This is a genomic window from Rothia sp. ND6WE1A (assembly GCF_001683935.1).
Lineage (GTDB): Bacteria > Actinomycetota > Actinomycetes > Actinomycetales > Micrococcaceae > Rothia > Rothia amarae.
In genome coordinates this window covers 57,672-115,342 of the sequence record NZ_LXTU01000037.1, presented here as the reverse complement: position 1 = coordinate 115,342, position 57,671 = coordinate 57,672, and the positions used below count along the sequence as shown (strand labels likewise).

General features: G+C 52.6%; 51 protein-coding genes (2 of these 51 cut by a window edge). 38 read left to right on the top strand and 13 right to left on the bottom strand.

Features of this window, described 5'->3' with window-relative positions:
• Together A7E48_RS04865 and A7E48_RS04860 are read left to right on the top strand one after the other, a co-directional pair.
• On the top strand, nt 1–1,276 hold the 3' portion of the coding sequence (locus tag A7E48_RS04865; protein ID WP_068170228.1) for a dynamin family protein. It extends 446 nt beyond the left edge of the window; the window shows 1,276 of its 1,722 coding nt (coding positions 447–1,722); the start codon falls outside the window, past its left edge; it ends in the stop codon at nt 1,274–1,276.
• Between the two features lie 32 nt (nt 1,277–1,308).
• Nucleotides 1,309–1,959: a GNAT family N-acetyltransferase gene (locus tag A7E48_RS04860; RefSeq protein ID WP_083147203.1), complete on the top strand. Its 651-nt coding sequence runs from the start codon at nt 1,309–1,311 to the stop codon at nt 1,957–1,959.
• On the opposite strand, the gene A7E48_RS04855 is transcribed toward A7E48_RS04860, so the two are convergent.
• The gene (locus tag A7E48_RS04855) at nt 1,945–2,682 is read right to left on the bottom strand and encodes an IclR family transcriptional regulator (RefSeq protein WP_083147202.1); all 738 of its coding nucleotides are present in this window, start codon (nt 2,680–2,682) and stop codon (nt 1,945–1,947) included. The genes A7E48_RS04860 and A7E48_RS04855 overlap by 15 nt on opposite strands.
• Nucleotides 2,683–2,870: 188 nt before the next feature.
• Here A7E48_RS04855 and leuC point away from each other — a divergent pair, with 188 nt between their 5' ends.
• The 6 genes from leuC to A7E48_RS04825 all read left to right on the top strand — a co-directional run bounded on the left by leuC (nt 2,871) and on the right by A7E48_RS04825 (nt 9,499).
• Nucleotides 2,871–4,307 carry a 3-isopropylmalate dehydratase large subunit gene (gene leuC / locus A7E48_RS04850; protein ID WP_068170222.1) on the top strand — a complete coding sequence of 479 codons (1,437 nt, stop codon included), beginning with the start codon at nt 2,871–2,873 and terminating at the stop codon, nt 4,305–4,307.
• Nucleotides 4,308–4,318: 11 nt separating this feature from the next.
• Nucleotides 4,319–4,906 carry a 3-isopropylmalate dehydratase small subunit gene (leuD, locus tag A7E48_RS04845; RefSeq protein WP_068170219.1) on the top strand — a complete coding sequence of 196 codons (588 nt, stop codon included), beginning with the start codon at nt 4,319–4,321 and terminating at the stop codon, nt 4,904–4,906.
• Nucleotides 4,907–5,164: 258 nt separating this feature from the next.
• Nucleotides 5,165–6,487, top strand: a complete 1,323-nt coding sequence (murA, locus tag A7E48_RS04840) for a UDP-N-acetylglucosamine 1-carboxyvinyltransferase (protein WP_068170217.1) — start codon at nt 5,165–5,167, stop codon at nt 6,485–6,487.
• Entirely contained in the window at nt 6,487–7,260 is a 774-nt protein-coding gene (locus A7E48_RS04835; protein WP_068170214.1) for a 1-acyl-sn-glycerol-3-phosphate acyltransferase, read from the top strand. The genes murA and A7E48_RS04835 overlap by 1 nt, the downstream gene beginning before the upstream one ends.
• Before the next feature lie 2 nt (nt 7,261–7,262).
• The gene (locus tag A7E48_RS04830) at nt 7,263–8,333 is read left to right on the top strand and encodes an NAD(P)H-dependent glycerol-3-phosphate dehydrogenase (RefSeq protein ID WP_068170212.1); all 1,071 of its coding nucleotides are present in this window, start codon (nt 7,263–7,265) and stop codon (nt 8,331–8,333) included.
• 29 nt (nt 8,334–8,362) lie between these two features.
• Nucleotides 8,363–9,499, top strand: a complete 1,137-nt coding sequence (locus A7E48_RS04825) for a D-alanine--D-alanine ligase family protein (protein ID WP_068170210.1) — start codon at nt 8,363–8,365, stop codon at nt 9,497–9,499.
• A 94-nt stretch (nt 9,500–9,593) separates the two neighbouring features.
• Here the strand turns inward: A7E48_RS04825 and A7E48_RS04820 are convergent, their stop codons facing one another.
• On the bottom strand, nt 9,594–10,133 hold the full coding sequence (locus tag A7E48_RS04820; RefSeq protein WP_068170209.1) for a DUF3515 domain-containing protein: 540 nt from the start codon (nt 10,131–10,133) through the stop codon (nt 9,594–9,596).
• Nucleotides 10,134–10,240: 107 nt separating this feature from the next.
• On the opposite strand from A7E48_RS04820, the gene A7E48_RS10965 reads away from it, so the two are divergent.
• The 5 genes from A7E48_RS10965 (at nt 10,241) to rsmD (ending at nt 16,874) form a co-directional block, all read left to right on the top strand.
• Complete coding sequence (locus A7E48_RS10965; RefSeq protein WP_141669375.1) at nt 10,241–11,485, top strand: hypothetical protein; 1,245 nt, start codon at nt 10,241–10,243, stop codon at nt 11,483–11,485.
• A 5-nt stretch (nt 11,486–11,490) separates the two neighbouring features.
• A complete protein-coding gene (gene thiL, locus A7E48_RS04810; protein ID WP_068170203.1) occupies nt 11,491–12,591 on the top strand; it encodes a thiamine-phosphate kinase in 1,101 nt (366 codons plus the stop codon).
• 75 nt (nt 12,592–12,666) lie between these two features.
• Entirely contained in the window at nt 12,667–13,578 is a 912-nt protein-coding gene (locus A7E48_RS04805) for a DAK2 domain-containing protein (protein ID WP_083147199.1), read from the top strand.
• Nucleotides 13,578–16,262, top strand: a complete 2,685-nt coding sequence (locus tag A7E48_RS04800; protein WP_083147198.1) for a helicase-related protein — start codon at nt 13,578–13,580, stop codon at nt 16,260–16,262. The genes A7E48_RS04805 and A7E48_RS04800 overlap by 1 nt, the downstream gene beginning before the upstream one ends.
• A 45-nt stretch (nt 16,263–16,307) precedes the next feature.
• Nucleotides 16,308–16,874, top strand: coding sequence for a 16S rRNA (guanine(966)-N(2))-methyltransferase RsmD (rsmD, locus tag A7E48_RS04795; protein WP_068170200.1), 567 nt, complete (start codon nt 16,308–16,310; stop codon nt 16,872–16,874).
• On the opposite strand, the gene A7E48_RS04790 is transcribed toward rsmD, so the two are convergent.
• Nucleotides 16,866–18,089 (bottom strand): aminotransferase class I/II-fold pyridoxal phosphate-dependent enzyme, encoded by a 1,224-nt coding sequence (locus A7E48_RS04790; RefSeq protein WP_068170198.1) that lies wholly within the window; start codon nt 18,087–18,089, stop codon nt 16,866–16,868. The genes rsmD and A7E48_RS04790 overlap by 9 nt on opposite strands.
• Nucleotides 18,090–18,183: 94 nt before the next feature.
• Here A7E48_RS04790 and coaD point away from each other — a divergent pair, with 94 nt between their 5' ends.
• From coaD to mutM, 5 genes are all read left to right on the top strand, one after another.
• A complete protein-coding gene (gene coaD / locus A7E48_RS04785) occupies nt 18,184–18,654 on the top strand; it encodes a pantetheine-phosphate adenylyltransferase (protein ID WP_068170195.1) in 471 nt (156 codons plus the stop codon).
• A 190-nt stretch (nt 18,655–18,844) separates the two neighbouring features.
• Nucleotides 18,845–19,324 (top strand): DUF177 domain-containing protein, encoded by a 480-nt coding sequence (locus A7E48_RS04780; RefSeq protein ID WP_083147197.1) that lies wholly within the window; start codon nt 18,845–18,847, stop codon nt 19,322–19,324.
• A 37-nt stretch (nt 19,325–19,361) separates the two neighbouring features.
• A complete protein-coding gene (gene rpmF, locus A7E48_RS04775; RefSeq protein WP_068170191.1) occupies nt 19,362–19,565 on the top strand; it encodes a 50S ribosomal protein L32 in 204 nt (67 codons plus the stop codon).
• Nucleotides 19,566–19,573: 8 nt separating this feature from the next.
• Nucleotides 19,574–20,260: a ribonuclease III gene (gene rnc, locus A7E48_RS04770; protein WP_068170188.1), complete on the top strand. Its 687-nt coding sequence runs from the start codon at nt 19,574–19,576 to the stop codon at nt 20,258–20,260.
• Between the two features lie 90 nt (nt 20,261–20,350).
• Nucleotides 20,351–21,307, top strand: a complete 957-nt coding sequence (gene mutM, locus A7E48_RS04765) for a bifunctional DNA-formamidopyrimidine glycosylase/DNA-(apurinic or apyrimidinic site) lyase (protein ID WP_068170186.1) — start codon at nt 20,351–20,353, stop codon at nt 21,305–21,307.
• 505 nt (nt 21,308–21,812) lie between these two features.
• Here mutM and A7E48_RS04760 read toward each other — a convergent pair.
• The 4 genes from A7E48_RS04760 to A7E48_RS04745 all read right to left on the bottom strand — a co-directional run bounded on the left by A7E48_RS04760 (nt 21,813) and on the right by A7E48_RS04745 (nt 29,076).
• On the bottom strand, nt 21,813–23,945 hold the full coding sequence (locus A7E48_RS04760; protein WP_190618418.1) for a PhoX family phosphatase: 2,133 nt from the start codon (nt 23,943–23,945) through the stop codon (nt 21,813–21,815).
• Nucleotides 23,946–24,146: 201 nt separating this feature from the next.
• Nucleotides 24,147–25,241: an NAD(P)-dependent oxidoreductase gene (locus tag A7E48_RS04755; RefSeq protein WP_068170184.1), complete on the bottom strand. Its 1,095-nt coding sequence runs from the start codon at nt 25,239–25,241 to the stop codon at nt 24,147–24,149.
• Nucleotides 25,238–27,922, bottom strand: coding sequence for an alpha/beta fold hydrolase (locus tag A7E48_RS04750; protein WP_068170182.1), 2,685 nt, complete (start codon nt 27,920–27,922; stop codon nt 25,238–25,240). Before A7E48_RS04750 ends, A7E48_RS04755 begins: the two co-directional genes overlap by 4 nt.
• 122 nt (nt 27,923–28,044) lie before the next feature.
• Nucleotides 28,045–29,076, bottom strand: a complete 1,032-nt coding sequence (locus tag A7E48_RS04745; protein WP_068170178.1) for a 3-oxoacyl-ACP synthase III — start codon at nt 29,074–29,076, stop codon at nt 28,045–28,047.
• A 227-nt stretch (nt 29,077–29,303) separates the two neighbouring features.
• Here A7E48_RS04745 and smc point away from each other — a divergent pair, with 227 nt between their 5' ends.
• Nucleotides 29,304–32,786 (top strand): chromosome segregation protein SMC, encoded by a 3,483-nt coding sequence (smc, locus tag A7E48_RS04740; protein ID WP_068170175.1) that lies wholly within the window; start codon nt 29,304–29,306, stop codon nt 32,784–32,786.
• A 39-nt stretch (nt 32,787–32,825) separates the two neighbouring features.
• Here the strand turns inward: smc and A7E48_RS04735 are convergent, their stop codons facing one another.
• Nucleotides 32,826–34,223, bottom strand: coding sequence for an MFS transporter (locus A7E48_RS04735; RefSeq protein ID WP_233125986.1), 1,398 nt, complete (start codon nt 34,221–34,223; stop codon nt 32,826–32,828).
• Nucleotides 34,224–34,283: 60 nt separating this feature from the next.
• Between A7E48_RS04735 and ftsY the strand changes: the two genes are divergently transcribed.
• From ftsY to A7E48_RS04640, 19 genes are all read left to right on the top strand, one after another.
• Nucleotides 34,284–35,384 (top strand): signal recognition particle-docking protein FtsY, encoded by a 1,101-nt coding sequence (gene ftsY / locus A7E48_RS04730; protein WP_068170173.1) that lies wholly within the window; start codon nt 34,284–34,286, stop codon nt 35,382–35,384.
• Nucleotides 35,385–35,469: 85 nt separating this feature from the next.
• Entirely contained in the window at nt 35,470–36,297 is an 828-nt protein-coding gene (locus A7E48_RS04725; RefSeq protein WP_068170171.1) for an exodeoxyribonuclease III, read from the top strand.
• 127 nt (nt 36,298–36,424) lie between these two features.
• Nucleotides 36,425–38,005, top strand: a complete 1,581-nt coding sequence (gene ffh, locus A7E48_RS04720; RefSeq protein WP_068170169.1) for a signal recognition particle protein — start codon at nt 36,425–36,427, stop codon at nt 38,003–38,005.
• Nucleotides 38,006–38,198: 193 nt separating this feature from the next.
• On the top strand, nt 38,199–38,687 hold the full coding sequence (locus tag A7E48_RS04715; RefSeq protein ID WP_068170166.1) for an NUDIX hydrolase: 489 nt from the start codon (nt 38,199–38,201) through the stop codon (nt 38,685–38,687).
• 94 nt (nt 38,688–38,781) lie between these two features.
• Nucleotides 38,782–40,689: a hypothetical protein gene (locus A7E48_RS04710; protein WP_068170162.1), complete on the top strand. Its 1,908-nt coding sequence runs from the start codon at nt 38,782–38,784 to the stop codon at nt 40,687–40,689.
• Nucleotides 40,690–40,870: 181 nt separating this feature from the next.
• Nucleotides 40,871–41,656 (top strand): formate/nitrite transporter family protein, encoded by a 786-nt coding sequence (locus A7E48_RS04705; RefSeq protein ID WP_068170160.1) that lies wholly within the window; start codon nt 40,871–40,873, stop codon nt 41,654–41,656.
• Nucleotides 41,657–41,864: 208 nt separating this feature from the next.
• Nucleotides 41,865–42,299, top strand: coding sequence for a 30S ribosomal protein S16 (gene rpsP, locus A7E48_RS04700; protein ID WP_068170157.1), 435 nt, complete (start codon nt 41,865–41,867; stop codon nt 42,297–42,299).
• A 2-nt stretch (nt 42,300–42,301) separates the two neighbouring features.
• Nucleotides 42,302–42,544, top strand: coding sequence for an RNA-binding protein (locus tag A7E48_RS04695; protein WP_068170154.1), 243 nt, complete (start codon nt 42,302–42,304; stop codon nt 42,542–42,544).
• A gap of 153 nt (nt 42,545–42,697) precedes the next feature.
• Entirely contained in the window at nt 42,698–43,288 is a 591-nt protein-coding gene (gene rimM, locus A7E48_RS04690; protein WP_068170151.1) for a ribosome maturation factor RimM, read from the top strand.
• On the top strand, nt 43,289–44,107 hold the full coding sequence (gene trmD, locus A7E48_RS04685) for a tRNA (guanosine(37)-N1)-methyltransferase TrmD (protein ID WP_083147194.1): 819 nt from the start codon (nt 43,289–43,291) through the stop codon (nt 44,105–44,107). It begins immediately after the preceding gene.
• A 271-nt stretch (nt 44,108–44,378) separates the two neighbouring features.
• Nucleotides 44,379–44,732 carry a 50S ribosomal protein L19 gene (gene rplS, locus A7E48_RS04680; RefSeq protein WP_068170148.1) on the top strand — a complete coding sequence of 118 codons (354 nt, stop codon included), beginning with the start codon at nt 44,379–44,381 and terminating at the stop codon, nt 44,730–44,732.
• An 85-nt stretch (nt 44,733–44,817) separates the two neighbouring features.
• Nucleotides 44,818–45,414 (top strand): signal peptidase I, encoded by a 597-nt coding sequence (lepB, locus tag A7E48_RS04675; RefSeq protein ID WP_233125985.1) that lies wholly within the window; start codon nt 44,818–44,820, stop codon nt 45,412–45,414.
• A gap of 105 nt (nt 45,415–45,519) precedes the next feature.
• Nucleotides 45,520–46,299 (top strand): signal peptidase I, encoded by a 780-nt coding sequence (gene lepB / locus A7E48_RS04670; protein WP_233125984.1) that lies wholly within the window; start codon nt 45,520–45,522, stop codon nt 46,297–46,299.
• 7 nt (nt 46,300–46,306) lie between these two features.
• Entirely contained in the window at nt 46,307–47,089 is a 783-nt protein-coding gene (locus tag A7E48_RS04665) for a ribonuclease HII (protein WP_233125983.1), read from the top strand.
• A complete protein-coding gene (locus A7E48_RS04660; protein WP_068170142.1) occupies nt 47,079–47,405 on the top strand; it encodes a DUF2469 family protein in 327 nt (108 codons plus the stop codon). The genes A7E48_RS04665 and A7E48_RS04660 overlap by 11 nt, the downstream gene beginning before the upstream one ends.
• 152 nt (nt 47,406–47,557) lie before the next feature.
• Nucleotides 47,558–47,941, top strand: coding sequence for a YraN family protein (locus A7E48_RS04655; protein WP_068170141.1), 384 nt, complete (start codon nt 47,558–47,560; stop codon nt 47,939–47,941).
• The gene (locus A7E48_RS04650) at nt 47,942–49,486 is read left to right on the top strand and encodes a YifB family Mg chelatase-like AAA ATPase (RefSeq protein WP_068170138.1); all 1,545 of its coding nucleotides are present in this window, start codon (nt 47,942–47,944) and stop codon (nt 49,484–49,486) included. It begins immediately after the preceding gene.
• Between the two features lie 24 nt (nt 49,487–49,510).
• A complete protein-coding gene (dprA, locus tag A7E48_RS04645; protein ID WP_068170135.1) occupies nt 49,511–50,722 on the top strand; it encodes a DNA-processing protein DprA in 1,212 nt (403 codons plus the stop codon).
• A gap of 29 nt (nt 50,723–50,751) precedes the next feature.
• Nucleotides 50,752–51,747, top strand: coding sequence for a tyrosine recombinase XerC (locus A7E48_RS04640; protein ID WP_083147192.1), 996 nt, complete (start codon nt 50,752–50,754; stop codon nt 51,745–51,747).
• Nucleotides 51,748–51,805: 58 nt separating this feature from the next.
• Here A7E48_RS04640 and fabF read toward each other — a convergent pair whose 3' ends face one another.
• From fabF to aceE, 5 genes are all read right to left on the bottom strand, one after another.
• Entirely contained in the window at nt 51,806–53,077 is a 1,272-nt protein-coding gene (gene fabF / locus A7E48_RS04635) for a beta-ketoacyl-ACP synthase II (protein ID WP_068170130.1), read from the bottom strand.
• A gap of 84 nt (nt 53,078–53,161) precedes the next feature.
• The gene (locus A7E48_RS04630) at nt 53,162–53,404 is read right to left on the bottom strand and encodes an acyl carrier protein (protein WP_068170127.1); all 243 of its coding nucleotides are present in this window, start codon (nt 53,402–53,404) and stop codon (nt 53,162–53,164) included.
• A 192-nt stretch (nt 53,405–53,596) separates the two neighbouring features.
• Complete coding sequence (locus tag A7E48_RS04625) at nt 53,597–54,622, bottom strand: beta-ketoacyl-ACP synthase III (RefSeq protein ID WP_068170125.1); 1,026 nt, start codon at nt 54,620–54,622, stop codon at nt 53,597–53,599.
• A 27-nt stretch (nt 54,623–54,649) separates the two neighbouring features.
• The gene (locus A7E48_RS04620; protein ID WP_068170121.1) at nt 54,650–55,570 is read right to left on the bottom strand and encodes an ACP S-malonyltransferase; all 921 of its coding nucleotides are present in this window, start codon (nt 55,568–55,570) and stop codon (nt 54,650–54,652) included.
• 269 nt (nt 55,571–55,839) lie between these two features.
• Nucleotides 55,840–57,671, bottom strand: the 3' portion of a protein-coding gene (gene aceE, locus A7E48_RS04615) for a pyruvate dehydrogenase (acetyl-transferring), homodimeric type (protein WP_068170119.1). It continues 904 nt past the right edge of the window; the window shows 1,832 of its 2,736 coding nt (coding positions 905–2,736); its start codon lies off the right edge, out of view — the gene reads right to left on this strand; it ends in the stop codon at nt 55,840–55,842.

Genomic DNA, 57,671 nt, shown 5'->3' with positions numbered 1-57,671 from the left:
AATGATGGGGCGCGCCAACCTGCAGACCCATAGCGGCGGATTGATTCTGCTTGATCTCCCGGATTTTGACTCCATCGAAAAATCTAACCGCGCCATCGTCGAGCGGATGGCTGGATACGTTGACGTTTTGGTGTGGGTATTTGATCCGCAGAAATACGCCGACGCCGTGATTCACGACGAGTTCATCACCCCCTTGGCTGAGCATGGAGCTGTGACCATGGCGGTGCTTAACCAGGCAGACCGAATTCGCGAGAGCGAAATCCCTGGCGTTCTTGATTCACTGCAGCGACTCTTGGCCGAAGACGGACTCAGCGATAACCTGCTGGCACCGCCGGTAGCTGTCTCCGCTAAAACGGGGGACGGCATCGACAGGCTTCGCGCCGTTCTGGGCAAAGTAGCGGTTGAAAAATCCGCAGCTTTGGCGCGAATTGAAGCTGACCTCGATTCGGCAGTAGCTACCCTCAATGAATTCGATGGCAACGGAATCCCCGATGGAATTACAGGAACCGGCATACGGGAGCTAGAGCACGGACTCTATCAAGCGTCCAACGCGCCCGCTGTGGTCAGTGCCGCTGCGGCATCCTACCAACTCCATGCTGTATCAAATACCGGTTGGATTGCTACCCGCTGGCTCCTGAAATTCAGAAAAGACCCGCTGAAGAGACTTAACCTGCACCGGGAAAACCAGGAATCATCTATTTCTCGTTCGTCTTTGCCACCGCTGAGCGCCGGACAGAAGTCGCAGATTAGCTCATCCATTCGACGTTTCTCGCACGACTGCGCCGAAGGCGTGGGGGAGCCGTGGAGTCATTCCATTCGCGATGCCGCCCGTTCACAGGAGCAGAACCTTCCCACTGCCCTAGAACGAGCAGTGGGCAGAGTGGACTACCAGGCGCAGAAAAAACAGTGGTGGTGGATTCTGCTCAACATCATCCAGTGGATTGGAATCATCGGTGCTTTAGCAGGGCTTCTGTGGCTCACCGCTATGGCCGCCGCCGGTTACTTCCAACTGCAGTTGCCGCCCCCGCCGGTTATTGAAGGAACAATCTTCCCCCTCCCCACCTTGCTGGTGATAACAGGGCTTCTGCTCGGTATCGTCACCGCCGTCATCGGCAGAGTGATTGCCGCCGCAGGTAAGAGAATGTATGCCCGTAAGATTGAGCGCCAGATACGATTCAATATCGAGGAAGTCTCCGAGCATTATGTGGTGGAGCCGGTTCGAAGTGAACTTGACCGCCACCAAGCATTTGGCGAAGCCCTAGCAAACGCTCGGTAGCTTGCCCCCGAAGAGGACATAGGAGTACTACCTTGGAGCACACAGATCCCCCCATCCGGGTGCGCAATTACAGGGAATCAGATGAGACAGCATGGGTTCGAACGCGCGTCTTAGCATTTCTGGATACCAGCTACCGCGATGACGTGCAGATGTACCGTGAGCGCTATGAGAATCCCTCGGTACGTTTAGTGGCCGAAGAGACCTCAAGCCGCCAGCTTGTGGGATTGATGGATATTGAATATGAAAACAAACCGGGGGAGGTCTGCAATTTTACCGGTGAACGCGGCGGAATCATCTGGCACCTGGCAGTTCTTCCCGAATACCGCAACGTAGGCATTGCCCAAAAACTTTGGGAAGAGGCGCTCGTTCAGCTTGAACGTGCAGGTATTCACCGGCTCCAGGTGTGGACCCAGGACGACGAACCCGCCAACCACTGGTATGTTGCGCGGGGCTTTGAGCTCAAGCACTCCTACCTCAACGTGTTTGCCCGTGGGTTTATCGATAAGGGCCCCCTGAACGAGTTATTGGTGGGCGCCGATAAGACCTGGGAATTTGGGCACATCCGCAATCTGAATTTTGAGGCAGATAGCAGCCAGCGGGAGCGTTTAGAAGCCTTGAGCTACCGAATTCACGAGGTGCGCGGTTATGAGCTTGGTTTGAAGAAAGTCTTACCTAGCTCGTAGCGCGTCGGTGAGCTGGTGCGCTGCTTTGCACACCACTTCTGCATGAAGTCTGCCCGGCTGGCGGGTAAGGCGTTCAATGGGGCCGGAAATGGAAACCGCCGCAATGACCTTGCCGGATGCGTTGCGCACCGGAGCTGATACGGACGCCGTGCCCCGCTCGCGTTCGCCCACCGACTGAGCCCAGCCTCGACGTCGAACCGCCGCCAACATGGTTGCTGAGAAGCGCGAATTACGCAGACCTTCAACCAAGCGTGCTTGATCTTCCCACGCAGTCAAAACCTGGGCAGCAGAACCAGCTCGCATAGACAGCTGAGTGCCCACAGGAATCGTGTCCCGCAATCCAATGGGTCGTTCTGCTGAGGCAATGCAGACACGCCAATCACCCTGACGGCGATACACCTGGGCGGATTCGCCGGTGATATTACGCAATTGATTGAGAACAGGTCCCGAAGCTGAAATGAGTCGGTCTTCACCGGCTGCAGATGCCAGCTCGGATATACGTGGCCCCAGCATAAAACGCCCCTGAATATCTCGGGCGACTAGGCGGTGGTGCGCTAGCGCTACGGCGAGACGGTGGGCAGTGGGGCGAGCAAGACCAGTAGCTTCAACCAGCTGAGAGAGTGAAGCGGGACCAGCTTCTAGGCAGTCCAAAATGTAAGCAGCTTTGTCGAGAACTCCGACTCCCGAGGAAGTTTTTTGCGGGGTGCTGGATTCTTCGCTCACTGAATTCCTTTCAAAATATGCACATATTCGCGTAGAGGGATGGGTTTCTCCACTAGTGGCATATATATTTATGCAAAATCTAGTAAAAGTATGTCATTCTCAATATTTGATATGCAAGCTCATTTAATGGAAACTTTGTAAAATCCTAGCCACACTGGTGGGAGATCAATTTTCATACGGAGGAATAAATGGCTGAAGGAATCGCATCGAAACCCCGAACCCTGGCAGAAAAAGTCTGGGATGCCCACACCGTCGTCAAAGGTGACGGCGGTAAGCCAGATCTTCTCTACATCGACCTTCACCTGGTTCACGAAGTCACCTCACCCCAAGCCTTCGAGGGTCTGCGGTTAGAAAACCGCCCGCTGCGTCGTCTTGATTTGACCATTGCCACCGAAGACCACAACACCCCCACCGAGGATATTTTCAGCACCATCGCGGATATTACCTCGCGTACTCAGATTGAAACCCTGCGAAAAAATGCAGCAGAATTTGGGGTAAGAATCCACTCGTTGGGCGACATGGAACAGGGAATTGTGCACGTGATGGGGCCACAACTGGGGCTGACCATGCCGGGCATGACGGTCGTTTGCGGGGACTCCCACACCTCCACCCACGGAGCTTTCGGAGCCCTGGCATTTGGCATCGGCACCTCTGAAGTTGAGCACGTGATGGCAACACAGACCCTGCCGCTGGCTCCCTTCAAAACCATGGCAATCACCGTTGATGGCACACTCAAACCCGGTGTCACCGCAAAAGACATCATCTTGGCGGTCATCGCAGAAATCGGCACCGGCGGTGGGCAGGGCTATGTCTTGGAGTACCGTGGCTCCGCTATCCGTTCGCTGTCCATGGAAGGTCGGATGACCATCTGCAATATGTCCATCGAAGCGGGCGCTCGCGCCGGTATGGTCGCTCCCGATGAAACTACTTTCGAGTACGTCAAAGGCCGCGAACACGCACCCACCGGTGAATTGTGGGATCAGGCGGTGGAGTACTGGAAAACCCTGCCCACCGACGAGGGCGCCCAGTTCGACCGCGAAATATTCATTGATGCCAACGAACTCGAACCGTTCGTCACCTGGGGCACGAACCCCGGCCAGGGTATTCCTCTTTCGCAGGCAGTGCCCTTCCCCGAAGATTTTCAAAGCGAAAGCGACACCGCAGCAGCGCAGAAAGCACTGGATTACATGGGGCTCACTGCAGGAACCCCTATGAAAGATATCCCCGTGGACGTGGTCTTTTTAGGGTCCTGCACTAACTCGCGCATCGAAGATCTACGTGCGGCCGCTGACATCGTCAAAGACCACAAAGTTGCAGAAAATGTACGCATGATGGTGGTTCCTGGATCGCAGAAAGTGCGAGCTCAGGCAGAAGCCGAAGGTCTAGATCAAATTTTCAAAGACTTTGGTGCCGACTGGCGCTTTGCCGGGTGCTCAATGTGCCTGGGGATGAATCCTGACCAACTTGCGCCGGGGGAGCGTTGCGCATCTACATCGAATCGCAACTTTGAAGGTCGCCAGGGTAAAGGTGGACGAACGCATCTGGTCTCGCCCCTCGTCGCAGCGGCAACCGCAATCCGTGGCACGCTGAGCTCCCCGTCCGATCTTGAACCTGCTACCGCCTAAGGAAATCTTTTATGGAACCAATTAAAAAGCACACAGGTATTGGCGTGCCCCTGCGCGCCTCAAACGTTGATACAGACCAAATCATTCCTGCGGTGTACCTCAAGCGAGTCACCAAAACGGGTTTTGACGACGCCCTTTTTGCTAACTGGCGTAAGGATGAAAAATTTATCCTCAACCGCGAGCCGTATTCCCAAGGCACCGTGCTGGTTGCAGGGCCTGATTTTGGTACCGGATCATCTCGTGAACACGCAGTATGGGCGCTCAAAGATTATGGTTTCCGCGTGGTAATTTCTGACCGGTTTGCCGATATTTTCCGTGGAAATTCAGGCAAACAGGGGTTAGTTGCCGCTCAGGTGACACAAGATAATGTGGAATTGCTCTGGAAAATCCTGGAAAACGAACCGGGGACTGAAGTGACCGTCGATTTAGAAAATAAAACCGTGCTGTGCGGTTCGGTAGAAGTGCCGTTTGAGATTGACGATTACGTACGCTGGCGACTCATGGAAGGGCTGGACGATATTGGGCTCACCCTTCAGCAGGAAGGAAAAATTTCCGAGTTTGAAAAGAGCCGCCCCGCCTGGTTGCCCAAGACGCAATAAAGAAGCATTGCCCAGTGCCATCGCCTGAGCCGTCACATGTGTTTTCCACCTCGAGGTGCTGTTCCCAACAGTAAGTGGACAGACTTTTTTGATACGGGCGGTGTACTCTTATCCTTATTATTTGCTTTATTGTTAGTAGATAATTGTTTGTTAGAAACTGCGGTGTATAAACAATCTGCAGATATAACACCTAGAGAACCCCTTGCTCGTACGTTTCTGCAGTGAAACTGCGTGCTGAGACAACATGATTGGAAACATATGACCAGCGCACTACGAATCGAAGGTGGCAACCCGCTCACCGGTGAAGTTAAAGTTCGCGGAGCCAAAAACCTTGTTCCCAAGGCGATGGTTGCTGCGCTACTGGGCTCAACCCCTTCTACGTTGCGCAATGTTCCCGAGATTAAAGACGTTCAGGTAGTCACCTCTCTGGTGGAGCTTCACGGCGTAGCGGTTCACAATGATCCCAAAACCGGTGAACTCACCATGAACCCCACCAATGTTTCTTTGGCTAACCACGCTGATATTGACGCTCACGCTGGCGATTCACGTATCCCTATTTTGCTCTGCGGTCCTCTTTTGCACACTTTGGGCGAAGCGTTTATTCCTGACTTGGGTGGCTGCCGTATTGGTGATCGTCCGATTAACTACCACCTGCGTGTTCTTGAAGAATTCGGCGCCAAGGTAGAGAAGCTTCCCACCGGTATCTCCATGCGAGCTCCTTCAGATGGTTTGAAGGGTGCAAAGATTCACCTGGAATACCCCTCGGTTGGTGCAACTGAGCAGGTACTTCTGGCTGCAACTCGTGCAGAAGGTAAGACTGAACTGACCGGTGCAGCTATCGAACCTGAAATCATGGACTTGATTGCTATCTTGCAAAAGATGGGCGCAATCATCACTGTGGAAACCGATCGTCAGATTATCATTGAGGGCGTGGATGAGCTCAAGGGCTATACCCACACCGCTCTTCCTGACCGCAACGAATCTGCTTCTTGGGGTTCTGCGGCTCTTGCGACCGGCGGCGATATCTTTGTTCGCGGCGCAGATCAGAAGGACATGAGCACCTTCCTCAACGTCTTTCGCAAGATGGGCGGCGGCCTCGATATTCAAGACGACGGCATCCGCTTCTACCACCCCGGAACCGACCTGAACCCCTTGTTCGTTGAAACGAACGTACACCCCGGCTTTATGACTGACTGGCAGCAGCCACTGGTTGTTGCTATGACGCAGGCACAGGGCGTATCAGTAGTTCACGAAACCGTGTACGAAAACCGCTTTGGTTTTACCGATGCTTTGGTTCGCATGGGTGCTACCGTGCAGATTCACAAAGACTGCTTGGGTCCCACCGTGTGCCGTTTCGGTCATCAGAACTTCAAGCACTCCGCCATCATTACCGGCAAGACTCCTTTGCACGGTGCAGACATCAACGTACCTGACCTACGTGGTGGCTTCTCCCACATCATTGCCGCTTTGACCGCTGAAGGCACTTCGAATGTCACTGGCGTATCTGTGATTTCCCGCGGCTATGAGCACTTTGTGGACAAGCTGCAGGGCTTGGGAGCTCAGTTCGAGGTTTTGAGCTAATGAAAGGCTCGGCTACCTCCCAGCAGCCATTGCCAGAGCTCAAGCCCACGGCATTCGGTGATTCGATGTACCGGGTCTTGGGAACCGCCGCGCGCGGTGTATATCGCTCGCTTCTTTCCCTCCAGCTAGAGGGCAAAGAAAAGCTACCTCGAGACCGCGGGTACATCGTGATTTCTAATCACCTCACCGAGCTCGATCCGGTAACCGTGGCCTACCCGGTCTTCGTGACAGGTACTTTACCCCGGTTCCTTGCCAAAGAATCTCTCTTCCGGGCACCTGGCCTTGGATGGATTTTGCGGACACTCGCTCATATCCCCGTAGCACGCGGCTCGGTCGATGCCCGCAAGTCCCTTGAGACCGCACAGAACGTGGTGGACGGTGGGGGAGCGGTCATTATTTATCCAGAGGGCACTTTATCGAAGGACCCCGATGGATGGCCGATGGCTGGACGGACGGGCGCCGCGCGTCTTGCCCTGGCTACAGGTGCACCGGTCATTCCTATTGCTCACTGGGGGGACCAAGATTTCCTCCCCCCGCATAGCAAGCCCAGTATTTTGCCTCGCAAAAAGGTGCGCGTGAAAGTGGGGACTCCGCTGGATTTCTCGCACATTGTGCAGTCTGAACCAGGCAAAAAGTACACGCGCTCAGAGCTCGTGGAACTCACTGACTTTATGTTGGACGCCGTCACCGAACTCCTCGAAGATATTCGAGGTGAAAAAGCCCCAGAGGGTAGATTTAATCCTGCCACTGGTCAGCGAGAAATAAGGGGTTAGTAGTGACTGCATCGGTACAAAAAGTAGCGGTTCTTGGAGCCGGTAGCTGGGGAACCGCATTCGCCAAAATTGTAGCGGATACGGCCGCTGAACAGCAGACTTCAGTTGAAACGGTACTGTGGGGGCGAAACCCTCAATCGATGCAACAGTGTCAACAAACTCGGGTGAACGAGAAGTATTTTCCCGGCATAGTGCTGCCCGAAAAGCTTCAGTTCACCGCAGACCTGCAAGAAGCTCTCTCAGGCGCCGATATTGTGGTCTTAGCTATCCCTGCTCAGTCTTTGCGAGCTCAGCTTGAAGTGGCAATTCCGCTGAGTGAGCCGCACGCCGTCTTCGTTTCTTTGGCGAAGGGGCTGGAACAGGGCACGCGTTTGCGCATGTCGGAAGTCATCGCGGATGTGCTGTCAACAGTACATCCGCAGCTGAGCGAGTCCGAGACACAGTCGCGCATTGCGGTCTTATCCGGACCCAATCTCGCGAAAGAAATCGTGGCAGAGCAACCGACCGCATCGGTGATTGCCGCGCATACTGAGGAAATCGCCCAAGCGATAGCCAAAGTGTGCGCAAGCTCCTATTTCCGCCCTTACATCGGTACAGATATTGTGGGGGTCGAAATTGGCGGGCTGGTCAAAAACGTTATTGCCCTTTGTGTAGGAATGTGCGATGGGCTGGGTTATGGTGACAATTCCAAAGCTTCTGTTATGACCCGCGGATTGGCAGAAATTACCCGTCTTGCGCTGGCTCTAGGTGGAGAACCCGCCACCATGAGCGGTCTGGCAGGCATGGGCGATTTGGTTGCAACCTGCTCTTCTCCTCTGTCTCGCAATCACACTGCCGGTCGTCACCTAGCTGCAGGAGTTTCATCCCGCGAGCTGGGCACTGTCATGACGCAGACTGCCGAATCAGTGAAGACCGCGCCCGTCGTTGTCGAACTAGCATCCCAACACGGTATTGAAATGCCCATCTGCGAGGCAGTGAGCGCCGTCCTTGCTGACCAACTCAACATCAAAGATTTAGCCCCGCAGCTTCTGGGCAGAAGTCTGAAGAACGAAAACAGCACTCGTTCGATCTAAACAACCTAAGAATTGAGAAAATACAAGAGATGTCACACCCCACTTCAGATGCTCACTCCAAAAAGGCAACTGTTGCCCTACTCGCTGGCGGACGTTCCTCAGAGCATCCCATTTCTCTAATTACTGCATGCGGTGTACTTGGCTCTATCGACACCGATAAGTTCAACGTGGTGATGATTGGTATTACCGAGGACGGTCGCTGGTATCTCACCAATCTCGAAGAACTGTCGGCATTGACCGCGCAGGGTGCTTCAGCTCGCTTTACCGCAGGCAATCAGCAGGTCTTCTTGCCCTTAGGTGGCGGCGATTCGCGCCTTCGCCTGGTGGATGAAAACAACGAGATGCAGTACAGCGAACCCATCGATGTCGTATTCCCACTTTTGCACGGACCCTTTGGCGAAGACGGCACTGTGCAAGGTCTGCTGGAAATGGCAGATTTGAAGTATGTGGGCTGTGGCGTAGCAGCTTCTGCCATCGGCATGGATAAGCATTTCATGAAGGTAGCTTTTGAATCAGCAGGGCTAGAAGTTGGTCCCTACGAAGTGGTGTCCAAACGGCAGTGGGATAAAGACCCGCAGACAGTCAAAGAACGCATTGCAAATCTGGGCTTCCCCCTGTTCGTCAAGCCTGCGCGCGCTGGTTCTTCCTTCGGCATTACTAAAGTTGATGCAGCAGAAGAATTGGACGCCGCCATTGAAGAAGCTCACAGATTTGACCCCAAACTGGTCATCGAAGCTGGTATTGAAGGCCGCGAAATCGAATGCGCAGTGCTGGATACTTCTGCCGGGGGCGTACCGAGAGCTTCCTATCCTGGCGAAATCGTGATTACCGATCAGGATCACGGTTTCTACGACTTCGACGCCAAGTATGTTTCGAAGAATTCAGCACGGACGCAATGCCCGGCAGATTTGCCAGAGGACGTACAAAAAACCATTCGCGAACTAGCCGTAGAAGCTTTCCTCGCGCTCGATGGTGAAGGGCTTTCTCGGGCAGATTTCTTCTATACTCCCGATGGAAAAATTATCATCAATGAAGTCAATACCATGCCCGGGTTCACCCCCATCAGCATGTATAAGACCATGTGGGAGAACTCAGGTATTGATTATCCCTCTCTTATTGAAGAACTCATTCAGCTAGCTCTGGAACGCCCGCTGGGTCTGCGCTAATCCCCATAAAATTTGCCCCGCACTGTATCAGTGCGGGGCTAATTTTTTACAGTGGCTTTAGCCGGCTGATTTAAGTTCTCTCAAGTGCTGCTTACTAGCCTTGGGTACTGAGCGAATCATCGATGTTGCTACATTTTTCGGTCTGTTTTAGCTGGGCTACGGGTGAACCTAGCTCTACGAGCAAGGTAGAACTGCTGACTTTATCGGCGTCGAAAGTGACCTGTACATCAGGGGAGCGGCCGAAAGTGGTGGCTGTCCAGGTGCCGGTCGCGGTCTGGGTGGAAGAAGTGGAGCCGTCCTTTTCTTTGGACGGCTTGATGATCCAATCCACGCCATTGACCGAAGCACACGGATCAGATACAGGACCGGGAACCTCCACTCCGCATTTGAGAATAATCGACGCGGGATCTCCCCAGGCAGTAGTAGCCTGAGCGGTCGTTTCTCGCTGCGCCAATCCGCCCAGCTCTTCCGGCATGGCAACTAAGGCTTTGGCGCACTCGGGATTAGTGGCATCCGGTGCGGGCTCTAAATGGACCGGCCCTGCCCCGCACGCCGTCATCAGCAAGCTCAGCGGAAGCAAGAAAGCCAGCGCCGCGCGTCTTACTATTTGGGGTGACGTTGAAGAAAACACCATTCCATCCTACCCAAGGCGGGGGCGGGAGAGTGTGGCAGGTTCATCATTTTCTTCGCTCACACTCACTGCTAGGCTGAGGGAGATAGAAAATGCAGAAGGGGGCAAGCATGAGAGAACGCTCATGGCAGGGTGGACTGAAAACCGCAGGTGCAGTAGGTCTGCTCACAGGCGTATCCATTATTTCAGTCACAGTTGCCCAGGCTGAATCACGCGTTGCCCCCGCTACTTCAGCCGCCGCGCCCACTGCCCTCACCACCGGTGCGAGCGCAGAACCAGCCCCCCCTGGCATGGAGGTGACTCAGAGCTCACCCGCTGCAGTTCCTGCAGAACCTACTGCTCCAACAACGAGCCCTACTCCTGAGTCCACAGACCAGCCAATGCGCGCACCGAGTCTTACTGCTCAGCCGACGGATGCCCCGACGACAGAGCTTATTGAGGCACCTCCAGCAGAGCCAACTGCTACCCCTTCGGCGGAACCAACAACTCAGCCGACTGCTGAGCCAACGAACGAACCTACCACTGAACCCACGGTAGAACCGACAACCCCACCAACAGTTGCCCCTCCTGTTGAGCCAACTACCGAGCCAACTGTTGAGCCGACTGCCGTACCTACCGCGCAGCCCTCCGTTGCCTCGGTTCCGCTTCCCACCGAGGCTCCTACTCTTCCGCCCACTGCAGCGCCTAGCCTTGCTCCGACGTCGATACCGACGGTGGCGCCCTCTAACGCTCCCATGCCTACGAACGTTCCTGAACCTCCGGTAGCGCCCTCTACTGCCCCCACCCAAAGCGGTCAGCCGCAGGCGCTGGTTCCGCCAGCGGTTCCGGGCACTCCTTCACCCGTAGCGCCCACAACCCGGACTACTGTCCCGGTGCCTCAGGCTGCTCCGAGCCCTCAGGCGCCCTCTCAATCTTCTGCCGTTCCAACCTCGAGCACTCAGGCGCCCAGTACCTTGGAACAGTGGGCTCAGAATCGTTCTCAGCCAGCGCCGCAACCCCTCCCACAGCGGTCCAAGTTAGAAAATATTGCTGGAATTGCCCGGGCTCCGCAAAATAATACTGCCTTGCGTGATAGCGACCAGGCACATTCGCCCCAGGGCGCAGCCGCTTGGGTAGAGAGTTTCTTCAAGTCTGATAATCACACAGGGTCCTCAGGAGACGGCACTACTGCCGGGGTCACAGGAGCTTCTGATCAGGAACAGTCTTCATCGTCAGTGCTCACCAACGAGGCTCTAACCCGTGGGCAGGCAATTATCAAGGGGTATGGTCCAGCTTTGCTCTTTTCTCTAGTGGGACTCGGTACGATTTTTTATGTCACCCGCGAATTCTCGCGCTCTACTCGTGGTGACCGCTAAAAGCTATGAAATCTTCAGCGCACAGTGCAGCAACATTCGCATCCCCGGTAAGGAAGTTTTCAGAATCGGAGATTTTGCGGGCTTTTGTGCCGTTGCTCGAAGAACACAATCGATGGGTGGGGGATCAACCAGGAAATCTTGTCGAAATGACGGTGGGGCCCGGCGACGATTGCTCGGTACTTTCCGTGCCGGCTTCCCAGTTGGTATTCACTACCGATACGCAGACCGAGGGGCAGGATTTCAGAAGGCAGTGGAATTCCGGGGATACCACCACTGGCTATGATGTTGGCTGGAAAGCAGCCACCCAGAACCTTGCCGATGTGGTGTCCATGGGTGCAGAACCGATCACTTTGCTGGTTTCGCTTTCCACTCCGCCGGATATTCCTTTGCAATGGCTCAAAGATTTTGCCAGGGGGCTCACTGACTCGTGTCGGAAGAATGGTGCTGAACGCTGCTCTATTTCCGGTGGAGACTTAGGTGCGAGTACTGAGATTTCTGTGACGGTGACGGCGGTGGGGCGGTGTGCAGGTGCGCCACTTCTCCGTTCGGGCGCTCAGGTGGGCGACGTCGTCGCTATCGCTGGTGAACTAGGCACGGCAGCCGCTGGCTTTGCGGTGATGGAGTATTCTCAAGGCTTCAGCGTCGATGATTTAGAGAATCGCCCCGAGCACATTTTGCGAGCGGTTCAAGCACAACAACGACCGCAGACGCCAACGAGAAATGCGCTTCAGGCGGTCGGGGTAGCCCACGCCATGATGGACATTTCAGATGGTCCAGTGCGAGATGCTCAGCGTATCGCCCAAGCGTCCAAGGTTTCCATCCATCTTGAAACTGAACTGTTCAGAGCGGATATTGCCCAGCTTGAACCCGTGGCGGACTGGCTCATTGCCCGTTCTGAAATCCAAGAATTTTCCCTTTCAACTGCCACCCGCTGGGTTCTCTCCGGCGGCGAAAACCACGGCATGTTAGCGTGTTTTCCTGTAGATACTCCATTGCCGAAAGGGTTTCGGGCAGTTGGAAGATGCGAGAGGGCCCACCCCGGTAGCGTTTTCGTTGATGGCAAAGTGCCCAGCGATAAAGGGTGGGATCACTTTCTCGCAGAGTAAAATTTTCACCAAAGGTATTTCGGACAAACTCGTGCGCTGAGAGCCGCGCGATTCGATGAAAGTAGAGGCAAAGCCATGAAGCAGTGGACTATGCAAGGACTGTGGAAACCTTGGATGAGCCTGTCCATTGAATCGCTGGCTCTTCAGGAGCAGACGCTGAATTCGATGAATGTTTTTCCTGTAGCTGATGCCGATACGGGATCGAATATGCTGGCCACGCTACGCGGTACTTTAGCTCCATCGGCGTTGGAGGGCGCTCGCTGTGCCCTTGATTCTTCTCGAGGGAATTCGGGAACACTTTTGTCTGTGTGGCTAAAGACTCTCGTGGAATCACTCGGTGAAACCGGTATACTCACTCCAGAGGCTCTACACTATGCTTTGTTCCGGGCGTGGGAGGTTGCTCAAACTGCGGTGAGTGCTCCCGCAGAAGGAACTATGCTCACCGTCATGCACACTCTCGCTCAGGCTCCGGTTCGAGGGGAACTAGAAGAACATTTTCCTTTCTTGATATCCGAAGCTGCAGAGGCTGCGTTTGCCACGCAAAAGCTACAGCAACAAGCGCGGGAGGCACACACCTTTGACGCCGGCGCTGTGGGTCTCGCGCTGGTGGTGAAGGCATGGGGTCAAGCAATGGGGCTGGAAATACCGCAGAATGAAACAATGGACTCTATTCTTACACCGGGACCCGCTGCTGATGCGGGGCAAACAAGCCCGGCGTCGTCCGGCGATGCAGGGGTACAGACATCTTCTATGAGTGTTGAAATCGTATGTACGGTACAGCTCTCCCCGTTGGATATGGCACATTTGCGCAGTATTTTAGATGCCCTGGGCGATTCAGTAGTGATAGCACCGGTGGATCAGGGGAGCGGAACCACGCCCTCATGGCGGGTTCACGTGCATGTACCTCAGCAAGATAAAGCGTTACAGGCGATTCGTGCACTCGCCGAACCTGAGAACCTTCAGGTGACCTCGCTGGAGGCACACTAGTGGAGAGTGCTTCAGCTGACGGCGCTCTCTTTGACGAGAAAGCACTGAAGAACCCCCAGCCTAAACCTAAGGCTAAGACTACGGTGAAGAAATCCTCTCAGGCTTCCCCTCGAAAGAAACGCGTAAGCACTGCTCCTCAACCGCCTATTTCGCCTGAGAAAGCCAAAGCGCAAAAGAAATACGCGCAAGAAAACCGTCTAGAAAACGAAAAACTTGCAGACTACCTGGGTGCGGCGCAGGCAAAATCGCTCAAATCCAGCATCGGCGTGGAGACCGTGGGTGATTTTCTTGAGTTCTACCCCCGCAAATACTTACCGCGGGGGGAATTGAGTTCTTTTGCGGATCTGCAAGAAGGCAGCGAAGCCACTCTGATAGCCAAAGTTCTCAAAGTGACAACTCGGTCGATGAAAGCCCGCCGTGGTTCAATCACCGAAATTTTGATAACGGATCAGCTCGGCGAGCAACCCGATCCATCATTTGGTGCAGAGACCGGACGGACTCCGGTACAGCCTGCCCGTGCAGATTACCGTTTTGCTTCGGGCGGTAGTGGTGCTCCCAACGTAGCTAATCCGCGAATTCATGGTTTGGCATCTGGCTACTCCGATGGATATGGCACACCCCTGCCCCCTGAATTTGATATGGGTAGTGTTTTTGGGGGATATGCACCTGATTCTTATGCCATGGTGGGCAGCACCTCGACCATGACTCTCTCCTTTTTCAACGCATGGACCGCCGCCCGGGAAATTTCTGCAGGCGATCACGTGATGTTCTCTGGCAAAGTCGGTTCATACCGGGGCGAGCTGACACTAACTAACCCCCACTACGCCGTCCTTTCTGAAAACCAAGACCACGGCGGGGACATCGAGGCGATAGAGCGTGCGAAAACACGGGCCAACGCGCCGATTCCTGTCTACAAAGCAACCTCGAAACTTCCCACTGACCGAATCGCTCTGGCCATGGAACAACTCCTTGACCGCGCACCTCTCAAAGATTTAGAAGATCCCATCCCGCCCGCTATCAGGCGGCAGCGAAAAATACCCAGTCTTGCCTGGACCTACCGAGGGATTCATACTCCCGATAGCGAGGAAACCTGGCGAGCAGCCCAACATTTCTTACGGTACCGTGAGGCATTCGTCCTTCAATCAGCTCTGGCACGTATCCGCGCTGCCCGCGCCGCACACACCACCGTGGCACGTTCTTTTATTCCCGGCGGCTTTGCCGACCGACTTCTTGAGCTTCTGCCCTATGAGCTGACCGAAGGACAGCGGAAAGTAGGAGAAGACATTTCCCGAGACTTGGCGTCACAAGTTCCCATGAACCGGCTACTTCAGGGCGATGTCGGCTCAGGCAAGACCGTGGTGGCATTGCGTGCCATGCTACAAGTTGCAGATAACGGCGCCCAGGCAGCTATGCTCGCGCCCACCGAGGTGCTCGCCGAACAGCACTATCGGTCCGTTCTGGATATACTGGGAGACCTCGCGCAAACAGATTCAGCCTTGGAAACCCCCGTTAGCGCTGGCGCTCCTACTCAGCGTTTGATTAGGGTAGTGCTTTTGAAAGCGTCCATGCCCACTCGCCAGAAGAAACAAACCCTTCTCGAAATTGCCGCAGGAACAGCAGACATCGTGATCGGCACCCACGCTCTGCTGGCCGACGCCGTTTCTTTCGCTGACTTGGGCATGGTCGTCGTCGATGAACAGCACCGCTTCGGAGTCGAACAACGCGATGCCCTGCGTGGGGCACAGGGCGAACTACCTCACCGCTTGGTAATGACAGCAACCCCGATTCCCCGAACCGTTGCCATGACCGTTTTCGGGGACCTCGATACCTCTGTTCTCGACCAGCTACCAGCCGGGCGTCAAAAAATTCAGACAGTCGTCGTTTCGCTCACCGAGCACCCCACCTGGGAAAAAAGAATGTGGGAAAGAGCCCGCGAAGAAGTCGACGCCGGGCACCAGGTCTACGTGGTGGTTCCCAAAATTGGGGCGGGGGAGAACACCTCCACCATGGAAGAGGGCGAACTACTCTTTGGATCGACCCAGGCGCAAGAATCCAGCGCTCGCGGAGGAGATCTCAATTCGGTGGCATCAATGATTGAGGAACTAGCCGAAAAACCGGTTTTGAAAGGCATCAGAATCGCCGCCCTGCACGGCAAAATGGAGACGGCCGAAAAAGCCGCAACCATGCAAAAATTCAGCGATGGGGAAATAGATCTTTTGGTCTGCACCACGGTGATTGAAGTGGGTGTCAACGTTCCCAACGCTACCTTGATGATTATTATGGACGCCGATCGATTTGGTATCTCGGGATTACATCAGCTGCGCGGCCGCATCGGGCGTGGACAGTTGCCCGGAACCTGCCTGTTGGTGACTTCCCAGGATTCCGAGGGAGTCTCCCGCCAGCGGTTGGACGCAGTTGCTTCCACCACCGACGGTTTCGAACTATCTCGGATTGACTTGGAACAACGCCGTGAAGGCGACATCTTGGGTGCGGCACAATCGGGTAACAAATCTACGCTCAAATTATTGCGTGCGCTGACCGATGCCAAACTGATTGAAAAAGCGAGAGAAGATGCTTTTGGGATTGTTGAAAAAGATCCCACTTTAGCCCAGCACCCTGATTTAGCGCGCACGATAGACCGGGCACTCGATGCTGACCGCGAAGCTTTCCTCGGCAGAGGCTAAGCTAGAGTGATTAGCAAACTGCCTCTGACTGAAAGGTGCCCCCTCGTGAGCCGAATTATTGCCGGAGTTGCCGGCGGTCTGCGTTTGGAAAACGTACCTGGCAGCAATACTCGACCAACCACTGACCGTGTGAAAGAGGCTCTCTTTTCTCGTCTGGAAACCTACGATATTTTGAACGGTTCACGGGTGCTTGATCTCTTTGCAGGTTCAGGGGCATTGGGCTGCGAGTCCATGAGCCGCGGGGCAGCTCACGTCGATTTCTGCGAAACGTATGCCAAAGCGCAGAGCGTGGTGGAGAAGAACGTCGCTGCCGTCGTGAAAGCAAATCCTGCCTCAACAAGCCGGGTACATCGCATGAGCGCCCGTGCTTTTCTCGCTAATTATTCGTCGGCACCGTGGGACCTAGTTTTTATTGATCCGCCTTATTCTTTAGAAAACGACGAACTCGAAGAACTGTTGGAGGCCTTGGGAAATCACCTAGCAGACGGCGCTGTGGCAGTTGTCGAGCGTTCATCCCGCACAGCCGAACCGCAGTGGCCCGACACGATGGAGAAATTCGCCGATCGAAAATATGGCGAAACGGTGCTCTATTTTGCAGAGCCTTCAGCGTAAACCCCAGCTCTGGAACCGTTCCACCGCTTCCTGAAGAATCTCGGGTTTCTTGCAAAAAGCAAAGCGAATCCAATTCTGCATATGGGGTGCAAACTCTGCGGTCACAAAAGCGCTCATCGGAACGATCGTGACGCCTGCTTGTTCGGGTAGAATCCGCGCTAATTCTTCGGCGTCCTGAAGTCCCTTGTCTGCAATTAGCTCACCGGCATCCGCCGCGATAAAGAACGTACCAGCCGGTTGCATCAACTTCAGTCCTACTCCCTGCAGTCCGTCCAGCAAAATGTCCCGTTGGGCGGCATACTGCCTTACCAGCGAAGCGTAAAAGGAGCCGGGAAGATTGAGTCCTGCAGCAGCTCCTACTTGTAAGGGCGCGGCAGCACTGTGCGAATAATAGCCCTTGACCAGTTTGATGGGCGCTATTAGATCCGCCGAACCGACCACCCAGCCCACACGCCAGCCCGTCAGCGAATGAGTTTTAGAAATTGCCGAGACAAAAAGCGTCCGTTCGGATGCCCCGGGGAGCGCAAATAACGGTTCAAACGAATCCTCAAAGACGAGATGCTCATAGACAGCATCTTGAATCATGACCGCATCAAACTGGCAGGCAAGCTCAACGATTCGCTTCTTCACCTCAGACGAGAAGACGGCGCCGGTGGGGTTATGCGGGTCATTCACAATAACCAGGGCGGTGCGCTCGCTGAATGCTGTTTCTAGTTGCTCTACGTTTGGTTCAAAGGTAGGAGGCATCAACGGAACGGTCTTGAGGTTACCCCCTGCCAGCGCAACTGCAGCGGGATAAATATCGTAGTAGGGCTCAAAGATAATGACTTCGTCGCCGGGATTGATGAGCGCGGCGATAGATGCAGAAAGAGCCTCTGAGGCTCCTGCGGTAACCAATACCTGCGTTTCAGAATCAACGTGCTGATGGTAGAACCGGCGCTGGTGCTCAGCAATGGCTGCTCGTAATTGGGGGTGTCCCGAGATAGGGGCATACTGATTGAAGCCCGCATGCATCGCCGAAATAGCGGCATCGAAAAGCTCAGAGGGACCGTCTGTATCGGGGAACCCTTGCCCCAGGTTGATGGCTTCATGCTGATTGTTGAGCAGACTCATTTCCTCAAAAATGGTGGAAGAAAAGCCCTGCTTAGTCAGCAAACCGGTAGCCTGCCCTACTCGCTGATAGGGCAAGAGCGGCGGGGGAAACGGCTGATTCATGGCCCATCCTTAGAAATTGTAAGCTAACTCTCTTTTCACTAGCCTACAATTTTTGGTGATCCCTCTGCATATATTTCACTGTTACCCTAAATGTATGCAACTTGTAGTGTGCCCTGGCTCTTACGATCCCATCCACAATGGACACGTCGATATCATCACTCGCGCCGCCAAAATTTACGGTAGCGTGATTGTGGCGATTGCTCATAATTCAGCCAAAAAATATACATTTTCGCTGGAAGAACGGCTTGCGATGGCAAGTGAGACATTTGGGCAGCTCGACGGCGTCTCCGTGGAGGTAATGCCTAATGTGTTGCTCGCTGATTTCGTAAAATCCAAGGGCGCTGCGTTGATGGTCAAAGGGGTGCGCAATCCATTGGACTGGCAATACGAGGCGCAGATGGCGACGATGAATCGTCACCTCAACGGCGTCGAAACGTCGTTTCTTACCTCCGATCCAAAGTATTCGCAGCTTTCTTCCACTTTGATTCGTGATGTCACGAGCTATGGGGGAGACGTCAGTACGTTTGTGCCTCGCGCCGTGCAGAAAAGGCTCGAAGCGCGCTAATTTCTGAGGCTAATCCCACAAAAATTGCGCTTGAACCGATTCCTCCCTCGTGGAATAGTTGCTTAGTAACCAAACTGCAACTAAAATTGTTAGTTGGTCAAAACTTTTCATAAGGGAGTTCGTCATTACACGAAAAGATTCATCACCCCTGAAGATTTCAGTGAGAGATCTGAGTCATCGACCGGGGAGTATGGAAACCCTGGATGAAGTAGTACCGGCGCCAAAAGATTTTGGCAACGCTCTGATTGGAGCGGAGGAGGGTTCGGATATCGAACTTAACCTTCGGCTTGAATCCGTTGTAGATGGTATTCTGGTTTCCGGCACTGCAGCCGTTGAAGTTAACGGTGAATGTAGCTTGTGTCTTGATCCGGTTGCAGAAACCGTTTCAGCAGATATCCAAGAGCTCTTCGTTTTTCAAAAGGCTCCTCAGGGAGGTCCGAATGACGAAGAAGACGAGCAGTATGCCGTTGAAGGCGATGTTATCGACCTTGAACCGGTTCTGCGGGACGCAGTGATTTTGAAGCTGCCGTTCCAGCCCCTTTGTAAGGACTCTTGCCAAGGATTGTGTTCTGAATGCGGAATACGACTGGAAGAAGATCCGGGGCATCACCACGAGGTGCTTGATCCCCGTTGGAAGGCTTTAGAAGGTCTGCTCAACGAGGAGAAATAAACTTAATAATCGTAATTTCTAGAGAAGAGAGATAGCTGTGGCTGTTCCCAAGCGGAAAATGTCCCGTGCTAACACCCGCGCACGCCGTTCCCAGTGGAAGGCGTCCGTACCTCAGCTGGTTAAGACCGTTGAAAACGGTCGCGTAACCTACTCGCTGCCTCACCAGGCAAAGCTGGTTACTGACTCTGCAGGCAACGACTTGTTCTACGAGTACAAGGGCCGCAAGGTAGCTGACGCATAATAGTTAGCATGAAAAACTCTGATTCATCAGATTTGTTGAAACGTCTCGGTGTCGATCTCGACACCGAGACGTTTCAGCATGCGCTGACCCACAGTTCCTATTCATTTGAGCACCCCGGCGCTCCCAATAACGAACGCCTGGAATTCCTTGGAGATTCTGTGCTTTCGCTGGCGATTGCCGAAGAAGTGTACCGACTTTTTCCTGAGCTGCCTGAAGGCGAATTGGTCAAGAAACACCATGTGGTTGTTTCGTCGTGGGCGCTGGCTAAGATTGCTCGTTCACTCGACGTCGGCCCTCATATTCGGTTGGGCAAAGGCGAGAGAAAAACAGGTGGGCAAGATAAAGATTCCATTTTGGCGGACACTATGGAAGCAATTTTTGGTGCCTGCTATCTTCAATGCGGCCGGGAAACTGCCCGCGATTTAGTACTCCGCCTGGTGGCGCCCCTGCTGTGTGATGAAGAAATTCTTGACGCTGGCCGCGACTGGAAAACCGAGTTACAGGAAATTGTTCAGAACCGAAAATTGGGTAGCCTGGTGTACACCATTGAGCGCAGTGGCGCTGAACACTCACCAATTTATACCGCTACTGCCGTGATTGATGGAGAGCGATTTGAACAGAGCACCGGTTCTGCCTCCAACAAGAAAGAGGCAGAACGGCAGGCTGCTCGGGCAACCTGCAAAGTTCTTGTCTAACGAATCTTAAACTCAGAGAACTTGAGCCAGCACCAAAGAGGTGACTGGCTTTAGTTTTATCATTATGTAGCTACAACTCCAAGGAGAATCATGCCTGAACTGCCCGAAGTCGAAGTGGTAAGGCGCGGACTCGCCCATCATTGTATAGGTTCCCGTATAGCAGATGTACGGGTGTTAGACGCGCGGTCTCTCCGCCGATTTGCGCCCGGAGTTTCAGAGTTTATACGACAACTAGAGGGACTGATGATTGTCGATTGTGCCCGGCGTGGCAAGTACATGTGGTTGGTTTTGGCCGATGAGATGGGCAATTTGCTCGATGATGCACTGGTAATTCATTTGGGTATGAGTGGACAGGTGTTGCTCAAGGACGCCGCGATGCCCGTTGAAAAACACCTGAAAATCGTCATGGAACTATACCGAGAAGACCAGAAGCCGCTACAACTGCGGTTTGTTGATCAGCGTATTTTTGGGGGAATGTTCCTTGACCAGCTGGTTCCAACGCTGGGCGAGGGTGGAGAGCCCGTGCCGGCGGCGTCGTCCTCTAAACTTAGTCTCTCGCTCATTCCTCGAAGCGTGGCGCATATTGCCAGGGATCCGTTGGATTCGCTGTTCGACATCAAGTTATTGCGTAAGAAGCTACTCAAGACAAGTTCAGGTATCAAACGACTGTTACTAGATCAGTCCGTTATTTCGGGAGTGGGAAATATCTATGCCGATGAGGCGCTGTGGCGAGCGAAGCTTCACTATGCGAAACCCGCCCGCTCGTTAAGCTTGACCCAGACTAAAGAACTGGTCAACGCCGCCCAAGACGTCATGCACACTGCATTGGATGCTGGCGGAACGAGTTTTGATGCGTTGTATGTGAACGTCAACGGCGAATCGGGGTACTTTGACCGTTCCCTCAACGCCTACGGGCAAGCGGGTAAGCCGTGTTCGCGTTGCCTGGATAACGGTAAGTCGTCCCTGATTGTCCGTGAACCCTTTATGAACCGTAGTTCCTATCGCTGTCCGGTCTGCCAAAAAACACCCAAGTTTTCGCACCGGTAAAGTCTTAGATTGAAGCACTCTAGCAAGAGAAGAGAAGATTTTTTAATTCTCGAGCCACACTAGTTCTGCGCCAGTGTGTCCAGCAATAAAAGTGAAAATAAGCGTGGCAACACTACAGATAATGAAGGCTAAGCAAATCCATAGCAGCGGTTGCAACTGCAAAGAGAGGCAACAAGAAGTTTGACCATCTTCTGATAGCGGGAGAGATAACTACTGCTAGGCAAAAGAGCGCGAATACGCAGAGGAAAGTGACGCCGAAATAAACGAATAAAGGATGCAGGGGTATATCGCATGACATTGATACGCATTTCTCACGATGAAGAGTTGAATCGTAGTAGCTACAGAAAGCGTACTCACGCGCTCTCCCTCTGTCATCGAAGTGCAACATAAGAGCAGGGCAAGCCTAGGCTAACCGTGCTGGGCAGAGAGCCTTTACTCACTTCACACAAAAGCCCTGGAAGAACCTCTCGATTCTTCCAGGGCTTTGAAATATCTCAACCGAACATTACTTATTCTTAGTCAGGTACACCTGAACTACGGACGGGCGAGGCTGAGCTACGGTACCGTGCGCCTTAGCCACTGCCGAGGGGCGCGAACCAACGCTGGAGTTAGCGTAGTCGGGAAAGTACGAGCGAGGCTCTTCGAAGCTACCGTCTTCACCTGGGTGCTGTACCGCTACATAAACCATATTTTCCTGATCGTGAATCACAGGACCACAGGTTTCAGCGTCTTGGGGAACCGCAAGGAACTGCTCCACATGCCCTCGTTCTGCTCCTTCAAGACCCACACGGAACAGGCCATCGTTGAACTGGATGGTGCCGGGCTGACCATCGGTGGAGATCCATAGATTACCCTGAGAATCGAAAGCCACGTTATCGGGGCAGGAAATAGGCGAAACCTCGGTGGGATCGAAACCTGCGAAGTAGGTTGCCTCATTCACTGCAGGGTCGCCGCAGACGAGCAGAAGATCCCAGGTGAAGGTCTTGGAACTGACGCGGTTGCGGTCCTCGGTAATTTCGATGATGTGACCGTCACGGTTGTTGTTGCGAGGGTTGGGCTCGGTAGCAGATTCTAGCTGCTTGCCGTCCTTGACAGTACCGCGGTCGGTGTTATTAGTGAGAGCCGCGTAAATCTTACCGGTGAAGGGTGAGGGCTCGACGTCCTCGGGGCGGTCCATCTTGGTGGGGTTCATCTTATCCGCTGCAATACGGGTGTATACCAAAACTTCGTCAATGCTCATACCGGGCACAAGGGACTTGTTGCCGTCGGTGAGCTGAATCCACTGACCGGTACCATCAAAAGCGCCATCGGAAGGCAACTTGCCGGAACCATCGATTTCGGCAGCGGGGGAATCCCCGGTGAAGCGTGCAACGTAGAGAGAACCATTCTCCAACAGACGCATGTTGTGCTTGCGGTTGCCCTCGATGTAGCGGTCACGAGCTACGAACTTGTACATGTATTCAAAACGAGTGTCATCGCCCATGTATGCGGCTACTTCGCCGGTCTTGGGATCAACATGGATGTTCGCGCCCTCGTGCTTGAAACGGCCCAAAGCGGTGTGCTTACGTGGGGGAGCGGTAGGATCTTCGGGATCCAGCTCGACGATGTAACCGAAACGGTTGGATTCGTTTTCATAACCGGGGTTGTTAGCGTTCCAGCGAGGCTCGACGTCCTCCCAGCCGTGTACTGAAGGCTTGTTCTTGATGGTGTAGCGCTTGAACTCTGCGGTATCTTTGCCCACAAAGTAGGAGTCAAAGTTTTCCTCACCGGAAAGAACGGTGCCCCAGGGGGTCAACCCGCCGGAGCAGTTGTTGTTGGTACCTAAGACGACGGAGCCGGTGGGATCTGCTGCAGTCTTGAGCAACTTGGAACCGCGTGCGGGACCGGTAATGGAGAAGGGTGTTGAAGTGGTAATACGGCGGTTACGCTTGCCACCGACGATGTACTCCCACGGGGAACCTACAGCCTTACGCTTGAGTTCAACGACACTCAAGCCCTGAGCCGCCATGGCAACGCGGCGGAGTTCGCCCTTGTCTGCAGCCCAGTCCTTTTCAGAGAACATAAGGTTCTCATTGACGTATTCGTGGTTGCACACCAGAACGCCACGCTTGGGGTTATTGGGGTTGGGGATAATAGTGAGGTAATCGTTGTTGTAACCGAACTGAAGCGCCTGTGCTTCAGCAGTCTGATGATCGATATCGAACTGGGGAGAGTTCTTGAAGAGGGGGTCACCCCAGCGAATGATGGGTGCCCACTCAAATCCTTCGGGCACGGTGAGGTCATCGACGTCGGCAGGAACCGGCGCAATGGGGTTAAAAGAGAATGAGCTCTGTGCTTTCTTAGCGTGTCCGAGAGCCTTACCCTGAGCCTGAATGGGTAGAGCTTGTGCGGAGGGAGCATTCGAAGCTGCCGCACCAACGACGACGGCTGCTCCAGCCAAACCGAGAGCCGAGCGTCGGGAAATCGCAGCTTCAACAATATCTTTGAAGTAGTGGTTATCTGAGCAGTTTGCGTCTGGTTCGAGGCAGGCGTTATTGCACTTGAGTGCACAGGTAACTGCCGAACGCTTACCCTTGACGTGGCTCCACATGGGGAGGTAGCGGCGGGTAGGTGTAGTCAGAGGAGTCTTTTCAGTCATGAGAGCATCCTTTTCGCAAAGAAGTTGAGGTGGGAATTCCTGTGTGGGACCCACAAGAATGGGCTTCTATTAACCTCTCAGAAACAAGTAAAAGGAACAGCTGAGAAGGGTAAACAGAAGTTTACTTTTGCACAAAAAGAATCTAAGTTCTGAATAAACAACTACCCGCCGGTAGGTTACAAACCGCTAAATGGGGGACGGCTAGGATTTGTACCGATTACCGTAATATTCTCCGAGCCGGGCATAACCTTCCTCAATGGAAACAGCCGGTGACCAGTCTAAAAGCTCACGAGTTTGTTTTTGATCGAACCAGTGAGAGGTAGAGAGTTGCTCTGCGAGAAACTTCGTCATCGGCGGTTCATCTTTCCCGGGGCGCACAGACCATACCTTTTCGATAACGGCGCCGGCAGCACGGGCTACAGAGGCAGGTACCGAACGCGAGGGCGCAGGAATACCGACTGCTTCACACATGCCACCGAGTAACTCAGCGACCTCCCGCGGTTGACCGTTCGTGACGACCAAGGGGGTTCCATGAATGTTTTCCAGGCGCTGATAACCTGCCACAATGGCATCGACCGCATTATCGATATAGGTGGTATCAATGAGGGCGGTACCGTTATTGAGTAACGGCAAAGTACCCCGCGCCGAACGGTCCAATACTCGTTCAACCAACTGTGTATCACCGGGACCCCACACAATATGGGGGCGAAGAACGCCGACCCAAAAGTCATCACTATCTGATTCCAATGCGAGGTTCTCCGCCAGAGCTTTGGACCGTGCATAGTGTCCGCGTGCCAATTCGGGCGTAGCGGGGCCATTACCCTCGCCCATAAAAGCTGTACCCGTATGAGCTACCGAAGGAGAAGAAATGAACAAGAAACGAGAAATACCCGCCTCTTTTGCCATTTCTAGAACCACCCGTGTACCGCGCACATTGGTTTCAACGAATTCATCCCACTGCCCGGCAAAGGATACCTTTGCCGCCAAATGAATGACGCCGTGAGCGCCTTCGAGCCCCTCTTGTACCGCCTTCATATCGGTGACGGCGCCGCGCACCTGCCGGAAACGCTCGCGCACTGATTCTGGTAGCAGCTCGCCCACACCGGAATCGGAACGCTGAAAAACAGTGACGTCAAAACCTTGGCGCAATAGTTCTAGGGAGACTTCCCGCCCCAACATGCCAGAGGCGCCTGTCACAAAAACACGTTCATCTCGGCGAGGGGCGAAGTCTTCTTCGCCCACAGGGCGCTGGGAAAAAGCACCGGCAACTTCAATTACTTCAACGGATGAGGTCATTTTTTCAACTTCGCTTTCTGACCGCTGAGCAGCTTTTGCGCCCAACGAGCCAACAGAGGTCGATCAATTTTAGAGTTATGGCGAATATCGGTGGGGTGCTCTCGCACCTGCAAAACAGCGGAAACTTCGATTCCCGTATCTTGCAGAACGCGCTGACGTACCTGAGCAGTGAGCGCTGAGTTTGCTCGCCCGTCCTGAGGCGCGCGGGGGTCAGTCTCGACAATCACCACCGGGGTAGCAGAGCCAGCAGGGCCAACCGCAACTGCTGCCGCCCGTCGAACAACCGGCACTTCCTCAGCAGCTTGTTCCAAGGCAACCGGGGTCAGTACTCCCTGCGAGGTATTGAGCACATGTGCCAGGCGACCCTCTACCCAGAGGCGACCGGCTTCGTCAAAGTGCCCGACGTCGCCGGTATGGTGCCATCCGGGTGTAGCGGTTGAGAGCCGTTCGGTCACCCACAACGTGTCATAGCGGTCTTTGACATGCGGTGCGCTCACCACAATTTCACCGGTAATGCCGGGTTCTGTGGTGGTTTCTTCCAGTGGTTCCCCCTCATTATCTAAGGGAGCAATCTGAATTTCTGCACCATGAACAGCTCGACCGACGCAGACGCCGTCGCGAGCACCGGTGAGACCGCGTTCGGTGCCGTCGGCGAGAGCAGATTTGATTTCTTCAAAAGAGATATCGGTGATGGGAAGCGCCTCAGTCATGCCGTAAGGCGTGTGGATTGAAGCCTGAGGAACGATGGACTGCACTGCTTCAAGGAGCGGAACCGCCAGGGGAGCGCCGGCAGAGAGCAAAAGATCCACTGATTTCAGTGCATTTCGCTGATCCTCACTGAGATTGTTGGCGGTTCTCACTACGTTCATCAGCGCTGCTGGGGATGCGAATATAGTGGTGGCATCGATGGCTGCCGCAGCTGCCGATAGTGCAGACGCCGTCAGGGTCTTGGGGCGGGTTACATCCATGGTGGGAGTTACCGACGTCGCACCCAAAGCAGGGCCCAACAACGCAAACGGAGCGAACCCCGCGACCAAACCGGTACCTGCAGAAAGCCCGTAGGTGTGGCGAATGGCATCGCGCATTCCAGAAATTTGACGTTGGGTGTACACCACTCCCTTAGCGGGCCCGGTGGAGCCGGAGGTGTAGAGAACCGCAGCGTCGTCTTCGGGGGATACGCTATAGGAGGTGTTCTCACGTGTATCGGAAAAATCTGCTACGGACGCTATGACGCCGAGTCCCTTTCTGGCAACTGCCGGCAGGGGATCTGCAGCAATTTTCTGCCCGGGCCATCCCAACGCGCGCGCAGCAACGAGTGCAGGGCGAATGCCCACCAGGAAGTCAGGGCGTGCACCCTTGAGAGCTCGCGTAAGACCCTTGGCGCCCAAACCGGTATCAGCTACTACAATGACCGCACCAATTTTGAGGCAGGCATAAATCAAAGTGGTGAGTTTCGCACCGGGGGGAACCATGAGATTGACTCGGTCGCCAGCTCGAACGCCGGTGGCTTCTAAACCATTTGCTACACGGTTAATATCCTGTGCCAGTTCAGCCCAGCTCAAGGTTGAAGCGATTTGAGTTTCATTGCGGGAATCCATATCCACTACAGCCAGCGAAGAATCTGAGGCGCGTTGTAACACCTCAGAAATCATGGGCTCAAAGTCAGTGTGGAGTTGTTGTTCTTCTCGCGCTAGCTGATGCGCTTGGCGTCCGGTGTGGTTCCACAAGAACTGTTCTTCTAACCAGTGGAACAAAGGCGTGGCGATGTCTTCATCTTCTGCTACCAAGTGGGATGCATTCTCATACCGGTGAACATCTGCCTGAGGCATACGTTCTTGTAAATCTGCCATATAACGCCGCTGGAAAACGGGATCCTTGGTGCCCCACTGGAAGAACGCCGGCACATGCAAATCTCGAATTCCTTCAGCGATTCGCACCATGTCGGTGTAGGAAGCGGTTGCTTCGCCGGCGGGGATATCAGCTACAAAGTTACGGATACCCGCGCGTAGTTCTGCGGTTCGGTAGGGAGCCGCATACGTCTTATAGACGGCAGAATCTAACCCACCGTTTTGCGCCAGGTGGAGTGTGACATCCAAAAAAGCGGTGGACTTTTGCGTACCCCACCCATGAATTGCAGGATTCAGGGCAAGCTGAAGAGCCGCAGGAATTTTTTCTATCTGGTCATGGAACACGGCGGTGTTAGTCAACGCAACCGCTTCGACCACATCCCGGTGCTCCAGTACCCAGCCCAGAGAAATAAGGCCACCCCAATCGTGGGCTAGGATGACCACCGGTAAATCGGTGTTATCCAGCCCTACATGCTGGGTAAAATCTCCTAAATCACGCACGCGATCAGCCAATCGACGAACAGTCCCCGTGCGTTCTGAAAAACCCATGTCCAGCTGGTCTACTGCAATAACTCGCCAAGGGTTCTCAGCATTGATACCTGCGGCAAGCACCGACCGCCATAAATAGGACCAGGTGGGATTACCGTGCACAGCCAGGATGATGCCTACAGGTTCTAAGCCTTCTTCGCGGAGCACCTGCTGATTATCCAGGTAGTGCCAGGTACGTGTGTGCCCTGCGTCGACACCGGCGCTAGAAATAACCTGAGCCATGCACGACCAGCGCGGATCAACTCCGGGCCAATTCTGGGGATCTGGGGTGAGCTGTTCAAGCATATGGTTTCTCCTTAGGGGCCTGGCCATCAAGACCGAAAGTTCACATCTAAAGTATTCAAACAAAAAGTATTTAAAGAAGTCAGCCCATCTGCGGCGCTAACCGGAGATGGGCAGAAAAGTGTTTACCAGATGATTTCCATAAGCGCCGTATTCAAGCCTGAGCCCACACCCATGCAGAGAATACGATCGCCCTTGGAATATTCCACGGCTTCTTTCGCCAAAGTCATCGGAAGAGCTGCCGCCGCTACATTGCCCCAGTAAGGAAAGGTCATCGGAATCTTCTTCTCATCAATTCCGACTGCCTCAATAATGGCATTGGTGTGGGAGTTTGAAATCTGATGGGTGACGTAGGAATCCATGGAATTCCAATCCCAGCCCTGCTCGTGGGCTTCTTCCCACGCCTCGGCTACCAAGGTTAGTCCGTGCTTGAGCAAGCCTGCGGCGTCGGTATTCATACCCTGATCTGCCTCGCCACCAATGCACAAATTTCGGTGTTCAGTGCCCGCGCGAGAAACCGATCCTAGAATCTTATGCCCCTCAGGATGGCGATCAGAACGCCCCAACACGGCAGCAGCTGCACCAGAACCTAACGTCAAAGTAGCGAACTGGGCGAGGACTTCATCGCGAGTGGTGGTGGGCTGATCCAAGATACGCAGTGCTGTTCGGTGCCAGGGAGAAGGATCCTCACCAGCAACGATTAACGCATAGTCAATAGCGCCGGCATCAATCATCGACGACGCCACGGTCATAGCATTTACAAAGCCCAGGCATGCATTGGTGATATCAAATTCAAGGGCGTGGCGCGGCAAATCCAACCGGTCGTGGATGCCCACAGCCACAGCAGGCTCAAAATTATCGCGTGTTACCGACGCATTAATCATCAGACCAATCTGATCTTTAGAAACCCCGGCAGCGGCAATCGCTTTCTCAGCAGCCGCCACAGCGCCGTCCTCAAAAGTCATAGAGTCTCCCCATGAACGGCGCTCGGAAATTCCCGCCAATCGTTCCAGTAGACCCTTAGGCATTCTCAGCCGCTTATAGGTGCTCGCCAGCTTCTCATCAAAATAAGAAGACGTCACGGTTTCAGGCGGCAACTCCAACTCAATCGAAAGAAGCGAAGCGTTGGAATGGCGAATATCAGAATTAGCAGTCAAGGAAGTCTAGCTTTCGGTGGGAATCGTGAGCTCACTGAAGAGAATTGCGCGGGCGTCAGAACTCTCCTGAATGAAATAAGTCTAATTACTTATAATAATCCTCTTTGCTGAATCTTGGATGATTTCACTTTTGGGGCAATGTCACATACAAAAGATGGCATAAAATGTAGAGCTCTGCGCCGAATAGTTAAGAGAGCGCAAGAATTGAACCGTGCGGAAGGACTTTTGTGCATATCAAATCGCTGACTCTTCGAGGGTTCAAATCATTCGCCTCGGCCACTGAATGTTCTTTCTCACCCGCCATCAACGTGATAGTTGGCCCAAATGGGTCGGGTAAATCAAATATTGTGGACGCGCTCGCCTGGGTCATGGGCCAACAGGGGGTGAAGTCTTTACGCGGTGAAAAAATGCAGGACGTCGTATTTGCAGGAACCAGCACCCATGCTGCACTGGGTCGGGCGAAAGTTACGCTGACCCTTGATAATTCCGAGGGTTTATTGGGGATTCCCTCCGAAGAAGTCACGATTGAACGCACCATGTTTCGCAGTGGGGGATCTGAGTACGCCCTCAACGGACAAGCGGTTCGGCTCAGTGACATTCAAGAGTTACTGGCAGATGCTGGGGTAGCCCAAGAGGATCATGCTCTGGTGAGGCAGGGACGAGTCGATGAAATCTTGACTGCCAATGCTGAACAGCGCCGCGACATCTTGGAAGAGGCATTCGGTATTTACCGTTTTCGCCAACGCGCTTCGAAAAGTGAGCGCAAACTTGAATCGATGAAGCAGAATCTGCACCGGTTGGAGGATCTCAACGCGGAGCTTACCTCCCAGCTAGAACCGCTGCGTTTACAGGCCGAGTCGGCTCGAGCCGCCGGCAGCCTCCAACAGCAGATTCACCAGGTGTCGGGGCAGCTCTTCCGGAGAGAAGTAGAACAGATGGCTGAAAAGATTCACCAGATTCAGCTACGAGTAGACCAAGCCCAAAACCAAAAAGCCGATGCCGAGAAGCACCAGTTAGCAACCCAGCAGCGCCTCGACCAGCTCATCAACCAGGATCAATCCGTCAGAGAAGAGCAGGAGCAACTACAGCAACGCGAATACCGTATCCAAACCGTGCTGGCGTCGGTTCAAGCATCGCTGACCCTCATTGAGGAAAAACAGCGAGCACTCAAAACAGAAACTCCTGTGCAAGTGGAAGAAGTCCAGGATGTCATTCAGCAGATAGCTGGGGAAACAGAAGCCATATCTAGCTGGAAAGAAAAAATTTCTAGCTTAACAGAGCACCAGAAAAACCTCATGACCCGGCGGTCACAACTGGCTGAGCAGCTTCAGCAGATTCGCTCGGAGCAACAACGCCAGCAAGAAATCAGCGAATTGGCGCGTGAGCAGCGTTCGACACTACTTAGCCAACTGGCTGCCCAGCGCGCCCGTGTGGAAAAGATCGAATCAGATCTCGAAAATTTTGTGCAAGAAGAGCAGGAGGCTCACGAGTACCTGCAAGGAATTCAAGAGCGCCTTTCACAGCTGGAGAGCTATCTGACTGAGCAGAGCGCACAACGAGATGAATTACAATCGCTTCTGACCAAAAAACAAGAGAAACGACGCTCGCTAGCCCAGGAGATTGAGAATGCCACCCAGACTCTGCATAATGTAGAGAACCGGGCGGCTGCTCTGTGCTCCCAACGAGCTATATTCGAAGAAGCATTAGTTCATCTCGAAAACTCAACCGACGAAGCTGGCAGCCACCAAGGTTCTTCTCCACAATATTTTGCAGATTCTTTGACCGTAGAGAAAGACTGGCAGCTTGCAGTTTCCGCAGCTCTGCACAATGTAGCCAGCGCAAAAGTACTCGATCACTCAGCGGATCTTGAAGTTGCCGCCGAAGAGCACTCTCGACCACGCCCCCAGGTATTCCCACCCGTGAACACCTCGGAAAAGAACTTAGCCAGCACCTCGGCTCTACCTCACGGGGCGGTTCGAGCTGAGAGCGTCATCAAGACCGCCACGGACATCACACAAACCATCGTGCAGCAGGCACTGCGCGACGTCGTCCTACTTGAAAAATTAGATAACACTCAGGAACTCCTCGCCCAGTACCCCACGCTCACTTTCTATGACCGGGCAGGAAACGCACTCAATTCCTATGGATATGTGCCCCATCAAGCGTCTCTTTCCAATCCCCTTGAGCTCACCGCAAAAATAGAGGCTCTCACCGCTCAGATCGAACAAACGCGGGAAGAAAATACCAGCGCCACCCGCACCTTGAAAACGCTCAGTGCAACCCTGGAAGAGAATAGACAAAGCGAGAAAGAGCTAGCACGAGAAATTGGTGTACTGAGCGCTCAAAGTGCCGATATCGAATCGCAAAAAATTGCCGCTCTTACTACTGCGGAGATAGCACAAAAGAACACGGCGCGGCGCAGCAATCAGATGGCTCAAGCCCGACAGAAACGGGATAAGCTACGGGAACTCTGGATGGCCACCGAAGATGCTCTCGACAGGGCAGAAAATCAACCCAACGAAAAGAGCGATCTTTCAGAGCAGGCGAGTGACCTCGAGAAGGATCTCCAAGAAATAGCCATTGAACTCTCCGTGGCAGATACAGAACTTCACCATGCCCAAGAACGGCGTGAACTTGCCGAGGGGAAACGCACTCAGCTAAAAGCGCACCTCCAGTCCTTAGAGAAAGCTCAGCAACGCGCGCAACAGCTACACGACACCGCAACTCGCCACGGCAAAAAACTCAGCCTTCTCACAACCCAGTTTTCCATGCTCGCCAGAACGCTAGAAAATGAACTGGCAACTGCTCAGAACCGCAGGCAGGAACTGGAACAGAAACGTGAATCCTTGCGTATCGAGCGGGGCAACCTGTCCGAAAACCTTGGACACAAACAGAAAGCCCTACTGGAAGTTCAGACAGAGGTAGACCGTACCACCCGGGACCTTCTCAAAGCAGAGCTAACCCAGCAAAATCTGCAAGAAAAAATTGAACAGGAATTGAAAATAGATTCCTCACTTCTGAGCGAAAAATTCGACGTATCAGAAAAATCTAAAGAAGAACTGTTGCAGGACCGCTCTCGCTTGCTAGCTCAGCAAGAAAAATTAGGAGTAGTAAATCCCCTGGCAGTAGAAGAATTTGATGCCCTCCAAGAACGCCAAACCTATCTGGAGCAGCAAATCCAAGATCTCAAGAAGTCTAGAGCCGATATGCGCTCGCTCCTCAAAGACCTTAATAACCACATCAAAGAGCAGTTCCTCGAATCCTTTGAACTAGCATCCGAACAGTTTGCAGAAATTTTTGCCGAGCTCTTTGATGGAGGAGAGGGAGCCCTCGTTCTCACTGATCCTCAGGATGTTCTCTCCAGCGGTATAGAGATCCAAGCTCGACCCGCCGATAAAAAGATCAAGCGGCTATCTCTTCTCTCTGGTGGTGAACGAACCCTGGCTTCGCTGGCATTTCTCGCAGCGCTCTTTGCCGTGCGTCCGGCACCGTTCTATGTGTTGGACGAGGTAGAAGCCGCCCTGGACGACCGCAATCTCACCCGGGTCCACCGTCTCTTTGAGCGGTTGGCTCAACAGAGCCAGCTAATTATTGTGACCCACAAACCTCGTACGGTGGAACTGGGAGACTCGCTGGTTGGGATTTCGATGCAAGACGGCGTCAGCCTAGTGCTCTCTCAAGATGCCGAACAGATCCGCGCCCTGATCTAAATCGGACGTTGAATTTCTGAGAGTATTTCTTGCTTGAGTCTACTTGCCGCTGTAGCTCTTATCTGCCCACTGCGCGGGGAAACGGGGCCGATGACCTGGGCGCCATGCAAGAGAGCACAGAATGAGCAGAGCACCGGATATACCAAAAGCTGCCCCGTATCCCCACTGGTCTACTACAAAGCCCGCCAAAAGAGGACCCACAATCTGACCTAAATCAGAGAGCATCTGGAAAGTAGACAGCACGGTACCGCCGGAGCGGTTGCTTCCAATAACATCAGCAACTGATGCCTGCAAAGAAGGCCCCAATAGTCCGGTACCAATTCCTGTGAGTACAGAGAAAACGCAGAAAATAACCGGAGTAGTGGAAAAACCTACGGCAATGGTGGACGCCCCGCTGAGGAGGAGACCTACAAAAATGAGGGTGCGACGTCCGCTCTTGTCTGAGAGCGAGCCAGAAATATTTTGCGTCACCGCATTGCCCGCTGCATAGAGGGCGAGGGCAACACCGGCAAGTACTGTTCCTCCAGCTTCGGCGTCGTAGAGCTCACCGGAGTGGTACTGCGCAAGAAGAGCTACCGCTGCCAGCGGCATGAGTGAAATGCGGATGCCCAGCGCTGCCCAGCCCATGGCAAAGTTGGTGACCAAAGCACCGCGGTAATTTTCAAAGCCTAACGCCTGCTTGAAAGTAAGCGCAGGTTGCATCGTCTGAGCGCCAGCGTTTTTGTCTTCTACCTCTTTGAGATAAACAAATACCACGGTTGCGGCAATAAAAAGCATCACGGCATAGATGGTAAAAGGCAGGCGCATTCCTAAGCCTGCCATGGTTGCGCCCATTACCGGGCCCAAGATATTACCCAGAAGAAATGACGTCGCGTAGTACCCCGAAATACGGCCGCGCAGTGATTGAGGTGCGTAGCGAACGATTAGACCCATAGCGGAGACGGTAAACATCACCGACCCCACACCGCCTAAAGCGCGGAAGAGAAGGAGTGAGTAAAAATCCCAGGAGAAGGCAACGCCGAGAGAGGAGAGAGCAACTATTAACAGACCAGCAATATAGGTGGGTCGTTCACCGAGGAGCGTAATGATTTTTCCCGACGCCGGTGCGAAAGCCAATCGCATCACAGCGAACATACTCACGACCAGCGCGGCGGCCATTGCACCAACGTTGAAACTGGCTGCAAAACGGGGTAATACCGGTGCAATCAGACCAAAACCAAGGGCGATTGCAAAAGCTGCCACAATCAGAACCTTGAGCTGAGGTGGAATCTTCTGCGGCGGCGCAACACTGCCCGTTACATTAGAATCTTTAGCAGAGCTTGAAGCTTGAATAAATTGATCAGCATTCTTTGCGGTAGGTACTACCAGAGGAATTTCGCCGGTGTGCGGTGGAATTGGGGAATCTTTCTCAGCCATAATCGCCCATTCTAGACTCATTCTGCAGCCTGGGGTGGTTAAACCTTGGGGATGAAAGAATGGGTATGAGAAGCTAGAGGGGTGAATGATACCCTGACTCTAATTTTGTACATCGTACTGGGTGTGCTCATTCTTGGCGGTGTTCTTGCGGTTCTTCTGAGGGGACCGAAAGCGCCTAAGGACGGGTACCCCTCCACCCGAGACGCCGATGACGTCAGATCCGGTGAGGACGAAGCGGTTACCACCGTTGAGCGTCCACCCTCCGCCGCAGGGCGTTTGGTACGCCTGCGTGAGCGTCTTTCTCGCTCCAACAATCTCTTGGGTAAGGGTCTCTTGGCTCTTCTCTCTCGCGATAAGCTCGATCAAGATGTGTGGGATGAAGTCGAAGAAACCCTCCTCATGGCAGATCTTGGCTCTGGTCCTTCCGAACGCCTCGTTGAAGCTCTTCAGCGTCGTGTTCGTGTAGAGGGTACCGAGAACCCCGCGCACGTCAAGCAGATGCTCCACGAGGAACTCCTTGCGATTGTTGGCCCCGATACTGACCGATCCTTGCACCTCGAGGGCGAGAACGGAAACCCCGGTGTAGTGCTGGTAGTTGGTGTAAACGGCGTCGGCAAAACTACCACCGTGGGTAAGCTTGCCCGCGTCATGGTTGCCGAAGATAAGAAACTACTCCTTGGAGCTGCCGATACCTTCCGCGCAGCTGCTGCCGATCAGCTTCAGACCTGGGGCGATCGAGTGGGCGTGCAGACGGTGCGGTCGGAGAAAGACGGCGCAGACCCCGCATCGGTCGCTTTTGAAGCGATTAAGGAAGGCAAAGCACAGGCCGTCGATACCGTGATGATTGATACTGCAGGCCGCCTGCAGAATAAGGCTGGTCTGATGGATCAGCTCGGCAAGATTAAGCGCGTAGTTGAAAAAGAAGCGCCGGTGACCGAGGTTCTGCTGGTGATTGATGCAACGACCGGTCAGAACGGCATGATTCAGGCGAAGGTTTTCTCTGAAGTTGTCAACATCACCGGCATTGTGCTCACTAAGCTGGACGGTTCAGCTAAGGGCGGCATCGTCGTCGCTATCCAGGAAGAACTGGGCGTGCCCGTCAAACTGGTTGGGCTGGGCGAAGGTCCAGATGATTTGGCGCCGTTTGATGCCAAGGGATTCGTGGACGCTATCCTCGACTAACCGAGATAGCTTTAAGTGCAAGGGCGAGACTTCAACAAAGGTCTCGCCCTTTTTGCAGTTTTAGAGCACCCGTAGAATAGATGATATGAAACTTATTTCCTGGAATATTGACTCATTGAATGCGGCGCTGACTAGCGACTCTGCTCGTGCGTTGCTCTCCCGCGACGTCCTTGCCACGCTTTCTGAACATGCCCCCGACGTCTTGGCATTGCAGGAGACAAAGCTGCCTCTCGCCGGCCCCAGTAAGAAACACCTTGAAGTTCTTCACGGTTATTTTCCTGGCTATCAGGTGCAGTGGGTAACCTCCGAAGAACCGGCACGCAAGGGTTATGCAGGCACGATGTTCCTCATCAAAGAGGGTCTGAACCCACAAGTGACCTTCCCTAAGATTGAAGGGCCGGGCACTATGGACTCAGAAGGGCGCATGATTACCCTCGAATTCGAGCACTGCTTTGTCACTCAGGTTTATACCCCCAACGCATCCGATGGGCTCAAACGCCTAGCCGATCGTCAGGTATGGGACAGAAATTATGCAGATTATTTAGCAAAGCTTGATGAAATTAAACCTGTTCTGGCCACCGGCGATTTTAATGTGGCCCACACAGAGATTGATTTGGCGAATCCCATCTCTAATCTTCGTTCCCCCGGCTTTACCCAGGAAGAGCGCGATGGATTTACTCATCTTCTCTCGCGGGGATTTACCGACACTTTCCGTCACCTTCATGGCAATGTAACGGGCGCTTATACCTGGTGGGCTCAGCGCTCCAAGACTTCAAAAATCAATAACAGCGGCTGGCGCATTGACTATTGGCTGGTCTCTGACCGGGTAGCGGATCAGGTGACTATCTCAGACATGATTAATTCCGGCCCTCGACAAGATCACACTCCGATCTTGCTTGAAATCGACCTCTAAGCCCAGGGCACATAGCTCCTTCAAGAGCGAACACAGCACCTGAGCATGGTAGATGCGATATTCTTAGATGCTGATGTAGAAATTATGGGTCATACCCATCCTCCAAGATGAAAGTGGTTCACGGCTCGTGTTCAATTCACTCTCCGATCGCCTGACTAATACCTTCAAAAACCTTCGCGGTAAAGGTCGTCTCACTGAGGCTGATATCGACGCTACGGTTCGCGAGATTCGTCGTGCGCTTCTGGACGCCGACGTCGCTGTTCCGGTGGTGCGTGAATTCACCGCCGCCGTGAAAGAAAGGGCGTTGGGGCAGGAAGTTTCTGAGGCTCTGAACCCGAGCCAGCAAATCGTCAAGATTGTCAATGAAGAGCTCAAGGGTATTTTGGGTGGCGAGACTCGCCGTATCAAGATGTCTAAGACCGGTCCAACCATTATTATGTTGGCTGGTTTGCAGGGTGCCGGTAAGACTACCTTGGCGGGCAAGCTTTCTTACTGGCTGAAGAGCCAGGGGCATACTCCTTTGCTGGTGGCGTCGGACTTGCAGCGCCCTAACGCTGTGAACCAGCTCAAGGTTGTGGGTGAGCGTGCGGGTGTACGCGTTTTTGCACCGCATCCCGGTGTGACTTCTGAGTTTGATACTCCTACAGGCAACCCCGTTCAGGTAGCTCAAGACGGTGTCAATGAGGCACGTGCTAAGTTGCACGACGTGGTCATTGTCGATACCGCTGGTCGTTTGGGCGTGGACGCTGAGCTCATGCAGCAGGCGCGTGATATCCGCGATGCTATCGAACCGAACGAAGTTCTCTTCGTGATTGATGCCATGATTGGTCAGGATGCTGTTAACACCGCCCTGGCATTCAACGAGGGTGTAGATTTCACCGGCGTCGTGCTTTCAAAGCTCGACGGCGACGCCCGAGGCGGCGCGGCGCTTTCTGTTGCTTCGGTGACAGGCAAGCCTATTATGTTTGCATCCACCGGTGAAGGTGTGAAGGACTTTGAACAGTTCCACCCTGACCGTATGGCTTCGCGCATCCTGGATATGGGCGATGTTCTGACTCTTATTGAGCAGGCAGAAGCTAGCTGGGATAAGACTGAAGCTGATCGCATGGCGAAGAAGTTCATGGATCAGGAAGAATTCACTTTTGATGACTTCCTTGCCCAGATGCAGCAGATTCGCAAAATGGGTTCAATGAAGAAGCTGCTGATGATGATGCCTGGAGCGGCTCAGATTCGCCAGCAACTTGACAACTTTGACGATAAAGAAATCGATCGCGTAGAAGCGATTGTGCGTTCGATGACGCCGCATGAGCGCGTTGCTCCTAAGATTATCAATGGTTCTCGCCGTGCCCGTATTGCCAAAGGCTCGGGCGTTACGGTTTCTGAAGTTAATCAGCTGATGGAACGTTTTGCGCAAGCACAGAAGATGATGAAGAAGCTGGCTGCGGGCAACATGGCAGGTATGCCCGGTGGCATGCAGATGCCCGGTATGGCTGCAGCAGGTGGGGCTAAGAAGAAGAACAAGGGTAAGAACAATAATAAGAAAGCTCGTTCAGGCAATCCTGCTAAGCGAGCTCAGCAGGAGAAGGCTGCTAGCCAAAAGCAGGCTACTACTGGTTCAGCATTTGGTCAGCAGTCCCAGCAAGATTTCAATATAGATGATTTGAACTTGCCTAAGGGCTTTGAAAAATTCCTGGGTGGAGACAAGTAAGAAGTTTTCTCTCAATAGGTGCTCTGCGATATTTATTTTCGCAGAGCACTTTTTGCAGAGGCAAAATAATTGCGCTGAGAGAGTGCAAAGGCAAACTTCAGCTGTGCCTCTGGAAAAAATTGGTTATTCTATTTCTGCTGGAATCAATCAACATTCACCATCTAAACGGGTACTTTGAAGGGCAGGCCACACCATGGCAGATACCTATCTTTCGCACGATGAACTGGTGAAGTTTATTGCAACCCTTCCCACCCGCCGTCTAGCAGCTGGTGCTCTCATCCGCGACGAACAGAATCGTCTTTTGGCGGTAGAACCTAATTATCGTGATGGATGGGCGCTTCCGGGAGGCACTGTAGAAGCAGGCGAAGCTCCTCAGCAGGGGTGTTTCCGCGAAGTACAAGAAGAAGTAGGACTGGATCTTGCCCTCGGTCGTGTTCTTCTCATTTTCCATGGGCTATCCCGCGGGGTGTGGGGAGATTCAACGTACTACATCTATGATGGTGGGCAAATACCCTCCGATGCGGTCATTACCCTTCAGGAGGATGAACTCTTAAGCTACCGCTGGATTGAACCTGCAGCATTTGAAAACCACTTCGGTGAAAGCTTTGCTGCTCGTTTGAAAGCTTGCTATCGCGCTTTGGAAACAGGAGAGACCGTAGAGCTTTCTTCTCACGATTCATAAGTGACGTGTTGGGTAGCTGAGGGCACGGTTCCCTCGGTTGAAGCCCATACTTTCTATTTTTACTTTTTAGTATCCTTGAGGACTTTTATTGAGAATGTCAGATAATTCTTCACTCCACGAGAATCCTAGCGACGAACAGCTGATAACTTCCTGGGCTAGAATTTCGCTGGATTTCGGTGCAACCGGCATCGAAGTAGCAGAGGCGGATGAGGCTGATACGCATGAGCCTACGGCTCAATTGCGCCAGGAAATCCAAGACATGATTGGTGTCATTCGTCAGGCTGCTCAGGCGAATTCTTCTGAGAAATCGACGGATGCTGTTATGCCCAGCGATGAAGAGCTCACTGAAGAGATTTTTCAAAAGATGCTGGCTGATGCGGAAAATAATCTTGATATTCCCGATGCTGAAAAATCTGCTGGAGGCGAAGGAGGCGAAGGAGGCGAAGAAGGCGAAAAGCAGCTTGAAGTATCAGAAGATTTAGTGTCGGTGACTGATGGGCCTAGCAATCAGGACGACGCTTCGGCTGAGCTCTTGGACCCGGAGATTGAGCGGGAAATCCTTGAAGCGACATCTGATGATGTAGTGAAGGCTTTGCTTCTTGCTTCTGTGGATCGCCCGGAGATTTTGGTCTATGAAGCCGATGAAAAGCATGTTGATGTTTTTGTGCTCACCGTTGAGGTTGAAGATGATGAATTTGTTACCGCTCAACTGGGTGAAGATGGTGTGCTTAGACCGGGAACTAACTTTGAAGAATTCGCTGCCGAGCTGATGGAAGAATTGCCGACGCGCGGAGGGTTATGCGCCACTCAGGATTCCTACTCCTATTCGGTGCCCGTGACAACTTTGGGGGAGGAACTCACTTTAGATGCTGATTCTGAGGTAGCTGCGCTCATAGAGCTAGAGATGCCGGATGTACCGGCGTTAGTTGCTCAATCTCTGACCGTTGGTCCGGTTGACGTTGTACCTGCAGATAATGGCTGGTCATTGATTTCCTGTGACCCAGTTTCTATGCTGCATATCCTGCAAAATTTGGGAAAGCCCGCGATTGTGGCTGAATCCACTGAGCATTCCCAGCATTTAGCTTTTGTGGTGCCCGGGGATAATGGACGGAACGAAGAGCCCACGGGCGACTGGTCTGAATGGATGAACAGGGTGGTAGGAACGCCTGTTCCCCACGACGTCGACGCCGGGGCAGTCATTAATTTGGTGTGGGGACCGGCTAAGAAGCAGACTCGCTATCTTCCGCGGGAATCCTTTGCTTTAGATACGCTGTGGTTATTGCCCGGTATTTTGCCAGAGCCCCTGAATTTTGTGCAGATGAACGATGAAATCGAGAATCTCACGTGGTTTTACGGGCTCGATGAGACCGCATCCAAGCGTTTGCGTAACTATGTGGAGAGCTCTGATTCGGAGCTGGGTATGGAATCTGTCCTTCAGCTTCTAGGCTTACCGCTGGAGCTATCCAAGGTAGCTCAGGGCAGAGTTGATATGGAAAGTATTCCTGGGCATCGCTCGTTGGCACCGCATATGTCGGTGGCTAAGGTGGTAAGCGAGTCTGTTTCTGCTTTCCCTAATGGGACGGACGCCGTCTCTCAGATGCAACGCGTCTTGCGTGGTCGTCCCTGGATTTTTACCGCCGATGGCGTCGCTCAGTTGGGTGCATCAGGATTGTTGGCGTTAGCGGCAACCCGCAAGCTGTCCAGAGGCGAATCGGCACGTGTTCAAGCGGCTTTGGCAATCCTTTTGGCAGGCTCCGGTGTTTCTGAAATTGCTATTGGGCGGGTCTACTCCAAACTAAAAACTTCAGATAACCGTGCATTGGGGGTCGAGAAAAAAGTTGTTTCTGATGTTCCCTCACTGGTTGAAGAGCTAGATACCGAATCTGAAAAATCTCCTCAAGGCGGGAAATCGAAGATTGCCAGGAACCTACGGAATCTGCGTCATAAAACAAAAGAACAGACTCGGCAGCAGCTTAGAAAATTCTTTGGTGAGGGTAAATAAACTTCACTTCATATTATTCGGTGATGCGCAACACTTTTGAGGTATGCCGTATCTCATAGAACTTGGTGCGGGTTTCGGCATCTTGAATGTACCGGTCATTATTATTCTTAGAGTTAACTTTGAGATTTCGCCCCTGGGGCGCCCTATCTCACATACAGTTTTCTTGAAAGGATGAAGCCTCATGGCTTTGAATGATTCGGTTCAGGGGGCGGTCAATAAGAAGGTCGAACTCCTCACAAAAGATTTTGGGCGTTTCGCTGTGCGCGGCACCCTTGCCGGTGTTTACTTGACGCTCGCCACAGGTTTTGCTGGTGTCGCAGGCCAGGCTGTTGAAGCTCATGCTAAGGGTATGGGTTCACTTGTTTTTGCTTTTACCTTCGGGATTGGTCTGTTTGCGATTGTTATTCTGAACTCTGAATTGGCAACGGGCAATATGATGTTTGGCTCCTACGGTGCTACCACTGGTCAAATTGGGTGGGGAAAGGCTCTCTGGCTCGTCGTCATCACCACTTTGCTGAACCTAGTGGGTTGCGTGCTGGTGGCGTTGTTGCTGAGCCAGTCTGCCAAATTTGCCACCATGGATAACACCCATTTCATTTCTGTATTGACCGAGGCTAAACTCCACAAATCTGCTTGGGGTGCTTTCATTGAAGGCATCGGCGCTAACTTTGTGGTCAATATGGCACTTGTTGGGGCGATGTTTGCTCAGGAATTCATTTCAAAGTTCGTGACCGTGATTTCTATTCTCGCGGTTTTCGTGGGACTGGGTCTGGAACACGTTATCGCTAATTTTTCCCTGATGACCATTGCAATGTTCTCTTCCGATCCTCTGCCTGCATCCATGAGCTTTTCTGCTGTGGCCCTGAACTGGGTCATGGTATGGCTAGGGAACTTCGTTGGTGGTGGTTTGCTGATGGGCGCAACTTATGCGTGGCTGAATAAGACTAAGTACGTTTACAAGGACTAAAAACCTAGAAATAGGCGTAAAACACACTTCGATTCCGGCTTAACATCTGGATTAAGAGGCTAACCTCTGGCATACTTTTTCAGGTACTCGATGAGTGCGGTCCCTCTCACCCGCACTTCATGGTGTTCATAGAGATTTGAGGACGGCTGGCCCCACCAGCGCAGAATCAATATCTCGCAGAATTATAGAAACAGGAGAGTCCACAAAAGTGGCTGTTAAAATTCGTCTAAAGCGTATGGGCAAAATCCGCGATCCTCGCTACCGCGTAGTAGTAATGGATTCACGCAAGAAGCGTGACGGTCGTGCGATTGAAGAAATCGGCATCTACCAGCCGACTGAACAGCCTTCACTCGTTCAGATTGATTCAGAGCGTGCACAGTACTGGCTGTCAGTAGGCGCTCAGCCTTCTGATCAGGTTCGCGCATTGCTGAAGCTGACCGGCGATTGGGCAAAGTTCAAGGGCGAAAAGTCAGAATCTACTCTGAAGCCTGTTGAAGCTAAGCCCGAATTCGTAACCCCTGATAAGGGTTCGGTTATTCTTCCTGAAGCTATCACCCCTAAGGGTGAAGAGAAGACAGAAGAACCAGCAGAAGCTGAGGCTCCCAAAGCAGCTGAAGAAGCTGCAGAGGAAGCAGCTGAATAATCATGTTGGCTGATGCACTCGAGCACCTCGTTCGAGGAATTGTCAATCATCCTGATGACGTTGAGGTTCGTTCGCGAGCTGGACGTCGGGGCGAGACTTTAGAGGTACGGGTCAATCCCGAAGATCTCGGTCGAGTTATCGGGCGCCAGGGAAGAACTGCTAACAGCGTTCGTACGGTGATTGACGCTATCAACGACGGAGAACATACACGTATTGACGTGGTTGATACCGATCGCAAACGCTAAATGATTTTTGGTCTACGCTGAAATCATTGAGCCCCGCATCTTGTATACAAGATGCGGGGCTCGTTTCATTGAGGCCCTGTGCGATGAAGCTGTAAACTTAACCCTACGATGAGCGCAATTCGCGCTCGTGTTTGCCCATTCAAGGAGATTTCTGTGCAGGTATTGGTAGCTAGAATCGGTAAGCCCCACGGCATTAGGGGTGAGGTTACCCTCCAGGTCTTTACCGACGCTCCCGATATCCGCTTTGCACAGGGGGAGAGACTGAGCATTGAAGAATTTTCTCCCTCTGCTCCTATAGCGCGTCTGGCGCCGGCAGGGGAGCTCACTGTGGCTCATTCTCGCTGGAACAAGAAAATTCTGGTGGTGAAGTTTGAAGAAATTACCACACGTAATGATGCCGAACTTTTCCGAGATTGGCGTTTGACCTTTAACTCTGAAGAAGCCGCTGAGGATGAAGGTATTTATGAGCACGACGTCCTGGATTTGCCGGTTTACCTCCTCAGCGATGTGCCAGTAGGGGAGCTGCCTTCGGCAGATCCTGTAGCCACAGTCATCGGGTTGCAGACACTTCCTACGCAAGATTTGCTCATTGTGAAGCTCGCCAACGGCTCTGAAGCCATGATTCCTTTTGTGGAAGAAATTGTTCCGGAGATTGACCTGGATGAAGGTTTTATTTTGATTGATCCTCCCGCTGGTTTGTTGGAATTGGGGCAGGACGACTCTGCTGCAGAAGGCGGGGCGTAATTGCGTTTAGACGTTATTACTATTTTTCCCGAGTACTTAGCCCCCCTTGAGCTTTCCTTACTGGGCAAAGCGCGTACAGAGGGGCTAGTAGACCTACAGATTCATAATCTGCGGGATTTTACCTCAGACCGTCATAAAACCGTGGATGATACTCCCTACGGCGGAGGCGCAGGAATGGTGATGAAACCTGAGCCATGGGGTAGTGCTCTGGATCAGGTTTTGGAGGATTCGCCTTTTTTAACTTCCTCTGCAGGAGAAAATGAGAAACCACTTTTGATTATTCCCTCCCCAGCGGGGCGGGTCTTTAACCAGGCCATGGCCTATGAGCTCTCTACTGAGCAACATATTGTGTTCGCCCCTGCACGCTATGAAGGTATCGACGAGCGGGTCTACGAATGGGCTGAAGATTCATTCCGTGTTATGCCTGTCTCCCTGGGAGATTATGTGCTCTACGGGGGAGAAGTAGCGGTCATGGCAATGATTGAAGCAATCTGCCGTCTGATTCCGGGGGCAATGGGGAACCCTGAGTCGCTCAGCGAAGAATCCCACACGGGTGGTCTCTTGGAATACCCTGTCTACACGAAACCCGCTGTCTGGAGAGATCGAGCGGTACCCGGCGTCCTGCTATCAGGCAATCACGGCGCAATTGCCAGATGGCGGCGAGATGAGCAGATAAAGCGAACTTTCGAACGACGTTTCGATATGCTCAGCGACTACCCAGAGGAGCACTGGGACAAAAAAGATCGCGCTTTGCTCAACCAACTCCGGGCACAACGAAACCGTTTGAAGAAAGATAAGGCACAAAGGGATGGGTCATAAGACCCATAAGCGTTAACTCTCACACCGCAAAATGCTTCTGAGATGTGGTGAAGTCAACCTTAAAGTGTCATAATTATTCTTTGTGTCCACAGTGGGTACGCCCCTGCCGCAGGGGGATGAGCGACCTCAACATTGTGAACCTTAGCTAGGTACCATTATCTAGCTATGTAAAACCTTTCTTCGTGGCAGCAACAGTCTGGACTTTCAGACACTGTGCGCGAAAGTAAAAACGAGAGTATTAGACCTGCGGCTGGTACCTCAGGAGAAATCAATGCAGACTCTTGACTTCATTGACAATAAGTCACTCCGTTCAGATATTCCTGAATTCGGTCCTGGCGACACCCTCAACGTTCACGTCAACATTGTCGAAGGCAACCGTTCACGTGTCCAGGTCTTCAAAGGCTTCGTTGTAGGTCGTCAGGGTGCAGGCGTTCGCGAAACCTTCACCATTCGTAAGGTTTCTTTCGGCGTTGGCGTAGAGCGTACCTTCCCGGTTCACTCTCCTGTCATCGACAAAATTGAACTTCTGACCCGCGGTGACGTTCGTCGTGCAAAGTTGTACTACATGCGTGACCGTCACGGTAAGGCTGCTCGTATCCGCGAAAAGCGCGATAACGTTAAGTAAGTCTGAGACTTATATGGAACAGACCGTAAGGTCGAACTCCACAGACAGGCGTCTCTCCCGAGTTCGGGGGTGGCGCCTGTTTGCTGTGGCATTCTTTATAGCAGCTGTCATCCTAGTGGTAGTACGTCACTTCTTTTTTGATATCTTCTTTATTCCTTCAGAATCTATGGAACCCACATTAGAATCCGGAGACCGGATTGTGGTGGAGAAATCTTATGACGATATCGCGCGGGGAGACATCGTGGTCTTCGACGGCACCGGATCTTTTGACCCTTATCAAAGTGCATCCCCTTGGGCGACCGACCCCGTCAGGACGGCGGGGCAATGGCTTGGAATCGTGGGCTCAGACACGATTTATGTTAAACGGGTGATAGGTGTTGGAGGAGATAAGGTCAGCTGTTGCGGCCCTGCAGGAAAAATTTCTGTGAATGGCCAAGAAATCGACGAACCCTACCTTGCTACAGGCATGAAGGCATCCGAACAAAAATTCACTGTTCAGGTTCCAGAGGGTCGCCTCTGGGTGATGGGGGATAACCGGAATAACTCCCGTGATTCCCGTGCATTACTTGGATCTGCTGGGGGCGGTATGATTCGGCAGGAGAAAGTTTTGGGTGAGTCTCGGTGGATTATCTGGCCATTTTCTCGCTGGCAAACGATAGAGCATGATTCAGGTAGCTCCTAGCTTTTGTGCAGACACACAGTGTTCTTGCGATCCGAGAACCGCAGGTCATAACCTTATTCCCAGTACACTGTCATACGTTCCCCACATTTGAAAGAGGTATTTTGCGTGACTGATGAAACCAATAACGAGCGCCTGAACGAAAGCTCGAACCACGACGTCGAAACATCAGATCAGGTAGCTGCCATGCGTCATCGCGCGGTTCCTGCGGAAGAAGAGAATTCATCCGGTCTTGGTGGACAGATTAAAGAGTTTTTCATGGTCCTCCTCTACGCACTTCTTATCGCGTTTATTCTGAAGACCTTTGTACTGAGAGGCTTTTATATCCCCTCTGGTTCCATGGAAAATACTCTCCAAGTCAATGACCGGGTTTTCGTCAATGTTGCGGGTTCGATGTTTGGCGAAGCCGAACGTGGCGACATCATTGTTTTTAAAGACGCGCACGGTTGGGTTGATCAAAGCGCTCCAGTTGCTACAAACCCCATTCGAACTGCTCTTTCATTTGTGGGTATCCTTCCAGATACATCCAATAATTACTTGGTCAAGCGTGTCATCGGCGTAGGTGGAGACCACGTTGTATGCTGCTCGGCTGACGGCAAAATTACGGTTAACGGTGAAGAAATCACCGAGCCCTACTTGTATCCCGGTGCGAATCCCTCGGATATTCCTTTTGACGTGATTGTTCCTGAGAACAATTACTTTGTATTGGGCGATCATCGCAATAACTCTGCAGATTCCCGCTATCACATTGAAGATGGAACCGAATTCATCAGTGATGGTGATGTTGAAGGCGAAGTGTTCGTTGTAGCCTGGCCCCTGAGCCACTTCACGTTCATCGGCGGAGCCTCGGACGTCTTTACTAACGTGCCGGAGAACACCAACAAGTAAGAAAGTTGTGAAGAACATTAAGACAGCTACATTGGACACCGAAAGAGAATATTTCTCTTCCGGTGTCCAACTTATTGCAGGCATGGATGAAGTCGGGCGTGGCTCGCTTTCCGGACCGGTGAGCGTGGGAGTATCGTTGGTTTCTGCTTCCGATGAACTCCAAATAGACGGTCTCATCGATTCCAAGGCACTCCCTGAGAAAAAACGCACGGAGATGGTTCCTCTCATCAAAAAGTGGATTCCTACGGCAGTTGGTCATACTCAGCCAGAGGAGATTGATGCTTTGGGCATGACGCGCTCCTTACGCCTGGCGGGTCAACGTGCTTTAGCTCAGGTCGTGAGCGCTGAGGTCATGCCCGACCTGGTTCTATTGGATGGTAAGCACGATTGGCTCACGGCATCTGAACCTGATTTATTGATTTCTTTGGACCCAGCTGAAAAACTTTATCAGCGGTTGGCACAGGAAGCCTGGGGGAGTTCTTCCTCCTTTGTACAGCCGTGGGAGGGCCTCGTCGTCACCATCATCAAAGGTGACTATAAATGCGCGTCCATTGCTGCAGCTTCTGTGGTTGCCAAAGTTGAGCGGGATGCGCTCATGAATCAACTAGCGCAGCGCTTTCCTGCTTATGGTTGGCACAAAAATAAAGGGTATGGATCTGCGAGTCACCGGCAGACACTTGCCGAGATAGGTCCTTCCACCCAGCATCGCTTGAGCTGGAATCTAGGCGTGAGCGCCGAGCAAGTCAAAACAACCTATATAGAAAGGGCGGTGAAAAATAATGAGCGGTGAGGATCTAGAGAATTTTGAATCTGATGCGCAAATGGCTCTGTACGAAGAATATAAAAACGTATTTGGGTTATTCACCTATGTGGTGGAAACAGACAAACGTTTTTACCTGTGTAATTCAGTAGATGTACAACCCCGCGCGGATAACGGAATGCTCTTTTTCGAAGTAGCGATGGCAGATGTATGGGTGTGGGATATTTTCCGACCTTCACGCTTTATGAAGAATGTGAAAATCTTTTCCGTCAAAGATATCAACGTGGAAGAACGCTCTACCGAGGGTGAATTGATTATCCCTGAGATGCCTAATTTTGATGAATAAGGGCTCGTTCTCAGCCCTACCTGTGGAATATCGCCCTGTGGATTTTGGATATAGAGGGTAGTTATCCACAATCTACGATTCGGTGAAATCCGTTTTGCTTCTCCGTGGTGCAGAGTAAACAACAACAAATGTTGTTCATTGAAAGGCACCACATGAAAACGCATCTTGAGGTAGGGCAGTGGGGTGAAGATATTGCTGTAGCTATATTGCAGTTATCGGCGTATCAGCTGCTCACGAGAAACTGGAGACCGCGCCTCGAACGGGGAGATAAACGTGTCAGAGGCGAAATAGATGCTGTTATGCTCGACCCCGAAGGCGATCTCGTCTTTGTAGAGGTAAAGACGCGATCAACGCTCAATTTTGGTTCTCCTTTCGATGCGATTCAGCAGGAAAAAGTCCAGCGCATCAAAAGACTTGCCTATGCATGGTGCTCTGAAAACCCTGACTATCGGGCTAGGTCTTTACGTATGGATGCCGTCTCTATTTGCGGAACCCCAACAAATTTCACCTATGAGCACCTCAAGGCTGTGAGCTAGATGGGTTTTGCTCGCACATATTCGGTGGCTTTGGTCGGTATCCAAGGGCATATTGTAGAAGTTGAAGCCGATATAACTACTGCACTTCCCGGCTTTGTGTTGCTGGGACTACCGGATGCTTCCTTATCGGAGGCAAAGGATCGGGTGAAGTCTGCTGCCAAGAACGCGGGGATTCCTTTGCCGCAGCGGAAAATCACCATAAATTTGACTCCACCCACTCTTGCCAAAAGAGGCTCTGGCTTCGATCTTGCGCTGGTGATGGCGGCTTTACAAGCGGCAGGTGAACTCAAGATTCCCGAAAAAATAATCTATTTGGGTGAACTAGGGTTAGATGGATCTCTACGAAGGATTCCCGGAATTCTGCCAGCTGTCCAAGCCGCGGTGGACACTGGTTTTGAATATTTCGTCGTTCCAAAAGAAAACCTTGAAGAGGCAATACTGGTCCCCGGTGCGCAGGTGCGCGGATTTTCATCGTTGGCAGAGCTACTAGTTGCCAGCGGAATTGACGAAAAAAATATTAAGTATCCACCGGTAAGAAAAGAGTTCGCAGGGAGCTCAGAAGAACAAAAATCGAAACGATTTTTGGATATGGCAGAAGTCAGCGGTCAAAGTGAGGGGCGATTTGCCTTAGAGATTGCTGCCGCCGGTGCACACCATCTACTCTTCAAAGGACCTCCTGGATCGGGTAAAACAATGTTGGCCGAAAGGCTGCCAGGCATTCTACCGCCGTTAGATGACTCCTCTGCAATGGACGTCACCGCCATCCACTCTCTGTGCGGAACAGGCACACCTCGACATGAACTCATCAGAGAACCTCCTTTTGAAGCTCCCCATCATTCTGCCTCGGCACCAGCCATTTTGGGAGGTGGAAGCGGCATACCTAAACCGGGAGCCATCTCCAAAGCGCACCGAGGTGTTCTATTTCTCGACGAAGCACCTGAGTTCAAACGCACTGTGCTCGATTCATTGAGGCAACCACTAGAATCTGGTCAGATAACGCTGGATCGCTCCATAGCTTCGGCTGTATACCCCGCCCGCTTCCAGCTTGTTCTCGCAGCGAACCCTTGCCCGTGCGGAATGAACACAGGCCGAGGTCTGGAATGTACTTGTTCTTCCAAAGAGCGCAGAAACTATTTTGGACGGCTCTCCGGACCACTGCTCGACCGTGTTGATCTGCACATCACCGTCCCACGGGTGCAATCTCACGAGTTAGCTCTCACAGAGCACAATGAATCGAGCGAATCCATTCGGACACGAGTTATTCAAGCCAGAGCAGCTCAACGAGAAAGACTCGCACCGTATGGTCTTTCTACCAACGCAGAAACCAATGGCAGGCTGCTGCGAGGAGACCTCAAGCTAGATGCCGCCCTACTTTCGCCCCTGCTACGTGCCATAGACAGAGGAACAATTACTGCTCGCGGCTTTGACCGAGTGCTACGTACAGCTTGGACTATCGCAGATTTGGAGGGAAAATCCTCTCCTGCAGCCGAGCACCTGGATCTTGCCATGTATTTTCGTAATCTCCACAGCACCTCTCCTTCATAGACCATTTAAGCTCAAGAGAAAACCATGATGACACCTGAACACAGCGCGCGAGCAGAGATTGTTCGCATCGCTGAACCTGAAGATCCCTATATTAACCTCTGCATTGAGATGTTAGGACCGCTCCTCACCGCTGATCTCTTAACTCAGCGGCAAGAATTCACTCCTGGTATTTGGGAGCAGAGAACAGAGACTGATGCCATGCGGAGCATCCCAGTCTCAGATCTCCAAAAGATTCATGAGGCATTGGGGAACCGTATCGAAAGATGGTCTTTACGTTCAGGAAAAGTGAACACTGACCAAGAATTTCGCATGGCCGGGACTTTAGATTCCTGGTTCTGCATACCCGAAGATTCTGATTGGCCACGTGCCTTGGATGACCTTGGCGAGAAAAAGCCCTATGGTATTTGGGGCAGGGGAGACCGGAGCAAACTGAACCATCTGACTCTTCCGAGTTCAGTGGCGGTGGTAGGTTCGCGCGACATCACCAGTTATGGCACCTCCGCCACTGCCCATATTGTCGGTGACCTTGTTGAACGAGAGTACTGTATTGTTTCCGGTGGCGCTTTTGGCATCGATGCCGTTGCTCATCGAACTGCTTTGTCTGTTACGTCGGGCAAATTACCTTCTGTTGCATTGATGGCATGTGGTGTAGACCGACCTTACCCTAAGCAAAACGAAAATCTTCTTCGAGAACTCATCAATGAAGGTCTATTGCTTAGCGAAGTCGCGCTGGGAAATTCCCCCACTCGCTGGCGATTTCTCCAGCGCAATCGATTAATAGCTGCCTTATCCGGCTACTCACTCATCGTTGAAGCCCGATGGCGTTCGGGGGCACTCAACACGGCGAATCATGCTCTCTCTTTGGGACGGGAAGTAGGTATAGTTCCGGGGCATATCTTTAGCCCAAATTCTGAAGGATGCCACCGGTTAGCTAAAAAAGAACTGGCCCATGTCGTCACGGATGCGCAGGACATAGTCAGTATGATGCAGACAAAATTTACTCCCGAAGAAGAGACATTAGACATTCCGCTGGAGACCGGAAGAGGAGAGCTTCCCAAGCTATCCGAAGTTCAAAGTAGGGTGTGGGATGCTCTCCCGCTACGGCGTCCTGCCCCGCTGGAAAATATTGCGCTAATGAGTGGGCTGGATATTCGAACAACTATGCTTACCCTCTCCCAGCTGGCCGCCAAAGGAGTAGCTCTCAACCAGAATCAAGGCTGGTCAAAGTCACAGTGATACAGTGTGAGAAGAAGGGGGGGCGAGCCATGAAACAGCCAAGTCAGCATCAGACTTTATCTCCTACGCTGCCGCTAGGCGCTCAAGCACTTGACCAAGATCGAGTATTTGTCCGAGCGCTCGAGAATTTTGTGCGTTACCTCAAATATGAAAAGTTTAGGTCACCTCACACCATCGCAGCGTATCAGCAGGACATCACCGCATTCATGGCTTTTGCACTGCGCCAAGGGGCTCGAGAGCTTGAAGAAATCGATATCACCATGGTTCGTTCATGGTTAGCATCTCAACATGCTCACAACGCATCCCGAAATTCGCTGGCGCGCCACAGCTCAAGCCTTCGGGTTTTCTTTGCATGGGCAGAAGAAGATGGATTAATCACCGCAAACCCTACTCTCATATTGGCAAACCCTAAGCGCGAGAAACACCTGCCAGAAGTACTTAACGAACAGCAAATACAGCAACTCATTGACCAAGTCTCCCAACAGATAGCACATGATCCAAATGACGCGAAAAACTTGCGCTTACTCGCCGTTATCGAGATTCTATATTCCAGTGGTATCCGTATTTCTGAGCTGACTCAATTAGATTTATCTTCTATCAACCGATCTGAAAACACATTCAGAGTTATCGGTAAGGGTAACAAAGAACGCGTGGTCCCGCTGGGCAAACCAGCTCTGAGAGCACTGTCCCAGTGGGTCACCCGAGGCCGCCCACAATGGTTCAAGAACAACCCCCAGGGAAGAGTAGAGCCTGCACTCTTTATAGGTCCAAGAGGACGACGAGCGAACTCCCGGCAGATTCGTGAAGACCTGACTCGGGCACTGCATTCCATCGAAAATACAGAAGCATCAGGGGCTCACGTTTTCCGCCACAGCGCAGCTACCCACTTGGTAGACGGTGGAGCCGATATTCGAACAGTACAGGAGTTGCTGGGGCATTCTTCACTTGCAACTACGCAAATCTATACTCATGTTTCAGTGGAGCGTTTAACGAATACTTATAACAAATCCCATCCCCGGGCATAAAAATATCCTCCCGATACTCACTTGTTGCGGGAGGATATTTTACACAAAGGGGCCGTTTCTAACTTTCGTAAGAACGGAACGCCACTACAGCGTTGTGCCCACCAAAGCCAAAGGAATTGGACATAGCAACAATCTCGCCTGAAGGTAATTCACGAGCATCAGTTACGACGTCTAAATCAATTTGTTCATCTTGCTGATCCAAATTGATGGTGCAAGGAGCTTTACGCTCTTCAATCGCTTTAACGGTCAAGATTGCTTCGAGAGCGCCAGCGCCACCCAAGAGATGACCCGTCATAGATTTGGTGGCAGAAACCGCGATGTTCTTAGTGTGCTCACCGAACGTCTGATGAAGAGCCAGCGATTCCGGAATATCACCGACAGGGGTTGAAGTCGCGTGTGCATTGACATGAACCACAGTAGTGGGATCTATGTCGCCGTCCTCAAGCGCCTCTTTGAGAGCGCGTGTTGCCCCCAGCGCCTGGGGATCTGGCGCAGTGATGTGGTAACTATCGGCGGAAACTCCGGTGCCTGCAAGCTCTGCATAAATTTTCGCGCCGCGTGCCTTAGCATGCTCTTCAGACTCAAGAATTAACGCCGCTGCACCCTCACCCATTACGAAACCGTCTCGATTCACATCGTAGGGGCGGGACGCCGCCTGAGGGTCATCATTGCGAGAGGACAGTGCCTGCATCTTAGCAAACGCAGCAAGCGGCATCGGGTGAATAGCGGCTTCTGCACCGCCTGCTATCACAATGTCTGCTTTTCCCGAGCGAATTAGCTCTAAGCCGAGGTCCAAAGCCTCAGTTGAAGATGCGCAGGCAGATACAACGGTCTGAGCAGCAGCTCGGGCGTTCAGAGCCATCGAAACCGCTGCCGCACAGCTATTGGGCATCAACATGGGAACGGTCATGGGTAAAACGCGGCGAGGACCTTTTTCTCGCAACGTATCCCATGCATCAAGGAGAGTCCACACTCCGCCAATACCGGTACCGAAAGAAACTGCTGTACGCAAGGGATCTACTCCCTCGGACTCTTCAGCATTTTCTCCGGAGAAGCCGGCATCTGCCCAAGCTTCGCGCGCTGCAACAAGAGCTAGCTGACCAGACGGATCCTGACGCTTAGCTTCAACCTTGCTCAGGCGCCCTGATTCTAGAGGATCCTGGGCTACTCGACCAGCAATATAAACGGGGAGCTGATATTCCTCAACCCAGGAATCTTCGAGTTTTTTGATTCCTGACACACCCTTGAGCGCGTTGGCCCAGGTAGTAGGAACATCGCCGCCGATGGGAGTGGTCGCGCCCAGCCCGGTCACCACAACTTTATGAGACATCTTTAAGCTTTCTGAATGGGTGGCAAGAATGAATAAAGGGAGGGCGCGGACAAGAGAAACTTGCCGCGCCCTGGCACCATGAAATTAGCTAGCGTTTTCGATGAAGTTTACTGCATCGCCAACAGTCTTCAGGTTCTTGACCTCTTCGTCGGGGATAGTAACGCCGAACTTCTCTTCTGCGTTAACAACGATGGTCATCATGGAAATGGAATCGATGTCGAGGTCTTCGGTGAATGACTTGTCTAGCTGAACGTCAGCGGTTTCTACACCGGTTTCTTCGTTCACGATTTCTGCAAGACCTTCGAGGATTTCTTCTTTGTTAGCCACGTTGGCTCCTTTTCTTGTGTCCGCGATGCACAGTGCAACGCTTATCTAGATTTTCCCCGGTTGCGGGGAGCACCTGGTACAACGATAAAACGCTACAACAAGCACTTCACTGTCGATTTTATCCCGCTTTGACCTACAGAAAAATTCTTCAGCGAGTGTTTGTTGAAATTCTAGGGGTAAATCACCAAATATTTAGGGGAGAACGACGACCTGAGCGGCGAAGGCAAGACCGGCTCCGAACCCTATCTGTAGGGCGAACTTCCCAGAGAGGTCGGGGTTCTCTTGCAGGAGGCGGTGTGCAGCCAAGGGCACTGATGCTGCAGAGGTATTACCTGCATCGACAATATCGCGACCGACTTTGACAGTATCGGGAAGTTTAAGGGTCTTCACCATCTGGTCGATAATACGCTCATTCGCCTGGTGGGGAATGAGGGCACCGAGTTCATCGGCGGTAATACCTGCTTCTTCAAGGGCTTTTTGAGCAACCTTGGACATTTCCCAGACGGCCCAGCGGAAGACTGAAGGGCCTTCTTGGCGAAGGGTGGGCCAAATCTTTTCGCCTTCTTGAACAGGGTTCTCAACGAAATCGCGGTTACGGATTTCAAGCATCGAATGAGTCATGCCAACGGTATCCCATCGGGAGCCGTCGGATCCCCATACCGTCGGAGCAATTCCGGGTTCTGCGGAAGCGCCAACAACTGCCGCACCTGCGCCGTCGCCTAGGAGAAATGAGATAGTGCGTTCGGTGTTATCAATAAAATCAGAGAGCTTTTCTACGCCCACCACGAGCACATTGCGTGCAACTCCAGAACGGACGAGAGCATCTGCTTGAGCAATGCCGTAGCAGAAACCAGCGCACGCGGCAGAAATATCGTAGGCAGCGCAGCGGGATCCGATGGAATCGGCAACAATGGTTGCCAAAGAGGGAGTGGCATAGGGGTGCGAAATAGTAGAGATGATGACGGTATCAATGTCTTCACCGGTAACGTGAGAGGCTTTGAGCGCATCCTGGGCTGCTTCAATCGCCATATCCGCTACAGAAATATTTTCGCTAGCCCGCTGACGGGTAACAATGCCGGTGCGCTGGCGGATCCACTCGTCTGAGGAATTGATGGGACCTGCGATGTCATCATTGGTAACGGACAAATCAGGTCGAGAAGCGCCATATCCTAGGATACGGGAATACTGTTGTGGAGCAGATTGCTTGAGAGTGGTCATGAATATCCTTGAGTGAGTCTTAAATCTTTAGGAAGCGCTATAAGCGGCGGTAGCAGTCATAAGATCTTCAGGAACGTTAAGAGCAATACCTTCAGTGCCCTTGAGACCTCGTTTTGCCAGTCCAATCAAAGTTCCTGCTGGTGCCAGCTCAATGATCTTTTCGACGTCGAGAGAGCTGAGGGTTTGCATGCACAAATCCCACCGAACGGGGCGGGTTATCTGCGCTACCAGTGATTCGATGACTGCGGAACCCAATGAGATTTCTGAACCATCAAAATTGGTCAGAAGCTTTGATTGCGGATCTGAGGGGTTGAGTGTAGCGGCAAACTCTTTCAGGGGTCGCACTGCAGAGCTCATGAAGTCAGTGTGAAATGCACCGGCAACTTTCAGCGGAATTATGCGAGTTTTAGCAGGGGGATTCTCTGCAAACTGCTTGAGCGAGTCGAGAGAACCAGCGGCAACAATTTGTCCACCACCGTTGGAGTTCGCTGCGGTCAAACCTGCATCGGAGATAGCTGCGCGGACGTCGTCCTCTACGCCACCAAGGACAGCACTCATACCTGAGGGTGCCGCGGAAGCTGCTTTAGCCATGCCCTTGGCTCGAACGCGAATAAATTTCATGGCATCTTCTTCGCTCAAGACGCCGGTGAGGGCGGCCGCGGTAATCTCGCCCACCGAATGTCCGGCAAAGACGGTCCTCTTTGCATCAAAAGAGTCAGAACGCTTCAGCGCTGCTCCCGCAACTATTCCCGCAGCAACAATGAGGGGCTGCGCAATAGCAGTATCCTTGAGGGTATCTTCATCAGCTTCGGTGCCGAAATGAACCAAATCTAAATCTGCTGCTGATGAGAGGGTCTGAAGATGCTCTTTGATACCTTCAACTTCCAACCAAGGCTTCAGAAAACCTGGTTTCTGCGAACCTTGTCCCGGGCAAACTACTGCAATCATGGGGTTCCCTTCACTGGAAATATCGAAGATAAGAATGCTCTTTTCTAAAATCTTACCCAATCAAAAGCAGGTGAACTGTCGAATAAGTAGTTTCAACCGTGAGAAACCGCTCGTTTGTACTTCGAATTCCCAGCAATTTACACCGGTGGTTCAAAGACAAGGTAAGCCATCAATATTGGGATGTTTGTTTTCAGCGGCGTAAGAACAAAGAAAGAGGGGGGCAACGATTCTTCCAAAGAATCGTTGCCCCCTGTTGAAAAACCTAAAGTTTATTCTTCGCCGTTGGGCTCAACTGCTGGCTTGTTTTCGCTCAGCTTGTACTTATCCCATGCCTGAGCAGGAACATTGGAGTCGACTTCTCCACGCTTTGCAAGCATCTGCAATGCGCGAACCGCAATCGATTCTGCATCGATATTGAAGAAACGACGTGCACCTGCGCGAGTATCAGCAAAGCCGAAGCCGTCGGCACCGAGCGTTGCAAATTCGTTGGGAACGTACTGACGAATACCATCCATTAGAGCAGAATCGTAGTCGGACACAGCAACGATCGGGCCGGTTGCACCTTCGAGCTGCTGTGCTACGAAGGGCTGGCGTGAATCTTTGCCACCGTTGAGGAAGGATTCGCGTTCAGCTGCAATGCCATCGCGGCGAAGATTGGTCCATGAGGTCACGGACCAAACATCAGCAGATACGCCCCAGTCCTTCTCAAGAAGCTCAGAAGCCTTAACCGCCCAGTTTACACCGATACCCGATGCAAGTAGCTGGGTGCGGGGACCGTCTGCCTGCGATTCCTTGATGCGGTGGATACCGCGAATGATGCCATCAATATCTACATCTTCAGGCTCTGCAGGCTGAAGAATGGGCTCGTTGTACACCGTGAGGTAGTACATGACGTTGTGGTCCTCGTCCTTCTGACCGTACATCTGCTCGATACCGCGCTCCACAATGTGGGCGATTTCGTAGCCGTATGCAGGGTCATACTGAAGAACTGCAGGGTTCTGTGCCGCCAGGATAGGGGAATGACCATCCATGTGCTGGAAGCCTTCACCGGTAAGGGTGGTGCGACCTGCAGTGCCACCCACGATGAAGCCTCGAACCATCTGGTCAGCTGCTGCCCAGAAAGCATCGCCGGTGCGCTGGAATCCGAACATCGAGTAGTAGATGTAGATGGGGAGCATCGGCTCACCCTGAGTGTCGTACGATGAGCCCGCTGCGGTCATTGCCGCAACGCCACCGGCCTCATTAATACCCACGTGCTGAATCTGACCTGCAGGGGATTCCTTGTAAGCCAGCATCAACTCACGGTCCACGGCCAAGTAATTTTGACCCAGTGGGTTGTAAATCTTGGCGGTGGGGAAGAGTGAATCCATACCGAAAGTACGTGCTTCATCAGGAACGATAGGCACAATGCGCTTACCGAATTCCTTCTCACGCATGAGGTCTTTCATCAAGCGTACAAAAGCCATGGTGGTAGCAGCCATCTGCTTACCGGAGCCCTTCTTCGCGCCCTTGTATGCCTTCTCGCCGGGCAGCTCAATTTCTTTTTGAACCTGACGGCGCTGGGGCAAGAAACCACCGAGCTGTTCGCGACGTTCCATCATGTACTTGATTTCAGGAGCGTCCATACCAGGGTGGTAGTACGGAGGATTGTAGAGATCCTTTTCTAGCTCTTCATCAGAGAAAGGAATTCGCAAGTGATCACGGAAAGCCTTGAGGTCTTCCATGGTCAGCTTCTTCATCTGGTGAGTAGCATTACGACCCTCGAAGTGGGTTCCCAGACCGTAGCCCTTAATGCCCTGCGCAAGAATAACGGTGGGCTGACCCTTGGTTTCCAAGGCAGCTTTGTACGCTGCATAAACCTTGTGGTAGTCGTGCGCACCGCGCTTGAGAGCCCAGATTTCGTCGTCAGTCATGTCTGCAACGAGTTCTTTGGTCTCTGGTGACTTACCGAAGAAGTGCTCACGGATGAAGCCGCCGTCTTCTGCCTTGTAAGTCTGGTAGTCACCATCCAGGGTTTCGTTCATGATACGAACGAGTTCACCGGACTTGTCTTTCTCAAGCAGGGTGTCCCACTCGCGACCCCAAATCACCTTGATAACGT

Excerpts from the sequence above, each read along its gene's own strand:
- mutM (WP_068170186.1), top strand. The coding sequence starts at position 20,351 with ATGCCTGAACTGCCCGAAGTCGAAGTGGTAAGGCGCGGACTCGCCCAT.
- A7E48_RS10965 (WP_141669375.1), top strand. The coding sequence starts at position 10,241 with ATGAGAGAACGCTCATGGCAGGGTGGACTGAAAACCGCAGGTGCAGTA.
- A7E48_RS04715 (WP_068170166.1), top strand. The coding sequence starts at position 38,199 with ATGGCAGATACCTATCTTTCGCACGATGAACTGGTGAAGTTTATTGCA.
- leuC (WP_068170222.1), top strand. The coding sequence starts at position 2,871 with ATGGCTGAAGGAATCGCATCGAAACCCCGAACCCTGGCAGAAAAAGTC.
- A7E48_RS04705 (WP_068170160.1), top strand. The coding sequence starts at position 40,871 with ATGGCTTTGAATGATTCGGTTCAGGGGGCGGTCAATAAGAAGGTCGAA.
- A7E48_RS04695 (WP_068170154.1), top strand. The coding sequence starts at position 42,302 with ATGTTGGCTGATGCACTCGAGCACCTCGTTCGAGGAATTGTCAATCAT.
- A7E48_RS04805 (WP_083147199.1), top strand. The coding sequence starts at position 12,667 with ATGAAGCAGTGGACTATGCAAGGACTGTGGAAACCTTGGATGAGCCTG.
- A7E48_RS04725 (WP_068170171.1), top strand. The coding sequence starts at position 35,470 with ATGAAACTTATTTCCTGGAATATTGACTCATTGAATGCGGCGCTGACT.
- A7E48_RS04825 (WP_068170210.1), top strand. The coding sequence starts at position 8,363 with ATGTCACACCCCACTTCAGATGCTCACTCCAAAAAGGCAACTGTTGCC.
- A7E48_RS04620 (WP_068170121.1), bottom strand. The coding sequence starts at position 55,570 with ATGATTGCAGTAGTTTGCCCGGGACAAGGTTCGCAGAAACCAGGTTTT.
- A7E48_RS04780 (WP_083147197.1), top strand. The coding sequence starts at position 18,845 with ATGGAAACCCTGGATGAAGTAGTACCGGCGCCAAAAGATTTTGGCAAC.
- A7E48_RS04750 (WP_068170182.1), bottom strand. The coding sequence starts at position 27,922 with ATGCTTGAACAGCTCACCCCAGATCCCCAGAATTGGCCCGGAGTTGAT.
- thiL (WP_068170203.1), top strand. The coding sequence starts at position 11,491 with ATGAAATCTTCAGCGCACAGTGCAGCAACATTCGCATCCCCGGTAAGG.
- A7E48_RS04625 (WP_068170125.1), bottom strand. The coding sequence starts at position 54,622 with ATGACCACTCTCAAGCAATCTGCTCCACAACAGTATTCCCGTATCCTA.
- A7E48_RS04835 (WP_068170214.1), top strand. The coding sequence starts at position 6,487 with ATGAAAGGCTCGGCTACCTCCCAGCAGCCATTGCCAGAGCTCAAGCCC.
- A7E48_RS04790 (WP_068170198.1), bottom strand. The coding sequence starts at position 18,089 with ATGAATCAGCCGTTTCCCCCGCCGCTCTTGCCCTATCAGCGAGTAGGG.
- A7E48_RS04640 (WP_083147192.1), top strand. The coding sequence starts at position 50,752 with ATGAAACAGCCAAGTCAGCATCAGACTTTATCTCCTACGCTGCCGCTA.
- A7E48_RS04655 (WP_068170141.1), top strand. The coding sequence starts at position 47,558 with ATGAAAACGCATCTTGAGGTAGGGCAGTGGGGTGAAGATATTGCTGTA.
- rplS (WP_068170148.1), top strand. The coding sequence starts at position 44,379 with ATGCAGACTCTTGACTTCATTGACAATAAGTCACTCCGTTCAGATATT.
- dprA (WP_068170135.1), top strand. The coding sequence starts at position 49,511 with ATGATGACACCTGAACACAGCGCGCGAGCAGAGATTGTTCGCATCGCT.
- A7E48_RS04650 (WP_068170138.1), top strand. The coding sequence starts at position 47,942 with ATGGGTTTTGCTCGCACATATTCGGTGGCTTTGGTCGGTATCCAAGGG.
- coaD (WP_068170195.1), top strand. The coding sequence starts at position 18,184 with ATGCAACTTGTAGTGTGCCCTGGCTCTTACGATCCCATCCACAATGGA.
- leuD (WP_068170219.1), top strand. The coding sequence starts at position 4,319 with ATGGAACCAATTAAAAAGCACACAGGTATTGGCGTGCCCCTGCGCGCC.
- murA (WP_068170217.1), top strand. The coding sequence starts at position 5,165 with ATGACCAGCGCACTACGAATCGAAGGTGGCAACCCGCTCACCGGTGAA.
- A7E48_RS04710 (WP_068170162.1), top strand. The coding sequence starts at position 38,782 with ATGTCAGATAATTCTTCACTCCACGAGAATCCTAGCGACGAACAGCTG.
- A7E48_RS04735 (WP_233125986.1), bottom strand. The coding sequence starts at position 34,223 with ATGAGTCTAGAATGGGCGATTATGGCTGAGAAAGATTCCCCAATTCCA.
- A7E48_RS04755 (WP_068170184.1), bottom strand. The coding sequence starts at position 25,241 with ATGACCTCATCCGTTGAAGTAATTGAAGTTGCCGGTGCTTTTTCCCAG.
- A7E48_RS04820 (WP_068170209.1), bottom strand. The coding sequence starts at position 10,133 with ATGGTGTTTTCTTCAACGTCACCCCAAATAGTAAGACGCGCGGCGCTG.
- A7E48_RS04660 (WP_068170142.1), top strand. The coding sequence starts at position 47,079 with ATGAGCGGTGAGGATCTAGAGAATTTTGAATCTGATGCGCAAATGGCT.
- rnc (WP_068170188.1), top strand. The coding sequence starts at position 19,574 with ATGAAAAACTCTGATTCATCAGATTTGTTGAAACGTCTCGGTGTCGAT.
- A7E48_RS04760 (WP_190618418.1), bottom strand. The coding sequence starts at position 23,945 with ATGACTGAAAAGACTCCTCTGACTACACCTACCCGCCGCTACCTCCCC.
- fabF (WP_068170130.1), bottom strand. The coding sequence starts at position 53,077 with ATGTCTCATAAAGTTGTGGTGACCGGGCTGGGCGCGACCACTCCCATC.